Source organism: Clostridium sp. 7_2_43FAA, assembly GCF_000158375.2.
Taxonomy (GTDB): Bacteria; Bacillota; Clostridia; order Clostridiales; family Clostridiaceae; genus Clostridium; species Clostridium tertium.
This window is the reverse complement of record NZ_JH815222.1, coordinates 1,289,423-1,340,063: the sequence shown is the minus strand read 5'-3', so window position 1 is coordinate 1,340,063 and position 50,641 is coordinate 1,289,423. Positions and strand designations below refer to the sequence as shown.

Annotated in this window: 37 protein-coding genes and 2 riboswitches; of the genes, 4 read left to right on the top strand and 33 right to left on the bottom strand. The window is 26.9% G+C overall.

From position 1 onward, the window contains the following. Positions 1-3 precede the first annotated feature (3 nt). From CSBG_RS07855 to CSBG_RS07840, 4 genes are all read right to left on the bottom strand, one after another. Positions 4-450 carry a GNAT family N-acetyltransferase gene (locus tag CSBG_RS07855; protein WP_008678520.1) on the bottom strand — a complete coding sequence of 149 codons (447 nt, stop codon included), beginning with the start codon at positions 448-450 and terminating at the stop codon, positions 4-6. Between the two features lie 69 nt (positions 451-519). Further along, on the bottom strand, positions 520-864 hold the full coding sequence (locus CSBG_RS07850; protein WP_008678518.1) for a phenylpyruvate tautomerase MIF-related protein: 345 nt from the start codon (positions 862-864) through the stop codon (positions 520-522). 626 nt (positions 865-1,490) lie between these two features. Beyond that, the gene (locus tag CSBG_RS17705) at positions 1,491-1,991 is read right to left on the bottom strand and encodes a PTS sugar transporter subunit IIA (RefSeq protein WP_008678516.1); all 501 of its coding nucleotides are present in this window, start codon (positions 1,989-1,991) and stop codon (positions 1,491-1,493) included. A gap of 45 nt (positions 1,992-2,036) precedes the next feature. Next, the gene (locus CSBG_RS07840; protein WP_008678514.1) at positions 2,037-2,963 is read right to left on the bottom strand and encodes a GNAT family N-acetyltransferase; all 927 of its coding nucleotides are present in this window, start codon (positions 2,961-2,963) and stop codon (positions 2,037-2,039) included. Between the two features lie 228 nt (positions 2,964-3,191). On the opposite strand from CSBG_RS07840, the gene CSBG_RS07835 reads away from it, so the two are divergent. Beyond that, positions 3,192-3,761: a serine/threonine protein kinase gene (locus CSBG_RS07835; RefSeq protein ID WP_008678512.1), complete on the top strand. Its 570-nt coding sequence runs from the start codon at positions 3,192-3,194 to the stop codon at positions 3,759-3,761. Positions 3,762-3,954: 193 nt separating this feature from the next. On the opposite strand, the gene CSBG_RS07830 is transcribed toward CSBG_RS07835, so the two are convergent. The 3 genes from CSBG_RS07830 to CSBG_RS07820 form a co-directional block, all read right to left on the bottom strand. Further along, positions 3,955-5,160, bottom strand: a complete 1,206-nt coding sequence (locus CSBG_RS07830) for a DUF5692 family protein (RefSeq protein WP_008678510.1) — start codon at positions 5,158-5,160, stop codon at positions 3,955-3,957. Positions 5,161-5,363: 203 nt separating this feature from the next. Further along, positions 5,364-5,924, bottom strand: a complete 561-nt coding sequence (locus CSBG_RS07825) for a L,D-transpeptidase family protein (protein ID WP_276508066.1) — start codon at positions 5,922-5,924, stop codon at positions 5,364-5,366. A 272-nt stretch (positions 5,925-6,196) separates the two neighbouring features. Then, positions 6,197-6,436: a hypothetical protein gene (locus CSBG_RS07820; RefSeq protein ID WP_008678505.1), complete on the bottom strand. Its 240-nt coding sequence runs from the start codon at positions 6,434-6,436 to the stop codon at positions 6,197-6,199. A gap of 230 nt (positions 6,437-6,666) precedes the next feature. Then, a riboswitch (TPP riboswitch) is annotated at positions 6,667-6,767 on the top strand. Positions 6,768-6,829: 62 nt separating this feature from the next. Here CSBG_RS07820 and thiT point away from each other — a divergent pair. Beyond that, positions 6,830-7,474, top strand: a complete 645-nt coding sequence (thiT, locus tag CSBG_RS07815; RefSeq protein WP_008678504.1) for an energy-coupled thiamine transporter ThiT — start codon at positions 6,830-6,832, stop codon at positions 7,472-7,474. A 206-nt stretch (positions 7,475-7,680) separates the two neighbouring features. Here the strand turns inward: thiT and pulA are convergent, their stop codons facing one another. After that, positions 7,681-10,632, bottom strand: coding sequence for a type I pullulanase (pulA, locus tag CSBG_RS07810; RefSeq protein WP_142418915.1), 2,952 nt, complete (start codon positions 10,630-10,632; stop codon positions 7,681-7,683). 194 nt (positions 10,633-10,826) lie between these two features. After that, positions 10,827-10,901, top strand: a riboswitch (Fluoride riboswitch). Between the two features lie 49 nt (positions 10,902-10,950). Between pulA and CSBG_RS07805 the strand changes: the two genes are divergently transcribed. Next, complete coding sequence (locus CSBG_RS07805) at positions 10,951-12,141, top strand: cation:proton antiporter (RefSeq protein WP_008678501.1); 1,191 nt, start codon at positions 10,951-10,953, stop codon at positions 12,139-12,141. 85 nt (positions 12,142-12,226) lie between these two features. Here CSBG_RS07805 and CSBG_RS07800 read toward each other — a convergent pair whose 3' ends face one another. Together CSBG_RS07800 and CSBG_RS17700 are read right to left on the bottom strand one after the other, a co-directional pair. Beyond that, entirely contained in the window at positions 12,227-14,287 is a 2,061-nt protein-coding gene (locus tag CSBG_RS07800) for a tetratricopeptide repeat-containing sensor histidine kinase (RefSeq protein WP_008678499.1), read from the bottom strand. 14 nt (positions 14,288-14,301) lie between these two features. Beyond that, complete coding sequence (locus CSBG_RS17700) at positions 14,302-16,377, bottom strand: tetratricopeptide repeat-containing sensor histidine kinase (protein WP_008678498.1); 2,076 nt, start codon at positions 16,375-16,377, stop codon at positions 14,302-14,304. A 358-nt stretch (positions 16,378-16,735) separates the two neighbouring features. Between CSBG_RS17700 and CSBG_RS07790 the strand changes: the two genes are divergently transcribed. Beyond that, positions 16,736-19,129 carry a family 10 glycosylhydrolase gene (locus tag CSBG_RS07790; protein ID WP_008678496.1) on the top strand — a complete coding sequence of 798 codons (2,394 nt, stop codon included), beginning with the start codon at positions 16,736-16,738 and terminating at the stop codon, positions 19,127-19,129. Positions 19,130-19,256: 127 nt separating this feature from the next. On the opposite strand, the gene CSBG_RS07785 is transcribed toward CSBG_RS07790, so the two are convergent. The 23 genes from CSBG_RS07785 to CSBG_RS07680 all read right to left on the bottom strand — a co-directional run bounded on the left by CSBG_RS07785 (position 19,257) and on the right by CSBG_RS07680 (position 50,389). Then, positions 19,257-20,270 carry a sensor histidine kinase gene (locus CSBG_RS07785; RefSeq protein ID WP_008678495.1) on the bottom strand — a complete coding sequence of 338 codons (1,014 nt, stop codon included), beginning with the start codon at positions 20,268-20,270 and terminating at the stop codon, positions 19,257-19,259. Beyond that, positions 20,267-20,938, bottom strand: a complete 672-nt coding sequence (locus tag CSBG_RS07780; RefSeq protein WP_008678493.1) for a response regulator transcription factor — start codon at positions 20,936-20,938, stop codon at positions 20,267-20,269. Before CSBG_RS07780 ends, CSBG_RS07785 begins: the two co-directional genes overlap by 4 nt. Positions 20,939-21,097: 159 nt before the next feature. Continuing rightward, the gene (locus CSBG_RS07775; RefSeq protein ID WP_008678490.1) at positions 21,098-23,104 is read right to left on the bottom strand and encodes an ABC transporter permease; all 2,007 of its coding nucleotides are present in this window, start codon (positions 23,102-23,104) and stop codon (positions 21,098-21,100) included. Further along, positions 23,094-23,861 carry an ABC transporter ATP-binding protein gene (locus CSBG_RS07770; protein WP_008678488.1) on the bottom strand — a complete coding sequence of 256 codons (768 nt, stop codon included), beginning with the start codon at positions 23,859-23,861 and terminating at the stop codon, positions 23,094-23,096. Before CSBG_RS07770 ends, CSBG_RS07775 begins: the two co-directional genes overlap by 11 nt. A gap of 192 nt (positions 23,862-24,053) precedes the next feature. Then, complete coding sequence (locus CSBG_RS07765; protein ID WP_008678486.1) at positions 24,054-25,070, bottom strand: flippase-like domain-containing protein; 1,017 nt, start codon at positions 25,068-25,070, stop codon at positions 24,054-24,056. Between the two features lie 467 nt (positions 25,071-25,537). Then, positions 25,538-28,096 (bottom strand): selenium-dependent xanthine dehydrogenase, encoded by a 2,559-nt coding sequence (gene xdh / locus CSBG_RS07760; protein WP_008678484.1) that lies wholly within the window; start codon positions 28,094-28,096, stop codon positions 25,538-25,540. A 73-nt stretch (positions 28,097-28,169) separates the two neighbouring features. Next, entirely contained in the window at positions 28,170-28,481 is a 312-nt protein-coding gene (locus tag CSBG_RS18705; RefSeq protein ID WP_242825269.1) for a hypothetical protein, read from the bottom strand. After that, on the bottom strand, positions 28,411-29,907 hold the full coding sequence (locus tag CSBG_RS07755) for a hypothetical protein (RefSeq protein WP_242825268.1): 1,497 nt from the start codon (positions 29,905-29,907) through the stop codon (positions 28,411-28,413). Before CSBG_RS07755 ends, CSBG_RS18705 begins: the two co-directional genes overlap by 71 nt. Positions 29,908-30,080: 173 nt before the next feature. Continuing rightward, positions 30,081-31,409, bottom strand: coding sequence for a putative aminohydrolase SsnA (ssnA, locus tag CSBG_RS07750; RefSeq protein WP_008678483.1), 1,329 nt, complete (start codon positions 31,407-31,409; stop codon positions 30,081-30,083). Positions 31,410-32,445: 1,036 nt separating this feature from the next. Continuing rightward, a complete protein-coding gene (locus CSBG_RS07745; protein ID WP_008678481.1) occupies positions 32,446-33,099 on the bottom strand; it encodes an HAD hydrolase-like protein in 654 nt (217 codons plus the stop codon). A gap of 142 nt (positions 33,100-33,241) precedes the next feature. Beyond that, positions 33,242-34,525: a sigma 54-interacting transcriptional regulator gene (locus CSBG_RS07740; protein WP_008678480.1), complete on the bottom strand. Its 1,284-nt coding sequence runs from the start codon at positions 34,523-34,525 to the stop codon at positions 33,242-33,244. 163 nt (positions 34,526-34,688) lie between these two features. Then, on the bottom strand, positions 34,689-35,909 hold the full coding sequence (locus CSBG_RS07735; protein ID WP_008678478.1) for a YgeY family selenium metabolism-linked hydrolase: 1,221 nt from the start codon (positions 35,907-35,909) through the stop codon (positions 34,689-34,691). 194 nt (positions 35,910-36,103) lie between these two features. Continuing rightward, positions 36,104-36,682 (bottom strand): molybdenum cofactor cytidylyltransferase, encoded by a 579-nt coding sequence (gene mocA, locus CSBG_RS07730; protein WP_008678476.1) that lies wholly within the window; start codon positions 36,680-36,682, stop codon positions 36,104-36,106. Positions 36,683-36,767: 85 nt separating this feature from the next. Next, positions 36,768-38,129, bottom strand: coding sequence for an 8-oxoguanine deaminase (locus CSBG_RS07725; RefSeq protein WP_008678475.1), 1,362 nt, complete (start codon positions 38,127-38,129; stop codon positions 36,768-36,770). Between the two features lie 54 nt (positions 38,130-38,183). Beyond that, on the bottom strand, positions 38,184-38,657 hold the full coding sequence (xdhC, locus tag CSBG_RS07720) for a xanthine dehydrogenase subunit XdhC (protein WP_008678474.1): 474 nt from the start codon (positions 38,655-38,657) through the stop codon (positions 38,184-38,186). After that, positions 38,650-39,531: a xanthine dehydrogenase FAD-binding subunit XdhB gene (gene xdhB, locus CSBG_RS07715; RefSeq protein ID WP_008678473.1), complete on the bottom strand. Its 882-nt coding sequence runs from the start codon at positions 39,529-39,531 to the stop codon at positions 38,650-38,652. The genes xdhC and xdhB overlap by 8 nt, the downstream gene beginning before the upstream one ends. 12 nt (positions 39,532-39,543) lie before the next feature. After that, positions 39,544-41,835, bottom strand: coding sequence for a xanthine dehydrogenase molybdenum-binding subunit XdhA (xdhA, locus tag CSBG_RS07710; RefSeq protein ID WP_008678472.1), 2,292 nt, complete (start codon positions 41,833-41,835; stop codon positions 39,544-39,546). A gap of 148 nt (positions 41,836-41,983) precedes the next feature. Next, complete coding sequence (locus CSBG_RS07705; RefSeq protein ID WP_008678471.1) at positions 41,984-43,744, bottom strand: sigma 54-interacting transcriptional regulator; 1,761 nt, start codon at positions 43,742-43,744, stop codon at positions 41,984-41,986. Positions 43,745-43,933: 189 nt separating this feature from the next. Then, positions 43,934-45,289, bottom strand: coding sequence for a nucleobase:cation symporter-2 family protein (locus CSBG_RS07700; protein WP_008678469.1), 1,356 nt, complete (start codon positions 45,287-45,289; stop codon positions 43,934-43,936). A 318-nt stretch (positions 45,290-45,607) separates the two neighbouring features. Beyond that, on the bottom strand, positions 45,608-46,963 hold the full coding sequence (locus CSBG_RS07695) for a nucleobase:cation symporter-2 family protein (RefSeq protein ID WP_008678466.1): 1,356 nt from the start codon (positions 46,961-46,963) through the stop codon (positions 45,608-45,610). Positions 46,964-47,390: 427 nt separating this feature from the next. Further along, positions 47,391-47,735, bottom strand: coding sequence for a hypothetical protein (locus CSBG_RS07690; RefSeq protein ID WP_008678464.1), 345 nt, complete (start codon positions 47,733-47,735; stop codon positions 47,391-47,393). Between the two features lie 28 nt (positions 47,736-47,763). Beyond that, the gene (locus CSBG_RS07685; protein WP_035285168.1) at positions 47,764-47,988 is read right to left on the bottom strand and encodes a hypothetical protein; all 225 of its coding nucleotides are present in this window, start codon (positions 47,986-47,988) and stop codon (positions 47,764-47,766) included. Between the two features lie 394 nt (positions 47,989-48,382). Beyond that, positions 48,383-50,389: an amylo-alpha-1,6-glucosidase gene (locus CSBG_RS07680; protein ID WP_008678461.1), complete on the bottom strand. Its 2,007-nt coding sequence runs from the start codon at positions 50,387-50,389 to the stop codon at positions 48,383-48,385. Between the last annotated feature and the right edge of the window lie 252 nt (positions 50,390-50,641).

The following is a 50,641-nucleotide window of genomic DNA, read 5'->3' as shown; positions in this document are numbered from 1 at the left end:
TTTTTATTTTATATCTCTTAACATTTCTATATGAGGAATATCATCTTCTAAATATGCGTTAGAAACTTCTATAAATCCTAAACTTCTATAAAAATCCTTTATGTAAACTTGTGCAGATATTCTAATTGGACTTTCACCATAAGTATTATTTATAAATTCTATAGCCTTTTTCATAGCTTTTCTTCCTAAATCTCTACCTCTATATTTTTCATCTACTACAACACGTCCAATAGATATTTCATCATAAGAAACGCCCTTTTCAAGTATTCTTAAATATGCCACTATACTATTATCATCAGTACAGAATAAATGATATGCTGCTAAATCTTTATTATCGCAATCTTGATAAATACATTCTTGTTCTATTACAAAAACTTTATTTCTTAAAGCAAGTATATTATAAAGCTCTTTAGTACTTAAATCTTCAAATTTTCTAATCTTCCACTCCATTTTAACCACCTCCTAAACGAATTAATATCAGGAAATTAATTACATTTTTATAATTAATATACTAATCGCTTAAAAGTTAAAACCATTAAACCCCCAATTCTCTACTTCTTCATATTTAATATATATGGCATCTTTAGGAATATTTAATTCCTTTTCATATAAGTCGCAAATTTCCTTAGTTACTTCTTCCAAATCATTTTTTGAAGTTTTACCGAATATTTTCACCTCAATGAATGCTCCATATCTTAATTCTTCACCTCTAAAATATAAAGAATATTCATCTTGAAATCCTATCATAAGATAGCTTTCGCTTTTACCAGGAATTTTTGTAATTATATTTCCTAATTTAGTTTTTAATAATTCTTTTTTTTCTGCACTTAATTTCACAGTTACTTTTGATTCTATAAAAGGCATTTTTTCCTCCTTAATATGTTATACATATTTCTAACAGTTTAATAATAATTCTACTTATAATTAGAATTATTCTAAAATATAATATTATGTTATAAAAAACTAAAATCTTCATTTACTCTATCTTTTATAATTTTAAGTCTGAAAAGTACCTCAAATCCATCTTCCTTTATATTTTCCTAAAACAAATAATGCTCATATAAAATTCCTATCTATTATAGTTATTAATTCTTTAATCATAATGTCTTCTTCATATAAAAAAGATTCTTGTGTTCGAAGATACTATTTCTCAATTATTTTATTGCTAACTATATATATTATGCTTTTAATTATTTTTCTTATTATTACTAACTAATAATAATTTGTACTGCATAAATTATTATCCTGAATACATAGTTATATTAAAACACATTTTAAATACCTAACAGTATAAATGATCTTTGCTAGTTTTTAATCATATATATTAATTTTCTATAATATTATTTCTTAATAAACAATTCTTTTTATATTATTCATAAATTTTCCTTACTTTCTATAAACTTGATTATAGCATAATAAATTAATTCATAAAAGAAGAGATTATTACAATTTAATGTATAGTCTCCTCTTAAGATGAATTAAAAAATTATTCAACAATGACTATCTAGATACTCTTCTAGCTTTTCAGTTCCATCAATTAATGTATCTTTAAATATATCTTTTATATACCTAATCAATACATCAATATCAGTAAATGTTTCACCTGCCATTATTGCCTCCATTGTAATAGGTAAATTTACTCCTCCAAAAACACAATACTTTTCTTGATTATTAACCAAATTAATCATTACTCTGTTAAATGGTGTTCCTGCAAATAAATCGCACAATACTATAATTTTCTTATATATACTTAAATCTAATAATGATTTATTCAACTTCTTATCATAATCATTTATGCTGTCACTTGGAATAAAATCAACAACTTCAACATTATCGTAATCACCATTTAAACACTTAATAGCACTATATAACCCAGAAGCAAAGGTACCATGTCCAGTTATTAAAAAGCCGATTGATAATTTTTTTCTATTATTAAAATAGAAACCAATATCTACTTTATTATTAGTATTATAAGTTATATTTGTATCCATTTACTCCTCACTTAAAATATTTATAGCTTAATATAGTATATTTTATTAAGTATGTGAAGTTACAGGAAAAAGCATTTCTTCATCTCTAGCCTTCCCCTTGCAGTTTTTTATAAATAAAACATTATCGTCATCTATAATTTCTCTAGTAATAACTTTAAACTTTTTAGATTCTGGTATAAAATTAATCTTAATAATCTTATCATCACTTTCTATGAGCCTAAGTAGTATGTTGTCAAAATCGATAGGATTTTTACTTATAATATCATTTATAATAACCTCACCATTTTTTCTCTCTAAAATAGCTACAATATCATAATCTTGAAAATAATAAAGATTGTCATTAAAAATATAACTGCAATAAACCTTTAAGGGCCATTCATCATTTATTACTCCAAGTTTATTTGATACGGGATACCTATCTTTACATAGTCTTTCTATAATTAATTTGTCATTCATTAAAGATAGATTTAATCTTCTTATACTTGCAATGCTTTTATAGCCAATATTTTTATAATTAACCTTCTTATAATTTTTATTTCTTATATCATTCATGCTTATTTTATATTCAGTTTCATTTTTTCTATTAAACCCAAACTTAGGATAAAAGTCCAAAACAGATTTATTAGCAAATAAATATATATAATCTATTTTATCTTCATAATCTTTAAAGACTTCGTTCATAAGTCTTCTTATTAGTCCTTTATTTCTATAATTAATATCTGTCATAACAGTGCCTAATTGAATTACTTTTCTTATTTTGCCATCTTGAATTATTGTAAATTTATTTATAGAAACATTTGATATTACTTTTTCATTGTAAATATATGAATATGAAATATAGTTTTCATTGCAATACCCTTCCTCAAACCACATTTCAAAATTTAATCCAAATGTATCAGCTGCTAAATTACTAAAACTTTTTCTATACTCATTATTTTTACTACAATCTTTAAATAAAACAAATTCATCCATTTTTTATATCCTTCTTTTTAATAATATCTCAATATAAATTTAAATTTACTATTAAGTATCCTATAAACTAATTTTATTCCTATATACTTAGAAATTCTACACTTATATATATTAAATTATATTTTAAAATCTTAATATAATTTCAATCCAGCAACTTTTACATGATTTAATATCATATTATTTTTATTGGCATATAATATTTAAAAGCAATTAATAAAGTGTGGTTTTATGAATTACTTATTAGAGATTCAAAATTGTAAATTGTTAGGTTCTGGAGCAGAAGGTTCAGTTTACTTAACACCTGAAGGCTTTGCCCTTAAAACATTTAAAAATGCCAAAGCGGCTAAAAGTGAAGAAGAAATACTTAGAAAAACTTTAGATAGTCCTTTCTTTCCTAATCCTATATTAAGAGTAAGTAACATATTAGTAAGAGAATATGTAGGTGGAGAAAACCTTTTTGAATATATCTCAAAACATGGCTTACCTTATAATTTATCTATAGAAATAATAGATTTAATCGAGGATTTGAAAAGACTTAAGTTTAAAAGAATTAACATAAGAAATGCTCATATATTTATAAACTCAAAAGGTAAAATTATGGTTATAGATCCTAGAAAGCCATATACTAAAGTAACACCATACCCTAAAGACATAATAAAAATATTAGTTAAGCTTCATTTATTTGATAAATTTTTAAAAGATGTTTTAGAATATAAGCCAGACCTACTTCCTTACTGGACTGCTGCATATAATTATCTTGCATCTCCAAGAAAAAGAAGAATTTATCGATATGGTTAGTTAAATTAACTATAAAAAATAAATGGTTAGTAAATATCAAGTTTATATTTTGCTAGCCATTTATTTATATAGTTTTTAATCAACAATTCTCATGCTTATATAAAAATAAATAATCTTGATAATTATAGGAAAAGTCTATCTCTTTTTATTTTATTACCTTATATCTTCTTATTATCTTTTCAAGAAATTTAAGTTAATTATCAGTACTAATCTCTTTTATTCTTATTTTTGTTTCACTTTTATATCTCTTTATATAAACAATAGCATAAGCTAAATTTAATATAATACTAAGTAACGATATTCCAATCATAAATATACTATTCCTTGGAACCAAAAGCTCAACTGATTCTGTAAACCTTGGAAATGTAAAATAATACATAAACCAAGCTGCAAGAGTAAATGCCCTTGCTTGAAGCCAGGTCCCTTTTTTAATAAATATAGCTGGAATTGTAGAAGATAATATAACTATAAATTGAAGTGACGCTGATCCTGGAAAGTTTAAATATACAAAAGTCCAATTCCAAACATCATATGCTATTATCCAAAGAAGCGGCATCTTTTCCCAAATCATATCTTTTTCTTTTGAATTATCTGGCCCAATTTCTTTCCATCCATAAAATAAAGTTATTATTGATAAAACTCCAGCAATACCATTTAATATATTAGGTAAATTGCCCATAGAAAAATCTTGTACTACCGCCTCAATAATATTTGCAGATAATATTAAAGCAACTATCATTTTACTCCATTTCTTGACCCCTATTTTAGTAAATCTAACAAATATAAACCAAACACTTCCAGCAACTGCTGAATAAACCTTAATCCATTTAAACCAATATGTAACTCCATTACTTGACCATAATGGAATCATTATTATTGGTAACACAAAGAAAAATCCTATAGCAGCTAACTTTTTTCTTCTAAATAGTTCATTTAATGTTATTAGTCCAATTAATGCTGAAATCCAATGTATTATTGATAAAGTTCCTTTATGCTCTTTAAATATTGTATTATAAAAACCATTATTATACTCTATAGACTTCTCATCTAATATCTTTAAATTTCCATTATCTAATTCTTTTATTACATCACTTGCTTTACTCTTTATTATTATATTATTATTCTTATTTTCCCATATCTTTTCTTCCTTTATTTCTCCATCTCCAAATTGTTTTATTACTAATACATTGCCATTAGATTTAAACTTTAGCCTATAAAATAATCCACCTTCCCCATGCTTTCCATCAACTATTCCTTGCCAAGTTCCTGTTGGAAATTTTATATCTGTATTTGCTTTTGTAATAATACTACTAGTATTAAATATCACTACAGAAGTTATGATTGTAATAATAAACTTTAATAATTTGTCCCTAGATAATTTTTCAAAATAAATTCTCATACTAATCCCCTTTTTTTCTAATAGTTTAATATTTCTTATAAAATCCCTATTTTTCTCCTTTCATAATATATATACCATATTTTTCATATAAAATAATTATAAATAATTTCTATTTAACCTATAACTTTAAAATAAAAAAGCTATACACTAATTATAAATATAATGTATAACTTTCAATTTAAATAATATACATAATTTATTAATTAATAACTATAAAGCTCATTATAGCTTAAAGACAGCTTTATTTTAGGATTATCTCCTTGCTTTATCCATTGTAAGATTTCCTTCATATTACTTTCCTCAACTGCTACACATCCCCAAGTAGGAACTCCAACATCTACATGTAGAAATATAGCTGAACTTTTACCAATTACAACAGGGTATCTATTATAATCAATTACTAAAGCATATTTATATGAATTACTATGCTCTATTAAATACTCAGCTGAGTTCCATCTTCCATTTGGTTCTCCAAATTGCATTGTATTATAATAAGGAGAATTAACATCATCTATCCAATATTCTGATCCATCCAAAACTCTATATGGAACCCCACTTTCTGGGTTTTGTGCTGCTCCAAAAGCTTCTGTTAAACTATATACTCCAGTTGGTGTGCATAAGTCCATTTCATAGACATCCTTTGCAGCCTTCATTCCATTTTCTCCAAGCCTTGCAAACATACTATCATATTCATACCATTTTCCATTACTATCTTTTTGCCATAAGACTAACTCCGCTGTACCGCCCGTGCTTACTACTGAAATTATTTGTCTAGAATTTTGAGCAACATAAGTATTAGAAATTTTAGGCTCATTATTAGTAGGAATTGATTGCTGTATATTTGATGTATCAACTTTATTTATAGTATTTTCTTTTACTTCGTCTTCTTTTTTGTCAGATTCATCTTTTAAAACTAATTCTCTTTCATTTTCTTTTTTTATTTTTTCTTCTTCCGCATTTTTCTCTTCTTCTTTAACGCTCTTTTCTACTGAAGACTTTAAATCATTTATCTTATTTAAAACATTATTAGCCTCACTTAAATTTTATCACCTATAGATTTATTAAAACTATCTTTTAATTTGTTATAAAATTCTTCTTCATCACTATTCATATTAGGAATTTTCAAAGAACTAAAACTTTTATTTACTTCTTCTATTTGTATATTTAAACTTTTTTCCTTGTTAACTTTTACAAGATAAGTTCCAGTACTTCCTAAAACAATAAGTATCACTATAAGGAAAATACCTATTATTCTTGTCTTTTTAGTTTTTATCATCTTCTTCCTCCGTATAAGAAAATATATTTAGTTTCAATGTATTATATTAAACTCATTTATTATACTACATCGTTTTATATTTTAAATAAATAGTTAATTATTACAAAATTATTTCTTTAAAGTCTATTTATAGAAATTCTCTTAAAAGATTCATTATAAATGAAATATTATAATAATTAAATATTGACTTTTAATACAAATTTATGTAAACTTTACTTATAATTAAATAATTTAAGTGCTAGGGGTGCCTTATGGCTGAGAAATGATAATTCATTAACCCTCTTTACCTGATCTGGATAATACCAGCGTAGGAAAGTCACGATGTACTTTTGTAGAAATGATTATATCAAAGCTATAAGTATACCTCCTAGCAACTTTTAGGAGGTATTTTTTATGGATAATTTTATTAACACATTAAAAGAAGGTTTTACTGAAATTTTTAAAAACCCACTTTCTTTAGCTACTCTTATAGGAGTAGTAATTTTAATATTAGCACTTATTAAATTTAAGAAAATTAATCTAGATGCTAAAATTATGTCTAGAATAGGTATTGCTTTAGCTCTAGCTACAATACTTCACCTTATAAAGATTGTGGACTTGCCTAATGGTGCTGGAAGTATAAACTTAGGAAGTATGGTTCCTATTTTAATTATTGCTTTTATGTACGGCCCTGAAATAGGTATGCTTACTGGATTTTTATTTGGCGTTATCTATTTAATCATAAGTCCTTATATACTCCATCCAATTCAAGTTCTTTTTGATTATCCTCTTCCATTTATGGCTGTAGGACTTGCTGGATATTTTAAAAATAAAAAGCTCTTAGGTACCTTTGTAGGTATGTTTGTTAGATTTATATTTCACTTTATATCAGGCTTTTTATTCTTTGGACAATTTGCTCCTGAAGGCTGGTCTCCTATGATTTATTCCTTAGTTGCTAATGGGTTAGTCGTTGGAGGAAATTTAATTGTAGTCCTAATCATTATAGCGCTACTTCCAATAAATAGAATCATTAAGACCAGTAACAATTTCACATTATAATTTTTATTAATTATTATAGATTGAAATTTGATAATATTAATTTATTTAATTATGTATTATGATTATTTAGTAAAAATTTATTATTAGAAATCATTAAGTATTTAAGGAAAATAAGTGAATAGCAATATAATTAAACATATAATAAGAGCTAAATGTAATTAGCTCTTATTATAATTTATATTATCTATTTCCCTTATATAAATTTATTATGAATATAATATTATAATTGAGTATGACTTCATTTTAGGAACCTCTGATGTTTTAACTGTCTTTATTACTTCTACTCCTGCTTTATTAAAATCAGCAATTATATTCCATTTTCCATTTTTTGAAACTGGCATATATTGATTTATATCATAATCGTCTATTGAAGTTCCATTATATACTACAATTAAATCATTAATATTCTCTTCTATAATATTTAAATTTTTAAAATGCCATTTAATTACTCCAACATTTTCTTCTCCATTTAAAAAACTAATTTCAAGATTATTTAACTCTTCCCTCTTATCTAACCTAAAAGCTTTAAAATTCTTCCTAATTTCTATTAAACCCTTTATATAATTAAATACTTCAATATATTTTGCTTTATATCTCCAAAATATTGCATTTATGTTATCAGGGCTCTTATAACTGTTATGATCACCGTTTTTTGTTCTTAATATTTCGGCTCCACCTTGTATAAATGGTATTCCTTGTGCTGTTAAAATTATTGCAAGTGCTAATATATTTCTTCTCACTAAATGATTATCAAATATATTTTCGTCTTTTATTTTTCTATAATCTTTTTCTTTAATTCCAGGTGTTAAGCTTTTTTCGATTTGATCCCAAAGAGTATAATTATCATGTGCATCTACATAATTTATACTTTCTCTTGGGTTATATGTCAATGTATTTATAGATCCTTTTAATCCCTCTATTATGCTCCATGCTGTGGCTCCATCATGTTGATTTCCATTGACAAATCCATATGATGGACTATTATTTCCTCTTATAAAATCTCTAAAGGTATCATTAAATATGGAAAACTCTTCACCTCTTTGACTCCCCTTATAAGTTCCATTTGAAAGTACCGATTCGCCACCCTTCCACGGCTCTCCATAAATTAATATACTATCATCTATTTCTTTACTTACTTTTACAATTTCTTTCATAGTATCTATATCTATTAATTCCATAAGATCAAATCTTAACCCATCTATATTATAATCTTTAAGCCAATGTTTTATTGAATCAATTATAAACCTTCTAACCATAGGTCTTTCAGTTGCTATTTCATTACCACAACCTGACCCATTTGTAAATCTACCTCTATAATCAGTTCGAAAATAATATGCTGAAACTATATTATCTAAGCTTCTTGTTTCTTGCATATGATTATATACTACATCCATAACTACTCTTATACCATTTTTATGAAGAATTTTAATCATTTCTCTAAGCTCTATTATTCTTGATATTGGATCGTATGGATCACTTGAATAGCTACCTTCTGGAGCATTATAGTTCTTAGGGTCATATCCCCAATTTCTATTACCTTTTTTGTTTGATTTTCTTTCATCAACTGAACCAAAATCAAATACAGGTAGTAAGTGTATATGAGTTATTCCAAGCTCTTTTAAATGATCAATTCCTGTTTTTACAGTAATTTTTCTTTTCTTATCTTTATAAGTAGTCCCCTCCTCAGCCAATCCTAAATATTTACCCCTGATATTTTTATCTATTCCGCTATCATCACTTATAGTAAAGTCCCTTACATGTATTTCATAAATTATAGAATCTTCTTTTCTTAAAAGCTGTGGCCTTTCATCACACAACCATCCAAATGGCATTGATTTAACATTATTTATATCTATTAGAAATCCCTTTTCTCCATTTACTCCCACCGATACTGCATATGGATCTACTGCATAATTTATTTTTATATACTCTAATCCATTTCGATCTATATCTTTAAAATATAGTTTATATAGATAAAATACACATTCATTTTTTTTTCTACTAATCTTAGTATAATGAGTTCCGCTTTTTTCCTCTCTTTTCATCTGATATACTCTTTTTTCATTTCCATTAATATCATACCAATTTTCATATAAACATAAATCTATCTTAAATGCCGTAGGAGCCCAAATTCTCAAGTATATATTTTCTTTATCATATACAACTCCCATATCAGGTCCATCATAATAATAACTATCTAAAAAATTCCTCATAGTTACTTTACAAGGTAAAAATGTATTGCTAGCCCTTATTTCTACTAAATCACTTGGAGATACTTTTACATTTAAATTTTTGAAATCAACCTTTTTAGATAATTTATCAATTTCGTACTCACAATGTTCTTCTTTAATACCATTAATGTAAATATAAAATTTAGTTCCATCTAAAGGTGTTTTAGATAAAAAAGCTGTAATACTATCTTTCTTATCCATTATTGCAATTTCAATTCTAGGCTTCATATATTCAATTACATCTTCTAAATTTGTTATAAGATTATTTTCCCCATGAACTATATAGCAATTTTTAACTCCTTTTGGTATTTCAAACGTTGCAGTTTGCTCAGACCAATCATTTCCCCAGTTATCTCCCCAAGCTTTTCTTCTTGCAATTATATTTTCTTCCCTTACAAATGTACATCTACCAAAATCGCTTTTATTTTGTAGCTCAACAGCATATGAAACCCCATCATTTGAAAAGCTCCACAAATCCCATTTATATCCATTTCCAAAATAATCACCATCATTTTTTATAAAATGTATTAATGTACCTTCAACTTCATTTAAAATAATAGAAAATTCTCTACAAGCTCTTTCTCCTGTAATTTTATCTACACAGGTTACTTTAAGTGAATTTTTCTTTCTCAATAGCTTACTTATTTTTATTATATTATTTGAAAGCGTAATCTCTTTTCCTTTATAGTCAATTTCCCAATAAACATTTCTTATTTCTTTTATTCCAAATATGGATTCTTTCAATGCTACTAATTGTATTTCCTCATCTAGATGAAACACATTACTAGATGCTTTTATTTCTAATGAATTAATATTATATATTTTAATAGAGTTGTTATTACTTATATCATTATATGTCATATTATCACTATAGCTTATCATTCCTTCAACTCCTAAAATCTTTCTATTATATTTTATTCCTATCAATAATTATTGCCCCTACATATTTTTTCTTAATCATAAGTAAAACTTATTTAATTCAAAAAATTATATAACCACTCTTTCATTATCTACTTCATCTTTATGTACCTCTTTACTAAATTTTCTTTTAATTCATGACAACTATTATATCAATTCAATATTTTTATTGATTTGTAAATACTTATATGGTATTATTTAAAAGACTTTAAGGGAATGAAGTTCTCCCTTGACTTATGTCTAAACCGCTTTGGTAAGCTAATGACTTCTGCAAGTTTTTTTGCAGAGCTCATTGGCTTTTTTTAATAAGAAATAAAGGAGGATTTTATGTTAACAAGCATAGCACTTATTATTTTATTAGGTCTATTTATTGGCTCTATTTTTACTAAACTAAAGCTTCCAAGCCTTGTAGGTATGATATTAACAGGCATTATCTTAGGCCCTCACATGCTTAACTTATTAGATTCTAGTATTATAGGCATATCATCTGAACTTAGACAAATAGCACTTGTAATAATTTTAACTCGTGCAGGCCTTGCATTGGATATAAAAGATTTAAAAAAAGTTGGAAGACCAGCAATTTTAATGTGTTTTATACCTGCAACCCTTGAGATATTAGGTTTTATTATTCTCGGTCCAAAACTTTTAAATTTACCTATATTAGATTCTGCAATACTTGGAACAGTCATAGCTGCTGTATCCCCAGCTGTTATAGTTCCTAGAATGCTTAAGCTTATGGAAGAAGGTTACGGTACTAATAAAAGTATTCCTCAATTAATATTAGCTGGAGCTTCTGTCGATGATATTTTTGTTATTGTGCTATTTACTTCATTTACAAGCATTGCAACTACTGGATCAAACTTTTCAATAAGCTCCATAATAGAAATACCTATATCTATTATCATTGGAATCATATTAGGAATTTTAACTGGTATTGTTCTAGTATATTTATTTAAAAAAATTCATATAAGAGATTCTATTAAAATTCTTATAATTTTAAGTGTATCTTTTTTATTTATTACAGTTGAAGATTTATTAAAAGGATTCATTCCTATATCTGGATTATTAGCTGTTATGAGCCTTGGTGCAACTATACTTAAGATTTATTCAAAACTTGCCAGACGTATATCTAATAAATATTCAAAACTTTGGGTTGGCGCCGAAGTATTTCTATTTGTTTTAGTTGGGGCTAGTGTAGACATTAAGTACGCAATGAATTCCGGAATTATTACTATTATTTTAATTTTAGGAGCATTAGTATTTAGAATCTTTGGCGTATTATTATCTTTGATAAAGACTGAAATGAATTTTAAAGAAAGATTATTTTCCGCTATAGGATATATGCCAAAGGCAACAGTTCAAGCTGCTATTGGAGCATTGCCCTTGTCAATGGGATTAGCTTCTGGAGAAATAATATTAACTGTAGCTGTTCTTTCAATAATTATTACTGCTCCTCTTGGAGCAACTTTAATTGATAATACTTACAAAAAATTGCTCTCTATTTCAAAGAATAAATAAAATAAAAGCTATAGATACAATTTGTATGCTTATATTACATAACCATACAATTTTCTATAGCCTTTTTTATTATTCATTTAATATGCTATGATATTAAATCACAAAATTCCATTGCAACATTTATATCATTTATATCATAAGTATCCATAATAGTATTTTTATTTAAATATTGAAACTTTAACTTTGGAAGTAATATTACCACTTCATTCCCATCATCACATTTATTATTAACATATACTTTACCATTTTGAAGTTCTAATAAAGATTTAGCTATTGATAAATCTTTAGCATAAGTATTGAAAGGACAACTTTTTGTATCATTATTAAAAACATTAAATATAGAATTATTAAAACCATTTCCTCTATATTTAAACACAATGTTTATATAGTGTTTTCTTTCTAAAACACTTATTAATATCTCAGATTTTTCGAATGACACCATTAATATATTAGAAAGAATACTAAGTATTATTTTCTCAATTAAATTGGGATCACACTTTATAATTAACTCCTCTATTTCTGTATCAAATATTAAGTTTTGATTTTTAATATTTGCATATTTAACAGACCTTGATATTATATCTTCAATTAAGTATACAATATTAAAATTTTTAAAATCTACTTTTAATTCATGTGCATCTATTTTTACAGCATCAATTAAATTATTTATAGTTTTTAAAACCTTCAAACAATTTTTAATTATTACATTTTCATATTTTAAGTAGTACTCCTTTAATTCACTACTTCCTATACTGCTCATTGTATCTATTAGTTGCACACTTGAATAAATTGAGTTTATAGGATCTTTTAAATCATATGATAGTCTTGAAAAAAACTGTTCTTTTATTTTATCATAATATTTTAATTCATTATATCTATCATTTATTTTGGTAACCTTTTTTTCATTTTCTAGATTAATATCCTTTAAAATTGAATTCATTCTCTTTGTTATCATTAACGCTTTTTCATAATTACCACTTTTTTTATAAGTTGCTTTAATTCCATGATAACTTCTTAAAGTGTATTTAATGTTAAACCTATAAGATATTTTTAATGCACCATTATAATACTCTAAAGCTTTTTGGTAATTTTCCTCTAATACACAAATATCTCCTCTTATTATTTCTATCCAATAATCTATATCAGTAAATTTAAAATCCTTATTATATTTATTATAGTTTTCTTCACATTCACTAATTAAATCTTTAATTATTTCCACCTTTTCACTTCCAGAGATTCCCTCAACTAATTCAAGTGCTATTTTTCTACATATCTGTATGTTTATTCTTATTTTAAATTGCTGTTGTCTGCATTTATCTAATTTTTGTACATTTTTATCAAGATATTTAATTAGATTTTCTACATCTTTACCTAGTTTTTTTTCACTTAAATATATTTCTAATATCTCAATAACTAAAATTAATTTTGTCATCATACTTAGATTATCTTTATATTCTTCTATTGTTTTAATAATCATTTCCTTAGCTTCACCTAATCTATTATCAATAGTAAAAATATACTTCAAATAACAAATTCCAAATGCTATTTCATCATACTTATTGTTGAGCTTTGCATATTCTATAGCTTGTATAAACATATCTTTTGCTGAATTATACTCTTTCATAGAAAAATATACTTCTCCAAGACAAACATAAATATTAAATGTTTCTTCCTCTTTTAATAAAGATACCATTTCTCTAGTTTTCTTTAAATATTTTTCTATATATTGGCTTTCTCTTTTTTTTAATGCTTCTATATACATAGCTGATAAATATAGCTGAACTAAATAATAATATGACTTTTCCTCTACAAAAACCTTTTCTGCTAAGTTGAAATACTTCTTTTGAAGATATTTTTCATCAAGCTCTGAATAACATTTAGTCATATATAAATATATTTTTCCTCTCTCATGTGAATTATTTATTTTATTGCTATTTATAGCTCTTTTAAAAAATCTAACTGCCTTATTTTTGTTCTTTTCTAAATAGTAATAAATACCTTTAGCATATTGTATATTTTCATATTTTTTTTCATTTTCTATGTATTTTTGTATTCTGGCCTTAGTTTCATGTAAGTTTTTATTTCCTAATATATTTAAATATCCATGATCTACTTCATTTATTAATTCTGAAAATAATTCCATCATCTCTACTACCCTAATTAACTATATAAATCATAAATATCAGATAATTCTACTGATATTTTTTCAACATTTAGTTTATACCCTTCTTTTTTATAATCAATCCACTCTTCTTCAACAATCTTGTCTTTAGGTAAATTTAATACAAATTCACTTCCATTTTCATATTCAGTATTTAAATATATTTTTCCATTCAATAGGTCTACTAATGATTTTACTAAAGATAATCCTATTCCACTTCCTTCTTTACTTCTATTCAATGATTTATCTACTTGAGTAAACTTATTGAAAATTTTATCTTTCATCTCTTTTGGTATTCCTATGCCTGTATCTCTTACCCGTATTTCAACTTCATTTTCTTTATCATTAACACTAACTATAATCTTACCGTTTTTAGGAGTAAATTTTATTGCATTTGATAATAAGTTTAAAATTATTCTTTCAACCATATATACATCACATTTTATTATAAGTTCTTCTATATTTGTATCAAATATTACCATAATATTTTTTATTTCTACATATGGAGTTATTGAATTAGTAATTTTCTCTACTAACTCAACTATATTTATATTATTAAAATTAGCTTCATAATTACCTTTATTTATTCTACTTGCATCTATAATATTATCTATAAGTTTAAAGCTTCTTAAACAATTTTGCTTTATGTTATTTTTGTATTTTAAATAATATCCCATGAACTCCCTGTCATCTTTATTTTTATATAAATTTAATAGTTGCACTGACGAGTATATTACATTTATAGGAGTCTTGAATTCATGAGAAATACTCGCAAAAAATTCACTTTTAGTTTTTTCTGACTCTTGTAGTACTTCAAGATTTTTATATAACTCTGCATACTTATCTCTATATTTACTATTATCATATGAAATCATTATAGAATTAGCTTTTTCTAAATATTCCATAGCTAATTTATAGTTACCACCTCTTTCATATGTTTTAGATAATCTTTCATAGATTTTATCAATAAATCTATACCCATATTTTCTAGAAAGGTTTATTAAATTATTATAATGATATAATGCCCTTTCATATTCATTTAACTTATAATATATATCACCATATAGCATTTCTATATATAAATCAAAATTGCTAAATCTAAATGAATCTAAATATTTTTCATAAATAGCTTTAGCTTTATCTAATTCATCTAATATATAATTGGGTTTTTCATTTATCTTTATATAGTATCTACATTTAATAAGAATTAAATTAGCTTCAAATTGTTCCCTAATTCTAATTTGCATTTGTTTTATATTTTCTTCAATTAAATGTATCATAGAATTTATCTTGTACATATTTAAATTTAAATCTATATATAACGTAGATAATTCCATATAAACTGTTGTAGTATGCAATAAAGACAAGCTCTTTGTATTATTCTTTATAATTTTATTAAATAACTCTATTGCATCTCTTCTTTTCCCAATATAGCTATATACAAAAGCTATATAATACATTAATAATACTTGAATATCCTTTAAATTATATTTTTTTGCTAATTTATATCCTTTATTATATAATTCTAATCCCAGTTCATTATCGTTTAACTCAATAGAAAATATCGCCCCTATTTTAAGGTACTGTTCAGCTACCCAATCCTCCTTACTATTCTCTAATATATATAAAGCCTTTTTTAATAAATTTATTCCTTCGCTTTTTTTTTCATTTCTAGTAAATTTATTTGCCAGATTAATATATAAATCTACTAAGGATTCGTTCTTTTTTTCTGATATTAATGTCTTTTCTGCTAGCATTAAATGTAATTCATATCCATTCATATCATTTTTATCTAAAAACATTTTTGTCAATTCTGCATATACTTGTCCTAAACATATCTTATTTCCATTGTTGATTATCAATTCTCTCTCTAGATTTTCCATTGCATCGTCTATAATTACTTTATTCATATTAATTAATGCTTTTAAATGATATGTTTGTACTTTCTCTATACTTTTTAATCCATCATCTACTTTTTCCAAAGCATTCACAGCACTTGAGTAAGCCTTATTCATGGTGTCATTATTTCTCTTTATCGCTTCTAAGTCTTTAATCTCTTTTTCTAAAGTTTTCATGCTATCCCCTTAAATCTAAACATAAACCTAAAATGTACTTCATTTAATTAATTATAATTATATAATTAATTATACATTTCGCACTAAATTTTAACAATATATTATTCATTTTCATTCCATATTTATTCAATATTTATAATAATTTCATTTTACTGCTATCTATTCATTAATTTCCAAGCTCTTATCTAAATTAATACTTGCTTATTGAAAAATTATTTCATTTTTCAAAATTGTATCTTGAAATATTAGATCTTGTAGGTTACAATAATATTAACTTGTAAATGTTTCCATTTAATATACTTTTTAATTTAATTTTATTTAGTTCTAAAATTATCTAAATTCATTTAGGAGGGGTATTATGATTAAGAAAAAAGCTTTGACATTATTTTTACTTGCTAGTATATCCAGCCAAGCAATAACTTGGCAAAATTCATTGGCAATAACAAATGAATCACCATTATTCAATTTTAAATCCTATGATTTTAATACAATGGAGGTAACTTATGATGAAACTAAACCTGTATACATGTATAATAATGGGCCTCAAGTAACTATTCCTGATAAATTTATTAATCCCAAAGAACAATTTAGAACAGCTTGGTTATCAACTGTTGTAAATATTGATATTTCTGATGTTACTAGTAATCCAAACCTTTCTGCCGAAGAAGAATTCAAAAATGATCTTTCATCAATTCTTGATAGATTTGAAGAATTAAACTTAAATGCCGTTACTTTTCAAGTAAGTCCAATGCTTGATGCTTGGTATCCATCAGATATAGCACCATGGTCTCAATATCTTCATAAAGGCGGCAATAACTATACTCTACAAGGAAAAGATCCAGGATTTAATGGTTTTGATCCTCTAGAATGGTTGATTTCTGAAACCCATAATAGAGGTATGGAGTTCCATGCTTGGTTTAATCCTTATAGAGTTACTAATACTGTTGATAAAAGACCTGTATCAGAAAAATTAAATGAACTTGCAGAAAACAATTTTGCAAGAAAAAATCCTCATTTAATATACGAATTTCAAAATAAGTTATTTTTAGATCCTGGTAGACCAGAAGTTATTGATTATGTAGTTCAAAGAGTAGAAGAAGTTGCTAATAAGTATAATGTAGATGCAATTCATTTTGATGATTATTTTTATCCATATAAATATAGTGAAAATAATAAAGATATCTACTTTTATACTCAAGATTTAGATAAGCAGACATTTATTGATTACAATAGAGGTTTTGGGGAATACAATATTGAAAATGCTGCTAAATGGAGGGAAAATAATATTGATATTCTTATAAAAGCAATAAAGGATAAAGTTACTGATATAAATATAACTAATAATAGATCTATCCAATTTGGTGTTTCTCCTTTTGGAATATGGGGACATGCCGAAAACTATCTGGAAGGCTCTAATACACCTACAGGATCAACCTCAAGCCTTAGAGATCAGTTTGCTAATACAAGAAAATGGGTAAAGGAAGGTTTAGTTGATTATTTAACTCCTCAAATTTATTGGTCCTTTAACACTGCTGCTGCCCCATATGGCGAATTACTACAATGGTGGGATTCTCAATTTGAAGGAATAAATAACTCTCATCTTTATATTGGCCATCCTAATTATAAATATATAGATGCATCTTGGGATAATAACTTTAAAAATCCATATGAAATAGCTAACCAATTAAGATTTAATCAAAAATTTGAAAATGTTAAAGGAAGTGCATTCTTCTCTTTTGACAAATTACTACCTAAATCAATTGCTACTTCTGGTGATAAGTTTGATATATTGAATCACTCTAATAATATTCTAGAAAAAGACTACTTAAACTTACCTGCTAATGTTCCTGGAAAACCTTGGCTTGATAAATTAGAAACGCTTCCTGTTACTAATGCTAAATATGAGGTTATAGATAATACGATTAGACTAAATTGGGATGATAATAATTCTGATAGCAAATTCTATTGTATATATAGACAAGAAGGTAATTTAGATACAATAGATATTACTAATCCTCAAAATTTAATTTCTAGGAAAGGTATAGAATCAGGAAAAGAGTTTATTGATAGAAATATTGAACCTAATAAGACTTACACCTATGCTATCACTGTAATAGACAATGCATCTGTTGAAAATGAAGCTAAAATATTTAATAAAGAAGTTTTAGATAACGAAAATGCTGCCTTACCTATTATAGATGCAATTAATAAAATTCCATCCTTAGATTCATTAACATTAGATGATGAATTACTTGTTACTTCTGCTAGAGCTTTAGTTTCAGCTTTCAATAATGATTCTTATGTTACTAACTTAGATGTATTAGTTGCTGCTGAAAATAAAATAGCACAACTTAAAGAAGAAAAAGCTAAAGAGGAACAAATAGCAAAAGAAAATGCTGCTATTTCTGCGATAGACAGGCTCCCAGCTTTAGAAAGTATAACTTTAGATGATGAAGCTTCTATTAAAGCTGCTAGAAAATTAGTTACTATTGCAAATAATGATTCAGCAATAACAAACTTAGATAAACTTGTAAAAGCCGAAGCTAAAATAAAAGAATTAAAAGAAAATTCCAATATAAACCCTGGTGAAAATAATAATAATAATAATAATAATAATAATCACAGTAATAATAACAACAATAATAAAGGTGGTAAGCTTCCTGATACTGGCGGAAAAAACTCATCTATATTATTAAGCTTTGCATCAATGCTTACTATAGCTGGAACTACTTTATTTAGGAAAAATAAATAATAAAAACAAATTAATCCTAGCAAGAAAAGAGCTTGTTAGGATTAATTATATATCAACACTTTATTTATTGTTCTTTAAAATTTATTGAATTTGCAGTTAATATATTAATAATTCTATTTTATATGATTTATTGAAATAATGTAAATTTTCCTAATGGGAAAATTATTTCTACACTTGTACCAACTTTTTCTTTTGATTTTAATTTAATTCCTAAGCCTAATTTTTCGCATAGGCTATTACATAAATATAAGCCAATTCCAGTTGACTTTCCATATATCCTACCATTTTCCCCTGTGAATCCTTTTTCAAACACTTTATCTATATCTCTTTGATTTATTCCTACTCCATTATCTTCTATTATTAGTGAATTACTGTTTTCATTAGATTTAGTATATATAGTTATTTTTCCTCTTCCCTTTTGTGAATACTTAATTGAATTTCCTATAATTTGATTAATGATAAAAGTTACCCATTTTATATCACTAAATATCATTATATCTATTTCTTTAAGGTCTAAAGTTATTTTTTTATTTATAAAATCTCTTGAATTATTTCTTATTGCTATTTTAACAGCATCTGATAAATTAAATTCTTTTATAATGTAATCCTTACTCACATCTTCACTTTTTGAATAATATAGCACCTGTTCTATAAATCCTTCTATTTTTTTTATTTCATAAGATATTTTTGATACAATTTCACTTTCACTATTATCCAATATTAATTTAGTGGAAGCAATTGGAGTTTTTATTTCATGAACCCAAGTTTCAATGTACTCTCTATACTCTACTTGTTTTTCTTTATAATATTTAACATTTTCATTCATGTTCTTATTTGTTTCTTTTAAAACTTCATAAACTATTTTTCCTTCTAAAAATTCAGGTTCTTCAATTACTTCAGAAAGTAGGTATTTCTTATCTAAATTTTCCAAAATAGAAATCATATTTTTATAAAAGCTATTTTGTTTAAAGTACTCTATAAAGATATTTATAAATAAAGGAACTATCCAAGTTGAAAATATCAATATAATATACCACTTATTCACATGTGCAACGAATAAAGTAATAGATAAAATAATAAACAAAGAAATATTTATTATTATTCTAGCTCTTCTATCCTTTATATATTCTAATATATTCATGGTATTATATATCCTAATCCTCTTCTAGTTTCTATAATGTTCTTTAATCCTATTTCTTCAATTTTTTTTCTTAATCTAGTTACATTTACCGATAGAGTATTGTCATCTAAAAATAAATCCGATTGCCATAAAGTGTCCATTAACGCATCTCTAGAAACAATTTTACCTTTATTTTTTATTAAATACGTCAAAATTTTCAATTCATTTTTAGTTAACTCTATAGTATTTGATTTATATGATATACTTCCATTTGCAAGGTTTAACTTTAAATCTCCATAATAAATTACTTCATCAGTACTACTTTTCCCATAGCTTCTTTTTAATATTGCTGATACTCTAGCAATTAATGTCTCAGTATTATACGGCTTTGTTATAAAATCATCAGCACCTAAATTGATACTCATAAGTTCATCAACTTGACTATCTCTACTGGTAACCACTATTATAGGAACATCTGATTTTTTTCTAACTTCTCTACAAATATAATATCCATCATAAAGCGGAAGGTTAATATCAAGTAAAATTAGACTTGCATTACTTTTATCAATATATTCAATTATATTTTCAAAAGAGTCTGGAGCCTCGACTTCATAACCATATCTTTCTAGGTATGTCTTAAGCTCTTCTCTGATAGATTCTGAATCTTCAATTATAATGATTTTATACATTTTTACCTCTATACTATTTTTTATTATTTCATATCTTCTAATACGTTTATTATATACCAAAACTTGCTATTTATTATTTAAATCCTAAATATTTTTATTTTACAAACTAAATATTATATTACCTTCAAAAAAATAGCAACCTTATTAGATCGCTATTTTTTATTTATTTTGTTTAACTATGTTTTTATATCCAGCATATGTTGCATAGAAATAGCCTGCATAAACTGTTACTAAAGTAAACAATGTAATAAATGATGATAACCCTATACTTGGCTTATTAAATAACATTATAAAATCATTTATAACTCTAATTCCTACTATTGAGTGTATTATAGCTAAAGCTAGAGGAACAATAAAGTATATTAAAGTTTGCTTAAATATAGTTTTATTTATCATTTTTTTAGATGCTCCAATTCGTTTAAGTGAGCTGTATCTTTCTTTGCTATCAGCTGCTTCTGATAATTGTTGTAATGATAATATTGCAGCACTAGAAATTAAAAATACTATTCCTAAGTATATTACAACAAATAATATTACTGTTGTCATTGTTTTATTTGAAGTATATATTTGATCTCTTGTATAACCAAATATAAAGTCTGTATAATCATTTCTTGTATAGCTTCCACTCATAAAATCAGAAAATAATTTAGCATATTTCTCTTCATATTTACCTTCATCGTAGTTAACATTTAAAATTGATCTTGATGGAGTTAAATTGCCTTCAAAACTATCCGGAATAATAACTGTAAAAACATTTCCTGAAATTAAATCGGTATAAAATGAATCTGTAATTAAGGCTCGATTTGCTATTTTATATTCCTTGCCATTTAAAATTATAGTTTTTTCATTTTTAATAAAATCACTTATTTTTTTAATTTTATTTTCAAAACCTGATGCAATTAAAACTTCATCTTTAGATAGAGTTGTCTCTTTCTCTCCCTTTAGATTCATGATTTTATTATAATCTGATATTTTAATAAATTCAATTTTGTTATCTCCAAATCCCTCTATATCCTCTGGACTTTTCATATAATTTTTAAGAATATCCTTTAGCTTCTCATTTGAAACATATTCAGTATATATGATATATTTCTCATCTTCATCGAATTTAAAATTTAATTTTTCTATATTTTCCTTTATATCCTTTGAATTAGATTTTTCATCAAGATGCATAATTGCAGATGCTGAAAATGGTGTTGAATCTTTCAAACTACTTTCTAAAGCATTTTTAAAACTAAGTCCAGTTGAAAGCGTTGTTATTGTCAAAAATAGCATTAATGAAATTAATGTCATAGATACGAAATTAGTATTAATCTTACTAGCTATTTGCCTTAAAACAAATATATTAAGTTCTTTAAAATAAGTCTTATTATTCTTTTGCACTAAATATATGCTAAATCCACCTAAACTTATAAAGAATAATAATGTTCCTAAAATTCCTAATACTAAAGACATAAGAAACTTACTATCTTCAGGTTTTAATCCTGCCTTGATTACTAAGTAATATGCTAGCGATAAAGTTATTATTGATAAAATAAATATTATAATGTTTATAATTGGATTTTCAAGCTTTATCTTTTCACTTTTTTTTGAAGCTGTTAACATATCAATTAACTTATATTTTGATACAACAAAAGTATTGAAAATCATAACTAATAAAAACATTATTCCAAAATAAATAGTGCTTTTAACAATAGCTTCAGATGATATTATAAATTTATATTCTTTCATTTCAACATCAAATAATTTAGCAGTAAATACTGATAATCCTTGTGAAAAAATCATTCCTAAAACAAGTCCTGCTACTAATGATATTATTCCAATAATTAAAGTTTCACAAAGTAATATTTTAGAGATTTTATTTTTTCCCATTCCTAATGTCATATAAATTCCAAGTTCTTTTTTACGCTTTTTAATTAAAAAATTATTTGCATATATTATTAAACTTCCAAGAATAACTGATACAAAAATTGAAACTCTTCCTATAATTATACTTAACCCACTTATTGTTTCTGACTGACTATTGTTAATTTCGAATATTGCTTTTTGTGATTCTATGGAGTTAAAGCTATAAAAAATACAAACTGCAAATGTTAATGTTAAAAAATATATTGCATAATCCTTTATGCTCTTTTTCACGTTGTTAAATGCTATTTTAGAATACATCTCCTGCATCACCTCCTAAAAGAGTAACTACTTCTATAATTCTATTGAAAAATTCCTTTCTAGAATCTCCTCCCCTTACAAGTTCATTGAATATCTTTCCATCTTTAATAAATAAAATTCTATGTGCATAACTTGCTGTAAATGCATCATGAGTAACCATTAATATAGTGGCTTTTAACTCATTATTAAGAGTTTCAAATGAATCTAAAAGTAATCTTGATGATTTAGAATCTAACGCTCCTGTTGGCTCATCTGCTAATATTAATGATGGATTTGTCACAATTGCCCTTGCAGAAGCAACTCTTTGTTTTTGTCCACCTGACATTTGATATGGATATTTGCTTAGCACTTCTGTAATCCCAAGATTTCTTGCAACATCTTTTATAAGCTCATCAATTTTATTATGACTTCTACCTTGGATAGTTAGTGCTAATGCTATATTTTCATATGCAGTTAATGTATCTAAAAGATTAAAATCTTGAAATATAAACCCTAGTTCATCTCTTCTAAATTTTTCTACTTGTTTTGATTTTAGCTTTGTAATATCTTTATCATTAATTACAATATTTCCTGTAGTTACAGTATCTATTGTTGAAATACAATTAAGAAGTGTTGTTTTACCGCTACCAGATGGTCCCATTATTCCAACAAATTCTCCTTTTTCAACTTTAAAGCTTATATTATCTATTGCTTTCGTTACATTTTCTTTATTTCCATAATACTTTTCTATTTTTTCTACACTTAAAATATTCTTCATATTATCCTCCATCTTATTAACTATTTTAATGTTTAAATACCTAATATTTTTCTTACAATCATATTTTATCCTAATATTAATTAATTACATATTTATGTAACTTTCATTTATCTTTCATTTTTGTAAGATACCTATAGAAAAAAACAATCCTTTATATTTTAAAGGATTGTTTAATATTTATATATTAACTTTTTAAACTTCTTTATTATTATCAATTTTATTTACTTTATCTTGTTTTGTAAATTTTACCATATTAATAATTTTTCTTTTGGCTAATTTAAAAATATCAATATAGTCTTTATCCATTTTAGTTTTAGCTTCATAAATAAATAAAAATACTCCTACAGTTAGTGGTATAATATAATAACTTATGCGATATAAAACTAAAGCTAGTAATGCTTCCTCTTTATTTATTCCTAATGCACTAACCCCAAGTATAAATGATAAGTCAAATCCACCAATTCCTCCTGGCATCATACTAACGATCCCTATAGCTGAAGATACTACGTAAATTGGAAATACTTTTGATAATGGTAATGTATTTCCTAATAACTTTAAAATACTAAATAATAATAAAGCCATTGCTATCCATTCTAAAATTGAAATTATCATTATTTTTATGGTTTTTATAGCATTTTCACGTTTTTCTTTATTTCTACATCTATATACATTATAAATAAAAATTATTGGAGCATATAGTGAAGCTAATCCAATACCTAGTTTTACTAATTCAATCTTATTTAAGCTTGATATGTTTAAAATGGAGTATATCAAGCAAATTGCAGAAAATCCAGTAAAATTTAATAATACTACTTTTGAAACTTCTTTAACTAATTTTGCCTTGTCCTTAATATAAGGTGAATAAAAATGACTTTTTAATGCTATTGCAGCAGTTCCCCCAAATCCTACTATACTCGAAATAGAACTCGCAATCCAAGAAGATTTATAAAGACTCTTGTTATCTAAAGAAATATCACAGGTATCCTTAATTATAAAATCATATAAAGATAATGGTAAATATGATACTAACCCTAAAATTACAATAATACTTAAACTTATAAAAGAAAGCTTGTCTTTATATATGTAAAATGTATGTGTATCAAAATCTGAAAATAGCTTTTTAAACTGAATAAGTATTATTGTCAATATAGTAAGTACAAAAGCTACTTTCATCCATACCTTTACCTTGTCTTCTACTTTAACAAACATATAAATTCTCCCTACAAAATCAATTTATACTATACATAAAAATTTATTTATCTAATCCTTATTAGTATATCTCAATAATGAGGTAAATTCAAAATATTTTTATTAATTACTATAATTTTTAAATAACTATGCTTCAAAATTTGAATTAATATTTAATATGTCTACTTTGAATATATTTTACAAATTAAATTTTTCTTCATCATATCCAGCAAATACTACTAAAGCAACAACAGTTAAAACATCTTTTATTTTTCTCATAAAAAATCATCTCCTAATATCAATTTATAAATTTATTATATTTTTTATTTTTCCTTTGTAGTATTTATATATATTACTTATATCTTTCAATTATGTAACCTTTATTATTTTTTATAAAAAAATCATCTTTTGGGTAAATGATAAATTAATTTATCTTATACTACTCAAAAAGATGACTTTATAGTATTAGTATTTAATTATTTTTCAAATTATTTTTTTGCTTTCTTATAAAAAGTATTTTCTAATGGTAATTTAGTCCTAAACTCACCATCTAACTTGTAGTATGCCCCTTGCATTGCTGGAGCAGCTGGAACAACAACAATTTCTCCAACGCCTTTTGCTCCATATGCTAAGCTAGATTTATTCTTTTCAATTAATATGGTTTCTATTTCTGGAACTCCTGTTGATCTAAATAATCCTAAGGTTCCCAATTTAGCTAATGGAACTCCATTCTTTAATGGATAATCTTCTGTTAAAGCATATCCAAGTCCCATAACCACTCCACCTTCAATTTGACCTTCTACAGCTATAGGATTTACAGCTCTTCCAATATCATGAGCTGCAACTACTTTCATTACCTTACCATTATCATCTAAAACTACTACTTGAGTTGCATATCCATAAGCAACGTGACTTACTGGATTAGGCTTTGTACTCCCCATCGGATCTGTATCTGAAACATATTCCCCATAGAATTCTTCACCCTCAAGCTCCCCCAAAACTTTATCCTTTAAAGCATCTTTTAGTTTCAAAGCTGCTGCTCTTGTTGCTTCTCCTGTAAATACAGTTTGTCTTGAAGCTGTTGTTGTTCCTGAGTTTGGTGTAGTAAAAGTATCTGGATTATCTACTGAAACTTGCTTTGGATCTATTCCTGTAGTTTCACAAAGAATTTGTGTTGCTATTGTACCAACACCTTGTCCAATACAAGCTGCTGAAGTTCTTATAACAGCCTTACCATCCTTAATTACTATTCTACATCTACCTGTATCTGGAATGCCTACACCTAAGCCAGCATTTTTAAATGCACAAGATATACCGACATTTTTATTATTTTCAAAAGCATCTTTTACAGCTTCTAAAGTTTCTACTAATGCAGTTCCTTCATCAGCAATTTGTCCATTAGGTAAAACTTGACCTGGTCTAATTGCATTTTTATACCTAAACTCCCATGGTGAGATTCCTACAAGTTCTGCAAGCTTATTTATGTTACATTCATTTGCAAAAGCTGATTGAGTAACTCCAAATCCTCTAAATGCTCCCGCCGGTGGATTATTAGTATATACAGCAATACCTTCTATTTCCACATCTTGATAATTATAAGGTCCAGCAGCATGAGTACAAGCTCTTTGTAATACAGGTCCCCCTAATGATGCATAAGCTCCAGTATCTGAAATTATTCTTGCCTTCATTCCAGTTAAAATTCCATTTTCATCACAAGCTGTAGTAAATTCCATTTCCATTGCATGTCTCTTTGGATGGATTATTATACTTTCTTTTCTGCTTAATGCAACTTTTACTGGCTTCTTTGTATAGTAAGTTAAAAGTGCCGCATGATGTTGAACACTCATATCTTCCTTACCTCCAAATCCTCCTCCTACAAGCATGCTTTTAATTCTTAATTCACTTGGATCTAAGTTTAGAAGCTTTCCTATTTCACGAAGTTCATCATAAACTCCTTGCCCACCTGTATATACTGTTAGAATTCCATCTTCATAATTAGCAACTGCACATTCTGGTTCTAAAAAAGCATGTTCAGTTGGTGGCGTTCTATACTTTTCTGTTACAACATATTTTGAATTTTTTATAGCCTCATCAGCATCTCCTCTTTTTAGATATTGCCTACTTAATATATTTCCACTTTCATGAACTTTAGGCGCATCATCTTTCATTCCCATTTCTGGATTTATTACAGGTGAAAGTTCTTCGTAATCTACTTCTATAAGATTTAATGCTTCTTTTAATATCTTTTTATCTCTTGCAGCTACTAAAGCAACAGCATCCCCTAAATATCTAGTTTCTTCTCCAATATCTATCATCGCTGGCCAATCTTGGACTAAATGACCTATAAATCTATCCCCTGGTATATCTTTTGCCGTTAAAACAGCATAAACACCATCTAATGCTTTTGCCTTTGATGTATCTATATTTTTAACTAATGCTCTTGGATATTTTGATCTTAATGCAGATCCATAAAGCATTTCATCAAAATATAAATCATCTGCATATTTACCAATTCCTAAAGTCTTAACTTCAGCATCAATTCTAGGTAAATTTTCTCCTACTAATCCTTTACAATATACTTTAGGTACTTCTTCATTATTTCTTAAAAGTTCTGCAACTAAATTAATTGCTTTTATAATTTTTACATATCCAGTGCATCTACATATATTCCCTTTAAGAGCATTTTTTATCTCTTCTTCAGTAGGATTTAAATTTTTATCAAGTAATCCCTTTGCACTTATAACCATTCCTGGAATACAAAATCCACATTGTACTGCTCCACATTTACCAAAGGCATAAGCAAAAACATCTCTTTCTCTTTCACTAATTCCTTCAACTGTGATTACATCTTTATTTTCTAATCTACTTAACTTTTGAATACATGCTCTTTGTGCTATACCATCAATTAATACCATACAAGCACCACAAGCACCTTCTGCACAACCATTTTTTACGGATGTCAATTGTGCTATATCTCTTAAATAATCAAGTAAACCCATATCTTCATTTACTGATACATTTTTACCATTGAGCTTAAAACTATACATTTAATTTGCTCCTCCCAATTATCAAAATAATAATTTTAGTGTTTTATAAATAAAAAATCTTTTTGATAACTTATTATACGTAGTTTTTTAGTTCTTCTTCTTTTAAAGTATTTCCTTCATCAATATAATAAGAATAATCTTTTAAAATTGTTTCAGCAGTAATTTCTAATTTACTCTTTTCTTCTTTTGAATTAACTACATATATATATTCTTTTCCTTCTTCTCGTAATAAGAATTTATCTTCTTCAATTCTTAATAATCCAGTATTCTTCGAATTATTAAATTCTTCTAAATTCTTATAAATAGTTACTTTCTTAAGATAAGGGAATCCGCCCTTTCGGGCAGAACATATGGCAGTTCCCGCATTCATTACACATATTTTCAACGTGAGCTATTTGATAATTAGCTGAAAGTCCTTCAACAGGTACTCTCATATTAGCTCTATTTGGACACACATCAACGCAAATTCCACAATTCTTTAAACAATCAAAAGTTTCTAATTTATCTTCTAAAACTTTACCATTACCTTTGTTTTTATAATTAGAATCATTCTTTGCCTTATCTGCTAATTCATTTAAAGCTTCAATATTTAATCCTTTAGGTGCATGTCCTGCTTTTTTCATTTCATTTAATACAGTAATATTATTTATATATCCTTTTGGTTGCAAAAATAGTGTAGCTATAGTAATAGGTGCAATTCCAGTATTAAATACATCTAACACGTTATTTTTATCTATTCCTCCTGATATGGACATATTTATGTCCTTAAACTCACTAGCAATATTTTTAGCTACATTTATTGCTATTGGATAAAGCGGTTTTCCAGACATATACATAGCATCTCCTGGCATAATATTTCTATTATTAACTACAGGTAATGTATTTGTTAATTTCACTCCAAATGTTACATCATTTTCTTTACCTATTTGCAATAGTTTAGCTATTATTTCTTTAGCCATATCAAATTGTAAATCATGTTCAAAGTCTTCTCTTTTTAACTCGATATCATTGTATCCTAAATCATCTAATATTTTCCTTACAGCATCATATCCTAACAACGTAGAATTACATTTTAATAATGTATTTATCTTTTTATTTGATAATAAGTGAGTTGCTATATCTAAAATTTCACTTGCTTTACATCCATGCATTGTTGAAAGTGTAATTATATTTGTAATCTTTGAACTTATCTTATCTATATCTTCTAATTTAAATCTTTTAAAATTATTTATATTTTTCTTTAATACTTCTATACATTCTTTAAAAGCCTTAGTATCTTTTGATTCTTTAAGATCATCAATAAAGTCAGAAATCTTTTTTGATTGAATTCCTTTAAGATCATATCCTACACTTATATTAAGTATAAAATCTTTTACATCAGATAATCCAAGCTCAATTCCCATTACTTGCAACAATACAGAGGCTTTAATATACTCTTCTTTTGCTTCTTCAACTGTTAATTCTGTAGACCATTCTACATTGTATCCTACATTTTTAACATCAATACAAGGTCTTGCTATCATTTCTTGCATTTCTTTTCCATCTACTATTTGAACAGTCTTAGGTTCAAAATATCTACAACCTGTTAAATAAGCTACTAAAAAGTTTTGAGTTAATTGTGTATGTGGGCCTGCTGCAGGACCTACTGGGAATCTTAAATACTCACCGCAAAAATTCATTTCTATACTATTATCAATATCTCTATAAAAATCCTTTTCTTCTATTCCAAATATTTTTCCTTTTGTATAATAATCTTTAAGAGTTATCTCAAGAATTTTTTCAAAAGACATTACTTTCATTACATCGCTCATAATTGTTCCACCTTTCTTAAAACAAATTTAATATGAATTCCTATCACTATAAATTTTAATTATTAACAAATTTTGATATAAGTTTACTTACTCTATCACTTCTATTAAAGTTAATACGAACTTTTCTATTCCCATATACGTAAAAAACTTATTAAACATATAATTAAGAACTCTTACATTTGATCCCATAACTTTTGAGCTATTTTTCTCGAATCTACAAATATTTTTTCTTCATCTATATTTACTAACTCTCTATTTTTCATAACAATTTTTCCATTTATAATAGTTGTTATTACAGATCTTCCTGTAAATCCAAAAAGCATATGACCATTTATATTACTTGCATTCATAGGAGTTAGAGGATTGTAATCAACTATAATCACATCTCCATAAGCTCCTTCTTTTAATATCCCAAGATCTTTATTAAAAAATCTATTTGTTATATTTCTATTATTTTCAAATAACAGCTTAAATGTTTCATTAAAAGCTACACTTGGATGACATCTATTATGTCGTTGTATTATAGGGAAAACCTTCATTGATTCAAACATATCGCTAGTATATCCATCAGTTCCCATTCCTATATTTATACCTTTATTTATCATTTCTAATACTGGAGAACACCCAACTGCATTTCCCATATTAGACTCTGGATTATTAACTACATTTGTATTAGTATATTTTAACAATTCCATTTCCCTATCATTTATATGGACACAATGAACTGCTAAAGTTTTTTCTCCTAAGATATTAAAATCATGAAGTCTTTCAATGACTCTTTTTCCACTGCTCTTTAAAGACTCATGTAAATCTGATATTCCCTCTGCAGCATGAATATGAAATCCTGAATTTAAGCCTTGAATTTCTTCAGCACATTTTTCTAAAGTTTTATTACTTAATGTAAAAGCCGCATGAAGTCCAAATAGGCCTTTTATCATATCACTTGAATCTTTATTAGCATGCTTAATAAAGTTTACGTTTTCATTTATTCCTTCATCAGTTATTTTATATCCATCTCTGTCTGATACTTCATAGCATAATGAAGTTCTAATTCCAAGTTCCTTAGCTACATCCCCTATAGTAAATAAACTACCTGTTATACTCATAGGACTTGCATGATGATCAAAAACTGTAGTAACACCATTTTTAATACAATCAATATATGTTGTGTAAGCACTATATTTTGTATCTTCAAGTGTCAACTTTTTATCTAGTTTCCACCAAAGTCTTTCTAGTATTTGATTAAAATTTTCTGCTGGTTCTTCTTTTGCATCCATACCTCTAGCAAAGGCACTATATATATGATGATGTGTATTTATTAATCCGGGCATTATAACCTTACCTTTAGCATCAATAAATTCATAATCCTTATATTTAGCTTTTAAAATTTCATAATCTCCAACTTCAATAATTAAATTTTCTTTTATAGCAATAGCTCCATTATTTATAATGGGATTATTAATATCCTGGGTTATAACTATACCATTACCAATTAAAATCATTTATTATCCCTCCAGTATAATATAATTAAAATTATACTTAGCATTATCTATGCCAATTTTATAAAATTATCCTTTTACTTAATTTTATTTTAATTATTTTTATTAAAGTACTTTTTCAGTTTTAAACATTATTTGAATTGATATTCTTATATATATTTAAATTGATACTCTAAAAACAAATAAATATATTATATTAAATGTCTAATATGTCTATTAAAAAGAGTAAACTTGAAATATTATATGATTTTAAAATATAGCAAACCCTTACGACAATACTTTGATTGGAAACACTCTAATAATTAGAAATTATTAATAAGTTATTTATAGTCTTATTTGAATATAATATTAATTTTATTACTACTAAATTTAGGTTTATTATCAATTTAGTAATTGTAATTATCATTTTAAGAATTAAAGATGATAATATGTAAGTTTTTTATTCTATTTCTTTATTTCAATACACTAAAAATTTAAATATATATGCTTAAAATTAAAGAAATAAATAGATAATAAATATACTTTTAATACATTAGATTATAAAAAGGATTTGTAATTTACCTACATATAAGAAAAGCTTTTAAAATGTATACCTTAGTAGTATATATTTTAAAAGCTAATATATTGCCATAATTTAAAACCATTTATTTATATATATTCATTTTATAATATAATTATAATAAAGAATAATATTTCAAGGTGAACTTATGAAATTATGCCCTTATTGCAGTAATAAGCTCAAAAAGATTGATATAATTTTTAATAACTCCTCTAATATAAAATGGTCAAAATATAAGTGATAGCTATTAATTCTTTATAGCTACCACTTAATTTTGAAATTTATTTAATCTTTTAATTTATTATAAATGAAATCTATTTTTTCGCTCATTTCTTTATTTCTCAATTTAATACCTCTAAATTTCTTAATCAATTTATATATTAATATTATAATACCAAATAGTAAAAAGAAATTAATAATAGTTGCTATAATAATTACATAATTTATCTCGATAATCTGCTCATATAATTTCTCCCTTCTTTATAGCACTAGCTCGCTTAACTCGCTAACACTTGTTAAATAATAATTTGAATTTTCTTTCATAAATTCAATTATTTCTGGTATTACATGAGACCAACCAGCACTTGCAAAGTCTACCTTATAAGCTTTTGCCATATCTAATCCTGGCTTCAAGTCATCTACTACTAATATATCTTCTTTATTTAAATTAAATAGCCTCATAGTTTCCTCGATTGGAAAAGGATTTGGCTTTCTCTTACCTTCTTCAATATCCCATCCAAATATTTTATCTGGTACAACTCCACAATTAATCTTATAATCTCTTTCAATTTGTTTGCTTTCTGAATGGGAAGCAACACAAATAATTCCCCCTAAATTCTTAAATTCCTTTATCAATTTTGCAAAACCAGGATAAAAATCTGGAATTTTAGATTTTGTATAGCTAGTCCATACTTTATATTGATATTCTTGCTCTTCTTTACTAAACTTTAATACATCCTTACATAATTCAGAAAATCCAGGACTAAAACAATTATGGACAAACTCTTCTAAAGTTAATAATTTTGTATTAGGTCTTAGTACTTTAAGTGCTTCAATAAATGATGGATAATGTATATTGGAGGTGCTAATAGTAACTGTATCATCGTGATCTAAAATTAAACATTTATATCTCATTAACAAGAACCTTCCTTAAGTGTTATTCATTTGATATTTATTAAATAAAAAACTATTTATAAAATACTATAATTATTTTATATAGAATAACGTATTTTCTTTATAATTAAAAATATAATAAACAGTATAATATGAAATATTTTCAACTTTTTCTATATAAAGTAGCTAAACCTATTCCAAGTTTTTTAGCAGCCTTAGATTTTCCTTTAGTATCATGACCATATTTTTCTAAAGCATAATTTATATATCTTTTTTCTAACTCCTCTAAAGTTATAAAATCTCCATCTACAATTTTGTCTAAATCGGTTTCATTATGTCTATTATAATAATCTACTATATTATCAGGAAGTATGCTGCATGTTATCACATTATCTTCATCTACTAAATTTATCATAAATTCCACAGCATTTTGTAACTCTCTTATATTTCCTTCCCATGGATAGTTTCTTAATTTTTCTATAACATCGTCTTCTATATAAATTTTTTCTAAGCTATAGGTAGCACAATATTTATCTATAAAATTTAGTACTAACTGCTTTATATCTTCTTTTCTTTCTGAAAGATTTGGCAATTCTATTGGTATTACGTTTATTCTATAATAAAGATCTTCTCTAAACTTTTTTTCTTTTATCATTTCTTTAATATCTTTGTTAGTTGCAGCTATTACTCTTATATCCAAATTTATCATTTTATTGGAACCTATTTTGACAAACTTTCTTTCTTGAAGAACTCTAAGAAGCTTTACTTGTAGTGATAAAGGCATATCTCCTATTTCATCTAGAAATATTATTCCTCCATTGGCAAGTTCAAACTTACCTATTCTACCACTATTACTTGCTCCACTAAATGCTCCTTTTGCATAACCAAATAATTCACTTTCAAGTAGTGCCTCTGGTATAGCTGCACAATTTATAGCTATAAACGGCTTATTCCTTCTATTGCTTTGTGAATGTATAGCTCTTGCTATAACTTCCTTACCAGTACCACTTTCTCCTGTTATAAGCACTGATGAAGTTGAATTTGCTATTTTTATAATTTTCCTTTTAATATTTTGCATAGCCTCTGATTCGCCAATTATAGATTCTAATTTTATTTCTCCCCATACATTATTTTTAATTATATTATTACATTTATCTTTTTTACAAATCTTGTTTAATATAATAATATTTTTATAGTTGTATGAATCAAAATCAACTTCTAATAATTCTCCTATACCGTCATAATCAATCCCCTTAGCTTTTATCCCAATTTTATTAGCTTCCGGATATTTCCCTATAGATATTTCTACTTTTTCTAAATCAATACTTTGGATATTTAAGGCTTTTCTTACGTAATTGTTTGCATAAATTACTTTGTCGTTAGAATTTAAAATTATAATCCCATCGCTTATTTTATTAGCTATGTCTTCAATAAACTTTTCTTCCATGCTATCACCTTTTGTATTATATTATTGATTGTCATATCCTCTCACACTATTATGTTACCATTTTTCCCTTGGTCTTACAATTATTATAATCATAAAAAAGAAGCTTAGACTTATAAAATAACCTTATTATAAGCTTATTTTATATCTAATGCTTCATTTTAATTTATTTATTAATTATTCTATTCATATAAATTGTCGGAATCAATGCATACATAGCTGCTGCCTTTACCATTTCACTCTTCCAGGTTCTTTCATTTGGTGCATGAGCTTGATCCTCATGACCTGGGCCAAAACCTATACATGGAATACCATATCGCCCCATTATAGAAACACCATTAGTTGAAAATATCCATTTATCTACAATAGGTTCTACCTTAAATAAACTTCTATATGTTTCCATAAGTGTCTGACATACTTCATGTTCTTCAGGTATAACCCATGTTGGAAAATATGCTTGTGTTTCATAAGAAAGCCCTGTATAGGATTCTCTATTATAATTATACATAGATACTTGTGCTTGTGCCTTTTTTACTGAAGGTAACTCTTTAATTTGATTTATTGCAAATTGATAAGTTTCTCCATCTGTTAATCTTCTATCTATAGAAATACTACATCCATCTGCAACAGCACATCTTGAAGGTGATGAGTAAAATATTTCAGATACAGTTAATGTACCTTTACCAAGAAAATCATTATCCATAAGATCATTATCTAAATTTTTTAATTCATTTAATATTGGAGCCATCTTAAATATTGCATTTTCTCCTCTTTCTGGAGCTGATCCATGGCAACTTATTCCATTAGTACTAACCTTTATTTCAACTCTCCCTCTATGTCCCCTATTTATATTACATGAAGTAGGTTCTGTAATTACTACAAATTCTGGCCTTATATTATCCTCATTAATTATATATTGCCAACAAAGCCCATCACAATCTTCTTCTTGAATCGTACATGTTATAAGTAAAGTATAGTCGTTTTCTAAATTTAAATCTTTAATTATTTTTCCTGCATAAACCATGGCTACTAATCCACCGCCTTGATCACTTGCTCCTCTTCCTAAAATTATCTCTGCATCTTCATCACCTTCGTATGGGTTATAATTCCAAAGGCTTGGATCTCCAACACCTACAGTATCAACATGCCCATCCATAGCTATTAAATGATTTCCTGTTCCAATATAAGCTAAAATATTACCCATTGGATCTATTTCTACTCTATCAAAACCAACCTTTTCCATTTCCTCTTTTATTCTAATTATCTTAAGCTCTTCATTACAACTTTCGCAAGGTATGGCTATTATCTCTCTTAAAAAGTCACTCATATCTTCTTTGTATTTCTCAGCACATTTCATGACCTCTTCAGATATAAACCTATAATCCATCTTGGTTCCCTCCACCTTAATCTCTAAAGATATATATTTATGTATGAAGCATATTTTATGCCAAATATTTCATTAAAATAATAATAATTTATTATAAAATTTCATTATAATAAGTAACCCTTCATATATAAACTCAATAATATTATTTAAGCAGTTATCAAAATAATAATTTCTATCATTTTGATAACTGCTTATTATTCCTCTATATTTGTAATGAATTTTTTATAGTCATCCATAGTATCAATATCTTGAAGAAATAAATCATTATTTATATCTACATATATAACTTTACTATTATTACTTTTTATTACTTCTCGACCTCCAACATCCCCTTTTAATGCCTCTAATTCATCTTTTAAAAATTTAGGAAAAATGACAGGACTCCCTGTTTTGCCTTTTACCCTGGGTATTATTATATTATCTTTAAGTCTTATAGATGCAGTTATTAATTTATTTATAGAACTACTATCTATAAATGGCTGATCTCCACAAAAAAACATAAAGTTTTGATTTGCATTTACCTTTGTTAATCCAACCTTTATAGATTGGCTTTGTCCATAAGTAGCAGATTCATTTTTTATTACCTGTATTTCTTCTCTAATTCCAATCTCAATAACATTGTCTTCTCTTGCAACTAGAATTATATTGGAAATATCACTTTTCTTTATTTCTCTTATAACTTTTTGGAGGATTACTTCTTCTCCAATATTCATTAACAATTTATTTTTCCCCATTCTTCTACTAAACCCAGATGCTAAAATTATTCCATTCATACATCCCCACACCTTTATTCTTAAGTAAGCGCTTCCATCTAATAAATTTATTTAATTTACTTTACAAAGAAATTTTATATATTCATTATATTTTAGCAAATAAATTTTTCACTGCTTTTCTAGCTTCAAAAACAGTTTTTTCTTCATCTATTGTAGTAAGCTTACCATCTTTCACAACTACTTTCCCAGCTATTATAGTATAATCCACAGGTGCTTTGCATCCTACTGTACCTAGTATTGATTTCGGATCATATTCTGCACCTATAAATTCTATCCTATTAGAATTTATCATAAATAAGTCAGCAGCCTTTCCAACTGAAAGTTCTCCTAAATCTTTTCTTCCGAGAACCCTAGCGCTTCCCTTTGTCGCTAATTTTAATATATCATAACCTGTTGGTGCTTTATTACTCCAATTCAATCTATGAAGTAAATAGCAAACTCTAAGTTCTTCTAAAAGGTTTGATCCATCATTACTTGCACTTCCATCGACAGCTAACCCTACTGGAACATCTAAATTTATCATTTCTGGAATTCTTGCTATTCCTGATGATAATTTCATATTAGAAATCGGGCAATGTGCTACACCAGTTTGAGTCTTTGCTAAAACTTTAAGTTCATCTGTATTAAAATGAATTCCATGAGCATACCATACATCATTTCCGATCCAATTAAGAGTTTCCATATATTCAAGAGGTCTCATATTAAATCTTTCAAGAGTATACTTTTCTTCATCCTTTGTTTCTGCTAAATGTGTATGAAGCCTTACATTATATTTTCTAGCTAAAGATGCACTTTCTTTCATAAGTTCAGCTGTAACATTAAATGGAGCGCATGGTGCTAAAGCAACTTGTCTCATAGAAAATTCATTTGCATCATGATATTTTTTTATTATTCTTTCAGAATCATATAAAATCTTATCCATTTTTTGAACAACTGAATCTGGTGGGAGTCCTCCATCTTTCTTGCTTAAATTCATGCTTCCCCTTGAAGCGTGAAACCTAATTCCAAGCTCTTTAGCTGAATTAAATTGTTCATCAATAAGAGTTTCTTCAGCTTTTTCTGGGAAAAGATAATGATGATCAAAACAGGTTGTACAACCGTACTTCATTAATTCTCCCATGCCAACTAAAGAACTGTACCTTACTGATTCAGAAACTACACCTTTCCATATTTCATATAAGGTAGTTAACCAATCAAAAAGCTCCATATTTTGAACTTGTGGTAAATTTCTAGTAAAGGTTTGGAAAAGATGATGATGACTGTTTACAAGTCCTGGATAAACATACATATCCTTTGCATCAATTACCTCATTTGCCTCATATACATCATTTCCTATATATTTTATAACTCCATCTTCAATATATAAATTTACATTTTCAAATAAATTATCTTTCTCGTCACATGTCACTAAAGCTTTTATATTTTTTATAAATAAGGTATTTTTCATAATAACCCCTCCAGGCTTTATAAATTAATTAGCTTTAATTTACTTTAATTTTATTTATTCTTCTAAAGATTTTTTTGTTGCGTTAAATATCTTTTGATATCCTGTACAACGACATAAATGTCCTGAAATTTCTCTCTTTATTTCTTCATCAGTAAATTTCTTACCACTATTTACAAGGGAAGTAGTTGTAAGGACTAACCCAGGAGTACAAAAACCACATTGTACTGCACCTTCTTCTATATATGCTTTTTGCACCTTTGAAAGTTCTCCATTTTTCTCTACTCCTTCTACTGTTAAAACCTCTTTCCCATCTGCCCAAACAGCCATATATATACATGAGTCTATTGGTACTCCATCTACCAATACTGTGCAAGCACCACATTCTCCAACAGAACAACCTCTTTTTACTCCTGTATAATGTAATCTTTCTCTTAATACATCTAATAAAGTTTCTCTTATATCCACTTCTAGACTATGCTTTTTTTCATTAATTGTAAGAGTTATTCTCTTCATAAATTCATTACTCATTAACTACACCTCCAGCCCTTTTAATTACCTCTAAGATTCCTCTCTTAGTTAATTCTTTTATCAAATGTTCTCTAAAATCCTTAGAACCTCTCCACGAATTTCTTGGTTTAGCATCTAGTAATGCTTTTTCTGATATTTCTATAATATTTTTCATATTTATTTCAATGCCCCTTGCAAAATCTTCTGCTTTTAAGCATCTTACTGGAGTTGGTGCTGCTACCCCCAATGATATTCTTAAATCATTAAATTTATTATTTTCAATAGCTCCAACTACAGATACACCTAACATTGCTATATCCATAGCCTTTCTATTACTAAATTTTATATAATTTCCTTTATATCCCTTATAATCTTCTTTTCTTATTATTATCTTTACTAATATTTCATCTGGAAAAATACTAACCTTACCTGGTCCCAAATAAAATTCTCTTATCGGCACTATTCTTTCTTCATTTTTTCTTCTTAACAAAAGCTGTGCATTTAAAGCAAATAATGTTGTTGCACTATCTGCTGAAACTGCCCCGTTACATACGTTTCCACCAATAGTTGCCATATTTCTCACTTGTGGTCCACCCATAGATACTGCTGCTTCTGATAATACATATATATTTTCGTTTATTATTTCATTTCTAAATATATCTGTAAAAGAACACATAGCTCCTATTTCTATATCCTCATTCTCATTTAATTGTATTGCTTTTAACTCTTCTATATTTCTTATACTTAAAAGCTCGATTCCAAGCATATCACCATGGTGTAATTTTATTAACACATCTGTTCCACCAGCAATAATTTTTATATTTTCTTTATTATCTAAAATATCTAAAGCTTCTTCCATAGTTTTAGGTTCATAAATATTACTTATATCAAACATGTCTCTTCCTCCTTATATTAGTCCAAGTTCTTTAAATTTCTCAAAAACTGACTGAGGATTCATTGGAATTTTATTAAAGGCAACTCCTGTTGCATCTAATACAGCATTACGTATTGCTGGTGCTGGTGATATTGTTGTATTTTCACCAAGAGATTTTTGACCAAACCCAGCTGCTGGTTCAAATTTTTCTACAAATGCAGAGCCTATATTAGGAGTATCCATTATTGTCTGTAATTTATAATCCAATAAATTATTATTTAATGTTTTTCCTGTTTTTTCATCAAATAACATTTGTTCTGAAAGTGCATATCCTAATGACATGCTAACTCCACCATGCACTTGTCCTTCTGCTAATTTATGATTCATTATTATGCCTGAATCATGCACATTATAAATTTCTAATACTTCTATTTGTCCAGTTTTCATATCTACTTCTACTTCTACAAAAGTTGTACCATATGCTATTGCATTACTTCTAACGTTTACAGATGTATCACTTGTTATAGGTGCAGATTTTATTCTGTCATAAAATGATTCCATAGCTATTTCTTCTAATGAACAAACAACCCTTCCCAATTCCTTTTCAATAATATTACAATTTTCCATATCTAATGCTTCTTTATCTAATCCACATTTATCGCTTGCAAATTGTAAAACCTTATCCTTAACCTCTAAAGCGGCCTTTTTAACAGCTGCACCTGATACAAATGTTTGTCTTGATGCGTAAGATCCAGTATCGAAAGGTGTTATATCAGTATCTTGATTACTTATAACATGTACCATATCCAAAGGAAGCCCTAACACTTCTGATACCATTTGTCCAAATACAGTATCACTGCCTTGTCCTATTTCAGTAGCTCCAATTTGTAGTTGAACTGATCCATCTTGATTCATAACTATTCTTGCTCCAGCAGCTTCTAATGAAACCGGATGTGTACCACTAAAATAACTAAAGCACGCCATTCCTAGACCTCTTCTTTTATCACCAGTTTGATTCTTATATAAATCTTTCTTTTTATCCCAATTTATTAACTCTTTTCCTTTTTGAATACATTCCGGAAGTGCAAAAGCTCTAGCAATATTTTTGCTAACTGGCTCTACATATCCTTCAGTAATTAAATTATTTAATCTAAATTCTATTGGATCAATATTTAATTCTCTTGCTATATCTTCAACATGACTTTCAAGAGCAAAAAACATTTGTGGTGCTCCATATCCTCTCATTGCACCTGCTACTGGTAAGTTTGTGTAAACTGTTTTCGGACTATATTTAATTGAATTAAAGTTATATAATGGTCTAAATTTTCCACCTGAACTCATAGTTACTGAATGTCCATGTGAAGCATAGGCTCCATTATTAACTAAATTTTCTACAGATGTTCCAAGTAGCTTACCATCTTTTGATACTGCAGTTTTAAATTTAAATTTCATAGCATGTCTAGTTCTACTGTCTATAAAACTTTCCTCTCTGCTTAAAGTATATCTAACTGGTCTACCATTTGCAGCTAAGCTCATTGCTACTGTTAGCGGTTCCAAAACTACATCTTGTTTATTCCCAAAACCGCCTCCAATATAAGGCTTTATTACTCTTATCTTTCCCCAAGGTATTCCAAATGCTTGTCCTACCACTCTTCTTACTATATGAGGTATTTGTGTAGATGAAACAACTATAATTCTTCCTTCACTATCAACATATGCATATGCACTATGATTTTCCATTTGACAATGCTGTACTATACTAGTTTCATAAATACCTTCAAAAAATTTATCTGCATTTTTAAAATCTTCATCTACATTTCCTGATTCTGACCCCATTTGACTTAAAATATTATTAGGTCTTTCTTCATGTATAACTGGTGCGCCTTCTTTTATTGCCTCTTCAGGATTTATAATATGAGGTAAAACTTCATATTCAACCTTAATAAGTTTTAATGCCCTTTCTGCAATGACTTCATCTTTTGCTACAACTGCTGCCACAGCATCTCCAACAAATCTTGCCTTATCTGTTAGTATAAGTCTATCTTCGATATCTCTATGGCTAGCTTCTAAGGACCAGGGATGGCCAGCTGTAGAAAACTTTATATTTGGCAAATCTTTATATGTTATTATGGCTTCTACTCCATCCATTTTTTTTGCTTCGCTCACATCTATATCTTTTATTTTTGCATGCGCATAGGGACTTCTCAGAACCTTTCCAATAAGCATATCCCTTTCAAAAAAATCATCAACATACTTTGCCTTTCCCGTAACTTTAGCAACTGCATCAATTCTATTTACATTGCTTCCTATTACTTTATAAGTCATTTTACACCTCCAAAAATACTTTTTTGTAACTGTTTACAGAAGTAGATTATTTAATAATATTACTTTTGTAATATCCTGTCAATAATTACTTTTTATGTTTTTATTATAAGAGTAAAAAATTTTCAAATTAATTTTTTACTCTTACTTACTATTTTAATAATCTGTACTCGTCAATCTTTCTATATAATGTTGCTATCCCAATTCCCAATTTTTTAGCAATCATCTTCTTATCTTCTGTTGTTGTACCATAAATATCTAATGCTTTTTTTATTTCCATTTCTTCTAATTCTTTAAGAGGAACAATTTCACTGCTATCTAATCTTCTTTCAACTTTTTCGCATAATAAAATATTCTTAGGTATAACTTCTTTATCTATTATTCCATCTACTCCTATCATATTAACTATAAATTCTATAGTATTTTCTAACTCTCTAACATTCCCTGGCCAAGAATATCTATAAAAAGCCCTCTTTACATCTTCTGTCATCACTATATTTTCAAAACTCTTATCCAATAAATTTGTATATTTATTAATAAAAAATTCTATTAATATCTCAATATCATCTATTCTTTCTCTTAATGGAGGAATTTCAAAAGGTATTACATTTAATCTATAATATAAATCTTCTCTAAACTTATTTTCCTTTATTAATTCCTTTAAATTTTTATTTGTTGCTGCAATAACTCTTACATCTATATCAATTTCTTTATTTGAACCAACCCTTGTTATTTTTCTCTCTTGTAGTACTCTTAGTAGCTTTGTTTGAAGATATATTGGCATATCACCAATTTCATCTAAAAAAATAGTTCCCTTATTGGCAAGTTCAAATTTTCCAATTTTACCCATAGGATCTGCACCAGTAAATGCACCTTTAACGTATCCAAATAATTCACTTTCCAATAAAGTATCTGGAATAGCACCACAATTTATTGCAACGAATGCCTTCGATTTTCTATTTCCTTCATTATGTATAGATCTTGCAAACACCTCTTTACCAGTACCACTTTCCCCAGTTACTAATACCGTTGAAGTTGATAAAGCTATTTTTTTTACTTTTCTTTTTAAGTCCTGCATTATCTTAGTTTGTCCTAAAATATTTTCTGTCTTTATTACATTTTTTATATTAGTGTATTCTGATATATTATCCCTAAATCCTTTATAGTCCCTAAACATGAAAATTTTATCAAACTGATTATCATTTAGTCCCATTGGAAAAATATTACCTATAAATTGAAAGGATTGACTTCCAATATATACTTTATATATTTCCATCTGAAATAAGCTATCTCCTGTAGGCTCAATAGACACCTTTGATATAAAAAAATTATCAACATGTTTAATTAATTCTACACCTTTAGAATTTATATGTGTTACTTTATCATTTTTGTTTAAAACCATTACTCCTTGATCCATTTTATCTATAATTAAATTTAATGATTTTACTACTACATCTTCTCTTTTTCTTTGAAAATCTTCATATGCTGCTGTACTTATAAATTCAGCTATTTGTTCCATAAAAGCTTTATAATTTTCAAATCTAGCAAGTATCTGATCTTTTTGCTCTTTACTAAAACAAACCAAGCCTATAACACCAATAATTCTTCCTTGAAACTTTATTGGTGTACTCATTTCAAATAGTTCTTCACATTTTCCTCTTTTTATACAACTACTACAAATAATATCTTTTCCTGGTTCAGTTATAGCTTTAAATTCTCCAGATTTTAAAACTTCTCTATATGCATATCCTTGCTTTGATATATCTTTATCTATTCTATTTCTATAAGCTCCTGTTGCTGCAATTCTTATTAAATTTTCATCAACCACTTCTACATCAACCATTAATATTTTTTCAACTATATTAATATATTTCATTACAGCACCTTGAATTTCTTTCAATATAGACGACATACCATAACACCTCTTTTAGCTTTTTATATAACCATGTATTTTACTTATATTATATTATTCATAGCAATTCTTATGCCATTATTTTACTAATTATATAATTATAATATTTTACTATGTTATTGCCTTAAAATATATTAAAGGCTATGCATAAAAATTCTACTTTTTTATGCATAGGCCTTATTAATCAAATTATCCTTCTATTTTATTTCTTTCATTCTCTTCATCTTCTATAGTTTGCTTTGGCAAAATAGAATTTAACAGTATTACTACTATAGTTGTTATTACAACTGGTGAACTTCCAAAAACCATACCCACTCCACTTGGAAATGCATCTAAAACTCCTGGAACTTGTGTTACTCCCATTCCAAGAGCAACAGAAAGACCAACAATACTCACATTTCTGCTTGATAATTCATCTTTAATTATTATCTTAATACCGGTCATTGTAATCATTGCAAATACAATAACAGTTGCTCCACCTAAAACACTTTGAGGTATTGTTGTAATTAAAGCTCCAAATTTAGGTATAAATCCTGCAATTAACATAAATAAAGCTGCTATAGCTACTACAAACTTACTAATAACCTTCGTCATAGCAACTATGCCAACATTTTGACTATAAGTTGCAGTTGGAAGCCCTCCAAAGAAAACCCCTATTACACTTGCTATTCCACTTGCTATTATACCGCCAGAAATCTCTGTATCTTTCGCATCTCTACCCAGTCCACCTTCTGTTATTGCCGAAAGATCTCCTACAGCCTCAACAGAATTAACTATATATATTACGCTAATAGATATTATTGCAGAAGGTACAAATTTAATTCCAAAATGCATTGGAGTTGGCATTTGTATCCAAGAAGCTTCCATTATCGGTGTAAAGTCAACTCTTCCTAATGCTACTGAAAAGACATATCCTACAACAATTCCAATTAAAATTGAAGCTAATTTAGCATACCCCTTAGTAAAGTGATTACAAAATATCACTACTATTAATGTAAGTATTGCTATCCCCCAATTAATTGGAGAACCAAAATCGCTTACACCAGAGCCTCCAGCCATATATCTTATAGCTGTTGGATATAAAGATAATCCTATTGAAAACACAACAGTTCCTGCAACTAATGGTGGAAATAACTTTCTCATTGGCTTTAAAAAAGCTCCAAATAATATAGCTACAAATCCCCCAACTAATTGAGCTCCAAAAATAGCTTCTATACCATAAGACATCCCTATTGCAGTTAAAGTTGGTACATAAGTAAAGCTAACCCCAATTACCATTGGTAATCCCGATCCTATTTTCCACAAAGGATATAATTGTATCAACGTTGCAATTCCTGCCAAAAAAAATGATGCTTGCACTAAGAGAGTTGTATCGCTTACTCCAAGCCCCGTAGCTCCAGCAACTATAAGTGCTGGAGTTACATTCCCAACTATCATAGCAAGTAAGTGCTGTAAAGACAACGGCATTGTTTTCTTTAATGATGGTACCCCATCTAAATCAAAAATCGAAGTGCTTCCAGTCCTATTTTTTCCCAATTGTAACATAATAATATATTCCCCCTCATGTAAATTTATTAATTTAAACTCAATACATCACTCGAGAATATATGATAATTATCAACTTAAAAATTTCTTCTCATATTGATAATAACCCTATTCTTATATATCTTTAGTAATAATTTCTATTACTTGCAATATTCATTACTATATATAAGTATTTAAAAATTTGTAACTACAATAGAAACTTTAATTTCCTGGTATTAAAAATAAAATAAAATAAACTCATAAACTCATTTAAATTATAATAATTCTTAAAAATTAAAGACTATATATAAGGTTATATTTTATATATAGTCTTTTACTTTAGCTTTCTATTTTACTTCTTTCATTATCTTCGTCTTCAATTGTTTGCTTTGGTAATATTAAATTAAGTAATATTACAGTAATTGTTGTAATTACTACTGGTGAGCTACCAAACACCATATTTACCCAACTAGGAAAAGCATCTAAAGCTCCAGGAACTTGTGTTATCCCCATTCCAAGAGCAACCGAAAGTCCAACCACACTTATATTTCTACTTGAAAGTTCATCTTTGATAATCACTTTTATTCCTGTCATCGTTATCATTGCAAATACAATAATAGTTGCTCCACCTAAAACACTTTGAGGTATTGTCGTAATTAGAGCTCCAAACTTTGGTATAAAGCCCGCAACTAACATAAATACAGCTGCTAGCATAATTATATACTTACTTACAACCTTAGTCATTGCAACAATTCCAACATTTTGACTATAAGTAGCTGTTGGTAAACCACCGAAAAATGCTCCAATTATACTAGATACTCCATTTGCCATTATTCCACCTGATAGTTCTGTATCCTTTGGTTCTCTACCTAATCCACCTTCTGTTGTAGCTGAATAATCTCCAACAGCTTGCACAGAATTAACTATATAGATTATTACCATAGATATTATAGCTGAAGGTATAAACTTAATTCCAAAATGCATTGGTGTTGGAACTTGAATCCATCCTACATTGGTAATTGCTGTAAAATCTACTTTTCCAATTATTATAGAAAAAATATATCCTACAATTATTCCAATTAAAATAGACGCCAATTTTGTATATCCCTTAGTAAAATGATTACAAAATAAGACTACAACTAAAGTAACAATAGCTATAGACCAATTTATAGGAGATCCAAAATCCTGTGCTGAAGCTCCACCAGCCATATATTTTATTGCTGTAGGATATAATGATAACCCTATTGTAAATACCACAGTTCCTGCTACTAATGGTGGAAATAGCTTTCTTAAAGGCTTTATAAATGCACCTACTAATATAGCTGCTATACCACCTATAAATTGTGCGCCAAATATAGCCTCTATTCCATAAGCTGATCCTATAGCTGTTAAAGTTGGTACATACGCAAAACTTATCCCCATAACAACTGGTAGTCCTGAGCCCAACTTCCAAATAGGATATAATTGCATTAATGTTGCAATACCAGCCATAAACAATGAACATTGAACTAGTAAAGTCTTATCACTTAAATCCATCCCTGTAATACCTGCAACTATAATAGCTGGAGTTACATTTCCTACTATCATGGCAAGTAAGTGTTGTAAAGACAATGGCATGGCTTTCTTTAATGATGGTACCCCTTCTACATCAAATATTGAAGTGCTCTTCTTATTTCTTTTACCCATCTCTAACATATGATATATTCCCCCTCATGTAAATTTTAAATTTAAACTAAATACATCACTCGAGAATATATAGCTATTATCATATTGAAAAAGCCTTCTCATTTTGATAATAGTTCTATTCTTTTATATCACTTAAGTAATCGTTTAAATTTTTCATATTATTTTCACATAGCTATATGTTTAATTATTTGTAACTTAAAAGAGCCTTTAAAGTTTCACTTACTTTTAAAGCAATAAGTGTGCCAAACTTTAATAGGCTCTTAATTTACTATATTCTTCTTTTTCCTCTTATTTTTACTATATAAATAATTTCTTATCCATTATTATTACATATAAATATTAAAATGATAATCCTAATTTCTTATAAATGGTATATTTACTATTATAGATTTATCAATTCGAGTATATCAATTTAATAATTTTTATCATAATGATATTACCAAATTACCTCATGTTCTATATTAAACTTTATTAACAATCTATATATTAAACTTACCATATTCCACATATTCTCTGTTTCGTCTTCACAATCAATTATTAAATATGCATTTTTACCTTCAGTATAACACTCAACTATTATATCGTATCCTTCATCATTAAAATAATTTTCTAATATTTCAGCAAGATTGTCCCCTTTTTCATATAGATAACTTTCCCCTAATTTCAGCTCTACAACATAATTTAATTTTACAATGTTATAAATATGTAAAAGTTTCTTATATGTAGTATTAATAGTACTTAATTTTTTCTTTTTGAAATTCCCCTTAATTCGCTGTCTCACTTCTTTTCCCTCACCATATAATTAATATTTAATTATTAATTTGCTTTTCAATCTTTTTATCTTCTATATAAGATACTATTATAGAAGATATCATGAATAAAATTCCTAAATACAAAATAGGTCTATTATCTTCAATAGGACATGCTCCCACAGGTAAATCCTTTCTTACTTCATATATTTTATAAAAACCATATAAGCTTACAACCATAGCTATAGCAAATAGTATATTTGATACTTTAATTATTTTTTTCACTATTATTTTCACCTTTCGTAAAGACTTTATAAAAATATAATTATATTGTAACATATTTATGTAATTTCGTGAATTTTTTTGTATCATTTTCAAATATCTTATATGCATCACTATTAAAAAATAATATTACTATCTAAAAGATATAATTATTCTCATTCCTCCCAAATTTAAAAACAAAAAATAGACATGTATAAGTTTACTTCTCCATGCCTTTTGCAAAAGCCACTTCAAACTTATCTATGTCCACTTAATAACTTAAAGAAGAAACATATAAAATAAATATAATTTCTAATCCCTAAAGTTCTAAATATATTATATAACTCTTTTTAAAGTTTTATATCTACTAAACATTATGATTTAGCTAATAAAATCTTCTTTAAGCTACTATAAAATATTATTCCTTAGTAATATCACAATATATTCTTAGCACTTCTCCAACACTCCAAGCTTGTGAATAGCATCCTCTGCTTGTAGATGAAAATTCTCCATCAAATATTTCTGCTATTCCATTTATACATCCATCTTTCATATGATCTTCAAATACAGATATCATTTCTTTTGCTTTTTTTATAGCTTTTTCATTATAATCATTTACTTTACAATAAGCTGTAATAAATGGTCCAATTAAGAATCCCCAGGTTGTTCCCATATGATAAGCTAAATCTCTTTTAAATAACTTCCCTATATATTTATTCTTGAACTCTTCATCCATAAATGAAAGAGATCTTAAACCATAAGTTGAATATAAATGCTTATATGCAACTTCAACAATACTTTTTTCTTTTTCTCTATCTAATATTGAAAATGGTAATGAAACTGCCCATAACTGATTTGGACGAATCTTATCATCATTTTCATCTACTACATCAAAAAGACATTTTTTATCTTCATTCCAAAACTTTTTATTAAATGAGTTTTTTACTTTCAATGAAAGTTTTCTATAATTTAAATCTTCTTTATTAAACTTACTTCTAAGTTCCTCCATTATACATAAAGCATTGTACCATAAAGCATTTATCTCCACAGGCTTACCATGCCTTGGAGTTACAACAAAATCTCCAACTCTTACATCCATCCAAGTTACTTGATCTACGCCTGAACCTGCAAAAATTAATCCATCTTCATCCATTCTTATTGAAAAATCTGTTTTAGTAGAATATGCTTTAAAAATCTCGACTAGTTTATCATATATTTTTTCCTCTATAAACTTGTAATCTTCATCAGTATCCGTATATTTTAAATATTTATAAACGGCTTGAAAATACCAAAGTGATGCATCTACTGTATTATATAAAGGTTCAGTATTAGCATCTGGAAATAAATTAGGTACTAGTCCATTCCTCACATATTTAGAAAATGACTCTAATATTTCTCTTGCATCCTTAAATCTTTTAGTACATAAAACTAATCCCTCAAAGGCAATCATAGTATCTCTTCCCCAATCAGTAAACCATGGATATCCTGCTAATATAGTTTTAAGTCCTGTACTATTTCTATTAACTATAAAATGATCAGAAGCTTTAACAAGATTACTAGCAAAATCATCTTTATAGCCTGCTTTTTTTATCAAATCTTCTGCTCTCTTTTTATATTCTTCTTCTATTTCAAATCCAGTTTTATTTATTTCTTCTTCTAAAGTACATATGACATAAAATCTTTTTGTTTCTTTAGCCTTTATTTTTATATTAATTTCGTATGGAGTATAATGATTATCTATACCTAAAAATCCTGTTCTATTATCTATCATATAATATTGATTTTCTTCAAATAGATAATTAGGAGTTGCCATTGTAGTAGGTATTAAACTTCTATCATAGTATTCTCCTTCTGATGCATAAAAGGTAATTTTTACATCTTTATTTTCTTCTGGTGTTAAAATAAGTTTATTACCTTCAACTTCTTTAATGAATTTTAAATTTGATTTTTCAATAGAATCTCCTGATAATCTATAATTAAATAATGGTATCATTTTGAAAGTCAAATCTTCAGTTCCATTTTCTATTTCATAACAAACTGCAGTTGTGTTGTATCCATACTCCATTGAAATACTTTTTTTAATTATCACATCTTCTACTCTATAAATATACTCTGGAATCGTATCAAAATTAAACCTATCTAAGTGCTCTTGTCCATTTTTAGATGCATTAATATATTGTTGAGATGTTAAATCATAAGTCCTACCATTTATACTTACTTCTTCTTGAGTTCTTGTAAATATTAAATATCTATTAACTGGTGGATTTAATGCTGCTATTAGATATCCATGATGCATCATAGCACTTCCCCCAGAAACTGTACAATTAGAATATCCACCTATTCCATTTCCAATCATCCAAGATAACTCATTTCCTTCTTCAATTGTTTTAAAAGAACTTCTTCCATAACTGTATGTTTTTTTCATAAATATCCCTCCAAAACTTATTTAGCTTTTGCTTTTCATATTAATTATATAATTAATCGTATATTTCTTTAATTGTATAGAAGTACAAAAAGAAGATCATTAATTCATATATTCTACAATCTTGTATTGTTAAAAATCATTAATTTATTATTTTATGTGTAACATTTATACATTTATATTCATATTATTATAATAGCTATTAGCTTTATGGCTAATCCATATAAATTCATCTCCTTCATTAATTATAAAAAA

Coding starts and splice junctions, on each gene's coding strand:
- CSBG_RS07775 (WP_008678490.1), bottom strand. CDS start 23,104: ATGTATTCTAAAATAGCATTTAACAACGTGAAAAAGAGCATAAAGGAT.
- CSBG_RS07785 (WP_008678495.1), bottom strand. CDS start 20,270: ATGAATATATTAGAATATATAAAGGATAGAAGAGCTAGAATAATAATA.
- xdhB (WP_008678473.1), bottom strand. CDS start 39,531: ATGTTTGATATAAGTAATATTTATGAACCTAAAACTATGGAAGAAGCT.
- CSBG_RS07805 (WP_008678501.1), top strand. CDS start 10,951: ATGTTAACAAGCATAGCACTTATTATTTTATTAGGTCTATTTATTGGC.
- CSBG_RS07755 (WP_242825268.1), bottom strand. CDS start 29,907: ATGAGCGATGTAATGAAAGTAATGTCTTTTGAAAAAATTCTTGAGATA.
- CSBG_RS07695 (WP_008678466.1), bottom strand. CDS start 46,963: ATGTTAGAGATGGGTAAAAGAAATAAGAAGAGCACTTCAATATTTGAT.
- CSBG_RS07735 (WP_008678478.1), bottom strand. CDS start 35,909: ATGGATTATAGGTTTATATCTGAAGAGGTCATGAAATGTGCTGAGAAA.
- thiT (WP_008678504.1), top strand. CDS start 6,830: ATGGATAATTTTATTAACACATTAAAAGAAGGTTTTACTGAAATTTTT.
- CSBG_RS07800 (WP_008678499.1), bottom strand. CDS start 14,287: ATGATGGAATTATTTTCAGAATTAATAAATGAAGTAGATCATGGATAT.
- CSBG_RS07780 (WP_008678493.1), bottom strand. CDS start 20,938: ATGTATAAAATCATTATAATTGAAGATTCAGAATCTATCAGAGAAGAG.
- CSBG_RS07850 (WP_008678518.1), bottom strand. CDS start 864: ATGCCTTTTATAGAATCAAAAGTAACTGTGAAATTAAGTGCAGAAAAA.
- CSBG_RS17700 (WP_008678498.1), bottom strand. CDS start 16,377: ATGAAAACTTTAGAAAAAGAGATTAAAGACTTAGAAGCGATAAAGAGA.
- CSBG_RS07790 (WP_008678496.1), top strand. CDS start 16,736: ATGATTAAGAAAAAAGCTTTGACATTATTTTTACTTGCTAGTATATCC.
- CSBG_RS07740 (WP_008678480.1), bottom strand. CDS start 34,525: ATGGAAGAAAAGTTTATTGAAGACATAGCTAATAAAATAAGCGATGGG.
- ssnA (WP_008678483.1), bottom strand. CDS start 31,409: ATGATTTTAATTGGTAATGGTATAGTTATAACCCAGGATATTAATAAT.
- xdhC (WP_008678474.1), bottom strand. CDS start 38,657: ATGAGTAATGAATTTATGAAGAGAATAACTCTTACAATTAATGAAAAA.
- CSBG_RS17705 (WP_008678516.1), bottom strand. CDS start 1,991: ATGGATACAAATATAACTTATAATACTAATAATAAAGTAGATATTGGT.
- CSBG_RS07725 (WP_008678475.1), bottom strand. CDS start 38,129: ATGAAAAATACCTTATTTATAAAAAATATAAAAGCTTTAGTGACATGT.
- mocA (WP_008678476.1), bottom strand. CDS start 36,682: ATGAATGGAATAATTTTAGCATCTGGGTTTAGTAGAAGAATGGGGAAA.
- CSBG_RS07840 (WP_008678514.1), bottom strand. CDS start 2,963: ATGGATGAATTTGTTTTATTTAAAGATTGTAGTAAAAATAATGAGTAT.
- xdh (WP_008678484.1), bottom strand. CDS start 28,096: ATGTATAGTTTTAAGCTCAATGGTAAAAATGTATCAGTAAATGAAGAT.
- CSBG_RS07820 (WP_008678505.1), bottom strand. CDS start 6,436: ATGATAAAAACTAAAAAGACAAGAATAATAGGTATTTTCCTTATAGTG.
- CSBG_RS07835 (WP_008678512.1), top strand. CDS start 3,192: ATGAATTACTTATTAGAGATTCAAAATTGTAAATTGTTAGGTTCTGGA.
- CSBG_RS07745 (WP_008678481.1), bottom strand. CDS start 33,099: ATGAGATATAAATGTTTAATTTTAGATCACGATGATACAGTTACTATT.
- CSBG_RS07680 (WP_008678461.1), bottom strand. CDS start 50,389: ATGAAAAAAACATACAGTTATGGAAGAAGTTCTTTTAAAACAATTGAA.
- CSBG_RS07700 (WP_008678469.1), bottom strand. CDS start 45,289: ATGTTACAATTGGGAAAAAATAGGACTGGAAGCACTTCGATTTTTGAT.
- CSBG_RS07765 (WP_008678486.1), bottom strand. CDS start 25,070: ATGTTTGTTAAAGTAGAAGACAAGGTAAAGGTATGGATGAAAGTAGCT.
- xdhA (WP_008678472.1), bottom strand. CDS start 41,835: ATGACTTATAAAGTAATAGGAAGCAATGTAAATAGAATTGATGCAGTT.
- CSBG_RS07705 (WP_008678471.1), bottom strand. CDS start 43,744: ATGTCGTCTATATTGAAAGAAATTCAAGGTGCTGTAATGAAATATATT.
- CSBG_RS07770 (WP_008678488.1), bottom strand. CDS start 23,861: ATGAAGAATATTTTAAGTGTAGAAAAAATAGAAAAGTATTATGGAAAT.
- CSBG_RS07855 (WP_008678520.1), bottom strand. CDS start 450: ATGGAGTGGAAGATTAGAAAATTTGAAGATTTAAGTACTAAAGAGCTT.
- CSBG_RS07830 (WP_008678510.1), bottom strand. CDS start 5,160: ATGAGAATTTATTTTGAAAAATTATCTAGGGACAAATTATTAAAGTTT.